The organism is Haloferax sp. DFSO60, assembly GCF_046557615.1.
In the GTDB taxonomy this organism is placed as follows: domain Archaea; phylum Halobacteriota; class Halobacteria; order Halobacteriales; family Haloferacaceae; genus Haloferax.
The window spans coordinates 389,251-443,095 of record NZ_JBKIII010000002.1 but is presented as its reverse complement, the minus strand read 5'-3'; the positions used below and the strand labels follow the sequence as shown (position 1 = coordinate 443,095).

General features: G+C 60.4%; 59 protein-coding genes and 1 tRNA gene (2 of these 60 running past the window's edge). 23 read left to right on the top strand and 37 right to left on the bottom strand.

Features of this window, described 5'->3' with window-relative positions; genetic code table 11:
- Positions 1-1,438: the 5' portion of a nickel pincer cofactor biosynthesis protein LarC gene (gene larC / locus ACK509_RS11700; protein WP_410766716.1), read on the bottom strand. It extends 20 nt beyond the left edge of the window; 1,438 of the gene's 1,458 nt are visible here — the first part of the coding sequence; its start codon is at positions 1,436-1,438; its stop codon lies beyond the left edge, outside the window.
- A gap of 199 nt (positions 1,439-1,637) precedes the next feature.
- On the opposite strand from larC, the gene ACK509_RS11695 reads away from it, so the two are divergent.
- Together ACK509_RS11695 and ACK509_RS11690 are read left to right on the top strand one after the other, a co-directional pair.
- The gene (locus tag ACK509_RS11695) at positions 1,638-3,863 is read left to right on the top strand and encodes a CDC48 family AAA ATPase (protein WP_410766715.1); all 2,226 of its coding nucleotides are present in this window, start codon (positions 1,638-1,640) and stop codon (positions 3,861-3,863) included.
- A 101-nt stretch (positions 3,864-3,964) separates the two neighbouring features.
- Positions 3,965-4,138 (top strand): hypothetical protein, encoded by a 174-nt coding sequence (locus ACK509_RS11690; protein ID WP_410766714.1) that lies wholly within the window; start codon positions 3,965-3,967, stop codon positions 4,136-4,138.
- Positions 4,139-4,197: 59 nt separating this feature from the next.
- Here ACK509_RS11690 and phoU read toward each other — a convergent pair whose 3' ends face one another.
- The 5 genes from phoU to ACK509_RS11665 form a co-directional block, all read right to left on the bottom strand.
- Complete coding sequence (gene phoU / locus ACK509_RS11685) at positions 4,198-4,878, bottom strand: phosphate signaling complex protein PhoU (RefSeq protein ID WP_410766713.1); 681 nt, start codon at positions 4,876-4,878, stop codon at positions 4,198-4,200.
- 139 nt (positions 4,879-5,017) lie between these two features.
- Entirely contained in the window at positions 5,018-5,860 is an 843-nt protein-coding gene (gene pstB, locus ACK509_RS11680; RefSeq protein ID WP_410766712.1) for a phosphate ABC transporter ATP-binding protein PstB, read from the bottom strand.
- A gap of 49 nt (positions 5,861-5,909) precedes the next feature.
- A complete protein-coding gene (gene pstA, locus ACK509_RS11675; RefSeq protein WP_410766711.1) occupies positions 5,910-7,565 on the bottom strand; it encodes a phosphate ABC transporter permease PstA in 1,656 nt (551 codons plus the stop codon).
- Positions 7,566-8,525, bottom strand: a complete 960-nt coding sequence (pstC, locus tag ACK509_RS11670; RefSeq protein WP_410766710.1) for a phosphate ABC transporter permease subunit PstC — start codon at positions 8,523-8,525, stop codon at positions 7,566-7,568.
- Positions 8,526-8,587: 62 nt separating this feature from the next.
- Positions 8,588-9,619, bottom strand: coding sequence for a PstS family phosphate ABC transporter substrate-binding protein (locus tag ACK509_RS11665; protein ID WP_410766709.1), 1,032 nt, complete (start codon positions 9,617-9,619; stop codon positions 8,588-8,590).
- Positions 9,620-9,961: 342 nt separating this feature from the next.
- On the opposite strand from ACK509_RS11665, the gene ACK509_RS11660 reads away from it, so the two are divergent.
- Positions 9,962-10,963: a PhoU domain-containing protein gene (locus tag ACK509_RS11660; RefSeq protein WP_410766708.1), complete on the top strand. Its 1,002-nt coding sequence runs from the start codon at positions 9,962-9,964 to the stop codon at positions 10,961-10,963.
- A 105-nt stretch (positions 10,964-11,068) separates the two neighbouring features.
- Here ACK509_RS11660 and ACK509_RS11655 read toward each other — a convergent pair whose 3' ends face one another.
- The gene (locus tag ACK509_RS11655) at positions 11,069-11,443 is read right to left on the bottom strand and encodes a 30S ribosomal protein S8e (protein ID WP_410766707.1); all 375 of its coding nucleotides are present in this window, start codon (positions 11,441-11,443) and stop codon (positions 11,069-11,071) included.
- 132 nt (positions 11,444-11,575) lie between these two features.
- Between ACK509_RS11655 and ACK509_RS11650 the strand changes: the two genes are divergently transcribed.
- The gene (locus ACK509_RS11650; protein WP_410766706.1) at positions 11,576-12,022 is read left to right on the top strand and encodes a DUF2240 family protein; all 447 of its coding nucleotides are present in this window, start codon (positions 11,576-11,578) and stop codon (positions 12,020-12,022) included.
- A 29-nt stretch (positions 12,023-12,051) separates the two neighbouring features.
- On the opposite strand, the gene ACK509_RS11645 is transcribed toward ACK509_RS11650, so the two are convergent.
- Positions 12,052-12,366, bottom strand: coding sequence for a hypothetical protein (locus ACK509_RS11645; protein WP_410766705.1), 315 nt, complete (start codon positions 12,364-12,366; stop codon positions 12,052-12,054).
- A gap of 122 nt (positions 12,367-12,488) precedes the next feature.
- Between ACK509_RS11645 and ACK509_RS11640 the strand changes: the two genes are divergently transcribed.
- A complete protein-coding gene (locus ACK509_RS11640; protein WP_410766704.1) occupies positions 12,489-12,875 on the top strand; it encodes a hypothetical protein in 387 nt (128 codons plus the stop codon).
- A 6-nt stretch (positions 12,876-12,881) separates the two neighbouring features.
- Here the strand turns inward: ACK509_RS11640 and ACK509_RS11635 are convergent, their stop codons facing one another.
- Positions 12,882-13,541 carry an HAD family hydrolase gene (locus tag ACK509_RS11635; RefSeq protein WP_410766703.1) on the bottom strand — a complete coding sequence of 220 codons (660 nt, stop codon included), beginning with the start codon at positions 13,539-13,541 and terminating at the stop codon, positions 12,882-12,884.
- 90 nt (positions 13,542-13,631) lie between these two features.
- Between ACK509_RS11635 and ACK509_RS11630 the strand changes: the two genes are divergently transcribed.
- Positions 13,632-14,900, top strand: coding sequence for a DNA double-strand break repair nuclease NurA (locus tag ACK509_RS11630; protein WP_410766702.1), 1,269 nt, complete (start codon positions 13,632-13,634; stop codon positions 14,898-14,900).
- 19 nt (positions 14,901-14,919) lie between these two features.
- Here the strand turns inward: ACK509_RS11630 and ACK509_RS11625 are convergent, their stop codons facing one another.
- The gene (locus ACK509_RS11625; protein ID WP_410766701.1) at positions 14,920-15,276 is read right to left on the bottom strand and encodes a hypothetical protein; all 357 of its coding nucleotides are present in this window, start codon (positions 15,274-15,276) and stop codon (positions 14,920-14,922) included.
- Between the two features lie 112 nt (positions 15,277-15,388).
- On the opposite strand from ACK509_RS11625, the gene ACK509_RS11620 reads away from it, so the two are divergent.
- The 3 genes from ACK509_RS11620 to ACK509_RS11610 all read left to right on the top strand — a co-directional run bounded on the left by ACK509_RS11620 (position 15,389) and on the right by ACK509_RS11610 (position 18,485).
- On the top strand, positions 15,389-17,257 hold the full coding sequence (locus ACK509_RS11620; RefSeq protein ID WP_410766700.1) for an ATP-binding protein: 1,869 nt from the start codon (positions 15,389-15,391) through the stop codon (positions 17,255-17,257).
- A 69-nt stretch (positions 17,258-17,326) separates the two neighbouring features.
- Complete coding sequence (locus ACK509_RS11615) at positions 17,327-17,965, top strand: rhomboid family intramembrane serine protease (RefSeq protein WP_410766699.1); 639 nt, start codon at positions 17,327-17,329, stop codon at positions 17,963-17,965.
- A gap of 91 nt (positions 17,966-18,056) precedes the next feature.
- On the top strand, positions 18,057-18,485 hold the full coding sequence (locus ACK509_RS11610; RefSeq protein ID WP_410766698.1) for a universal stress protein: 429 nt from the start codon (positions 18,057-18,059) through the stop codon (positions 18,483-18,485).
- Here ACK509_RS11610 and ACK509_RS11605 read toward each other — a convergent pair.
- A complete protein-coding gene (locus ACK509_RS11605) occupies positions 18,478-18,609 on the bottom strand; it encodes a hypothetical protein (RefSeq protein ID WP_410766697.1) in 132 nt (43 codons plus the stop codon). The two genes, ACK509_RS11610 and ACK509_RS11605, sit on opposite strands and share 8 nt — an antisense overlap.
- 11 nt (positions 18,610-18,620) lie before the next feature.
- Between ACK509_RS11605 and ACK509_RS11600 the strand changes: the two genes are divergently transcribed.
- Positions 18,621-19,292, top strand: coding sequence for a nitroreductase family protein (locus tag ACK509_RS11600; protein WP_410766696.1), 672 nt, complete (start codon positions 18,621-18,623; stop codon positions 19,290-19,292).
- Between the two features lie 199 nt (positions 19,293-19,491).
- Positions 19,492-19,647 carry a hypothetical protein gene (locus ACK509_RS11595; protein ID WP_410767273.1) on the top strand — a complete coding sequence of 52 codons (156 nt, stop codon included), beginning with the start codon at positions 19,492-19,494 and terminating at the stop codon, positions 19,645-19,647.
- A gap of 18 nt (positions 19,648-19,665) precedes the next feature.
- Here ACK509_RS11595 and ACK509_RS11590 read toward each other — a convergent pair whose 3' ends face one another.
- Positions 19,666-20,775 (bottom strand): KaiC domain-containing protein, encoded by a 1,110-nt coding sequence (locus tag ACK509_RS11590; RefSeq protein WP_410766695.1) that lies wholly within the window; start codon positions 20,773-20,775, stop codon positions 19,666-19,668.
- Positions 20,776-20,914: 139 nt separating this feature from the next.
- On the opposite strand from ACK509_RS11590, the gene ACK509_RS11585 reads away from it, so the two are divergent.
- Positions 20,915-21,736 carry an NAD(+)/NADH kinase gene (locus ACK509_RS11585; protein ID WP_410766694.1) on the top strand — a complete coding sequence of 274 codons (822 nt, stop codon included), beginning with the start codon at positions 20,915-20,917 and terminating at the stop codon, positions 21,734-21,736.
- Here ACK509_RS11585 and ACK509_RS11580 read toward each other — a convergent pair.
- Together ACK509_RS11580 and carB are read right to left on the bottom strand one after the other, a co-directional pair.
- Entirely contained in the window at positions 21,733-22,455 is a 723-nt protein-coding gene (locus ACK509_RS11580; RefSeq protein ID WP_410766693.1) for an SDR family oxidoreductase, read from the bottom strand. The genes ACK509_RS11585 and ACK509_RS11580 overlap by 4 nt on opposite strands.
- 197 nt (positions 22,456-22,652) lie before the next feature.
- On the bottom strand, positions 22,653-25,886 hold the full coding sequence (carB, locus tag ACK509_RS11575; protein WP_410766692.1) for a carbamoyl-phosphate synthase large subunit: 3,234 nt from the start codon (positions 25,884-25,886) through the stop codon (positions 22,653-22,655).
- Between the two features lie 145 nt (positions 25,887-26,031).
- Between carB and ACK509_RS11570 the strand changes: the two genes are divergently transcribed.
- Positions 26,032-27,054 carry a S66 peptidase family protein gene (locus tag ACK509_RS11570; protein ID WP_410766691.1) on the top strand — a complete coding sequence of 341 codons (1,023 nt, stop codon included), beginning with the start codon at positions 26,032-26,034 and terminating at the stop codon, positions 27,052-27,054.
- A 111-nt stretch (positions 27,055-27,165) separates the two neighbouring features.
- On the opposite strand, the gene ACK509_RS11565 is transcribed toward ACK509_RS11570, so the two are convergent.
- The 3 genes from ACK509_RS11565 to ACK509_RS11555 all read right to left on the bottom strand — a co-directional run bounded on the left by ACK509_RS11565 (position 27,166) and on the right by ACK509_RS11555 (position 28,373).
- Positions 27,166-27,696: a DUF5815 family protein gene (locus ACK509_RS11565; RefSeq protein WP_410766690.1), complete on the bottom strand. Its 531-nt coding sequence runs from the start codon at positions 27,694-27,696 to the stop codon at positions 27,166-27,168.
- A gap of 75 nt (positions 27,697-27,771) precedes the next feature.
- Positions 27,772-28,023 carry a hypothetical protein gene (locus ACK509_RS11560; RefSeq protein ID WP_410766689.1) on the bottom strand — a complete coding sequence of 84 codons (252 nt, stop codon included), beginning with the start codon at positions 28,021-28,023 and terminating at the stop codon, positions 27,772-27,774.
- A 119-nt stretch (positions 28,024-28,142) separates the two neighbouring features.
- A complete protein-coding gene (locus ACK509_RS11555; RefSeq protein WP_410766688.1) occupies positions 28,143-28,373 on the bottom strand; it encodes a hypothetical protein in 231 nt (76 codons plus the stop codon).
- Between the two features lie 168 nt (positions 28,374-28,541).
- On the opposite strand from ACK509_RS11555, the gene eis reads away from it, so the two are divergent.
- Positions 28,542-29,759, top strand: a complete 1,218-nt coding sequence (eis, locus tag ACK509_RS11550) for an enhanced intracellular survival protein Eis (RefSeq protein ID WP_410766687.1) — start codon at positions 28,542-28,544, stop codon at positions 29,757-29,759.
- Positions 29,760-29,855: 96 nt separating this feature from the next.
- On the opposite strand, the gene yciH is transcribed toward eis, so the two are convergent.
- The 4 genes from yciH to ACK509_RS11530 form a co-directional block, all read right to left on the bottom strand.
- Positions 29,856-30,161, bottom strand: a complete 306-nt coding sequence (yciH, locus tag ACK509_RS11545) for a stress response translation initiation inhibitor YciH (RefSeq protein ID WP_410766686.1) — start codon at positions 30,159-30,161, stop codon at positions 29,856-29,858.
- A 162-nt stretch (positions 30,162-30,323) separates the two neighbouring features.
- Positions 30,324-30,452, bottom strand: a complete 129-nt coding sequence (locus tag ACK509_RS11540; RefSeq protein WP_410766685.1) for a hypothetical protein — start codon at positions 30,450-30,452, stop codon at positions 30,324-30,326.
- 178 nt (positions 30,453-30,630) lie between these two features.
- On the bottom strand, positions 30,631-30,810 hold the full coding sequence (locus ACK509_RS11535) for a DUF1059 domain-containing protein (RefSeq protein WP_410766684.1): 180 nt from the start codon (positions 30,808-30,810) through the stop codon (positions 30,631-30,633).
- A gap of 139 nt (positions 30,811-30,949) precedes the next feature.
- Positions 30,950-31,786, bottom strand: coding sequence for a hypothetical protein (locus ACK509_RS11530; RefSeq protein ID WP_410766683.1), 837 nt, complete (start codon positions 31,784-31,786; stop codon positions 30,950-30,952).
- Positions 31,787-31,900: 114 nt separating this feature from the next.
- On the opposite strand from ACK509_RS11530, the gene ACK509_RS11525 reads away from it, so the two are divergent.
- The gene (locus ACK509_RS11525; RefSeq protein WP_410766682.1) at positions 31,901-32,419 is read left to right on the top strand and encodes a hypothetical protein; all 519 of its coding nucleotides are present in this window, start codon (positions 31,901-31,903) and stop codon (positions 32,417-32,419) included.
- 131 nt (positions 32,420-32,550) lie between these two features.
- Here the strand turns inward: ACK509_RS11525 and ACK509_RS11520 are convergent.
- Both ACK509_RS11520 and ACK509_RS11515 read right to left on the bottom strand, forming a co-directional pair.
- Positions 32,551-32,624 (bottom strand) — tRNA-Ile (locus ACK509_RS11520).
- Positions 32,625-32,794: 170 nt separating this feature from the next.
- Positions 32,795-33,280 (bottom strand): FxsA family protein, encoded by a 486-nt coding sequence (locus ACK509_RS11515; RefSeq protein WP_410766681.1) that lies wholly within the window; start codon positions 33,278-33,280, stop codon positions 32,795-32,797.
- Between the two features lie 158 nt (positions 33,281-33,438).
- Between ACK509_RS11515 and ACK509_RS11510 the strand changes: the two genes are divergently transcribed.
- Both ACK509_RS11510 and ACK509_RS11505 read left to right on the top strand, forming a co-directional pair.
- A complete protein-coding gene (locus ACK509_RS11510; RefSeq protein ID WP_410766680.1) occupies positions 33,439-35,085 on the top strand; it encodes a DUF255 domain-containing protein in 1,647 nt (548 codons plus the stop codon).
- A gap of 73 nt (positions 35,086-35,158) precedes the next feature.
- Positions 35,159-35,962 carry a TrmB family transcriptional regulator gene (locus ACK509_RS11505; protein ID WP_410766679.1) on the top strand — a complete coding sequence of 268 codons (804 nt, stop codon included), beginning with the start codon at positions 35,159-35,161 and terminating at the stop codon, positions 35,960-35,962.
- A gap of 7 nt (positions 35,963-35,969) precedes the next feature.
- Here the strand turns inward: ACK509_RS11505 and mptA are convergent, their stop codons facing one another.
- The 6 genes from mptA to ACK509_RS11475 all read right to left on the bottom strand — a co-directional run bounded on the left by mptA (position 35,970) and on the right by ACK509_RS11475 (position 40,607).
- Complete coding sequence (mptA, locus tag ACK509_RS11500; protein WP_410766678.1) at positions 35,970-36,896, bottom strand: GTP cyclohydrolase MptA; 927 nt, start codon at positions 36,894-36,896, stop codon at positions 35,970-35,972.
- Positions 36,897-36,985: 89 nt separating this feature from the next.
- Positions 36,986-37,381, bottom strand: a complete 396-nt coding sequence (locus tag ACK509_RS11495) for a hypothetical protein (RefSeq protein WP_410767259.1) — start codon at positions 37,379-37,381, stop codon at positions 36,986-36,988.
- Positions 37,382-37,509: 128 nt separating this feature from the next.
- Positions 37,510-37,749 (bottom strand): hypothetical protein, encoded by a 240-nt coding sequence (locus ACK509_RS11490; RefSeq protein WP_410766677.1) that lies wholly within the window; start codon positions 37,747-37,749, stop codon positions 37,510-37,512.
- A 128-nt stretch (positions 37,750-37,877) separates the two neighbouring features.
- Complete coding sequence (locus tag ACK509_RS11485; RefSeq protein WP_410766676.1) at positions 37,878-39,119, bottom strand: NAD(P)/FAD-dependent oxidoreductase; 1,242 nt, start codon at positions 39,117-39,119, stop codon at positions 37,878-37,880.
- Positions 39,120-39,224: 105 nt separating this feature from the next.
- Positions 39,225-39,611 (bottom strand): hypothetical protein, encoded by a 387-nt coding sequence (locus tag ACK509_RS11480; RefSeq protein ID WP_410766675.1) that lies wholly within the window; start codon positions 39,609-39,611, stop codon positions 39,225-39,227.
- 96 nt (positions 39,612-39,707) lie between these two features.
- Positions 39,708-40,607: a winged helix-turn-helix domain-containing protein gene (locus tag ACK509_RS11475; protein WP_410766674.1), complete on the bottom strand. Its 900-nt coding sequence runs from the start codon at positions 40,605-40,607 to the stop codon at positions 39,708-39,710.
- 107 nt (positions 40,608-40,714) lie between these two features.
- On the opposite strand from ACK509_RS11475, the gene ACK509_RS11470 reads away from it, so the two are divergent.
- Complete coding sequence (locus tag ACK509_RS11470; protein ID WP_410766673.1) at positions 40,715-41,311, top strand: DUF6149 family protein; 597 nt, start codon at positions 40,715-40,717, stop codon at positions 41,309-41,311.
- A gap of 12 nt (positions 41,312-41,323) precedes the next feature.
- Here the strand turns inward: ACK509_RS11470 and ACK509_RS11465 are convergent, their stop codons facing one another.
- The 3 genes from ACK509_RS11465 to ACK509_RS11455 all read right to left on the bottom strand — a co-directional run bounded on the left by ACK509_RS11465 (position 41,324) and on the right by ACK509_RS11455 (position 44,881).
- Positions 41,324-42,808, bottom strand: a complete 1,485-nt coding sequence (locus ACK509_RS11465; protein WP_410766672.1) for an MATE family efflux transporter — start codon at positions 42,806-42,808, stop codon at positions 41,324-41,326.
- Positions 42,805-43,464, bottom strand: a complete 660-nt coding sequence (locus ACK509_RS11460) for a TetR/AcrR family transcriptional regulator (protein ID WP_410766671.1) — start codon at positions 43,462-43,464, stop codon at positions 42,805-42,807. Before ACK509_RS11460 ends, ACK509_RS11465 begins: the two co-directional genes overlap by 4 nt.
- Positions 43,465-43,567: 103 nt before the next feature.
- The gene (locus ACK509_RS11455) at positions 43,568-44,881 is read right to left on the bottom strand and encodes an NAD(P)/FAD-dependent oxidoreductase (protein ID WP_410766670.1); all 1,314 of its coding nucleotides are present in this window, start codon (positions 44,879-44,881) and stop codon (positions 43,568-43,570) included.
- A gap of 96 nt (positions 44,882-44,977) precedes the next feature.
- Here ACK509_RS11455 and ACK509_RS11450 point away from each other — a divergent pair, with 96 nt between their 5' ends.
- From ACK509_RS11450 to ACK509_RS11440, 3 genes are all read left to right on the top strand, one after another.
- Positions 44,978-46,729: a histidine kinase N-terminal 7TM domain-containing protein gene (locus ACK509_RS11450; protein ID WP_410766669.1), complete on the top strand. Its 1,752-nt coding sequence runs from the start codon at positions 44,978-44,980 to the stop codon at positions 46,727-46,729.
- A gap of 62 nt (positions 46,730-46,791) precedes the next feature.
- Positions 46,792-47,673 (top strand): homoserine kinase, encoded by an 882-nt coding sequence (locus tag ACK509_RS11445; RefSeq protein WP_410766668.1) that lies wholly within the window; start codon positions 46,792-46,794, stop codon positions 47,671-47,673.
- A 134-nt stretch (positions 47,674-47,807) separates the two neighbouring features.
- On the top strand, positions 47,808-48,299 hold the full coding sequence (locus ACK509_RS11440) for a universal stress protein (RefSeq protein WP_410766667.1): 492 nt from the start codon (positions 47,808-47,810) through the stop codon (positions 48,297-48,299).
- A gap of 96 nt (positions 48,300-48,395) precedes the next feature.
- On the opposite strand, the gene pdxS is transcribed toward ACK509_RS11440, so the two are convergent.
- Positions 48,396-49,304 (bottom strand): pyridoxal 5'-phosphate synthase lyase subunit PdxS, encoded by a 909-nt coding sequence (gene pdxS / locus ACK509_RS11435; RefSeq protein ID WP_410766666.1) that lies wholly within the window; start codon positions 49,302-49,304, stop codon positions 48,396-48,398.
- 112 nt (positions 49,305-49,416) lie between these two features.
- On the opposite strand from pdxS, the gene ACK509_RS11430 reads away from it, so the two are divergent.
- Together ACK509_RS11430 and ACK509_RS11425 are read left to right on the top strand one after the other, a co-directional pair.
- The gene (locus ACK509_RS11430; protein ID WP_410767258.1) at positions 49,417-50,178 is read left to right on the top strand and encodes a DUF1405 domain-containing protein; all 762 of its coding nucleotides are present in this window, start codon (positions 49,417-49,419) and stop codon (positions 50,176-50,178) included.
- 42 nt (positions 50,179-50,220) lie between these two features.
- A complete protein-coding gene (locus tag ACK509_RS11425) occupies positions 50,221-51,276 on the top strand; it encodes a hypothetical protein (protein WP_410766665.1) in 1,056 nt (351 codons plus the stop codon).
- 31 nt (positions 51,277-51,307) lie between these two features.
- Here the strand turns inward: ACK509_RS11425 and ACK509_RS11420 are convergent, their stop codons facing one another.
- The 4 genes in view from ACK509_RS11420 to ACK509_RS11405 are tightly spaced (at most 59 nt apart) and all read right to left on the bottom strand, a layout consistent with a single transcriptional unit that may run on beyond the window.
- Complete coding sequence (locus tag ACK509_RS11420; protein WP_410766664.1) at positions 51,308-52,231, bottom strand: DUF6293 family protein; 924 nt, start codon at positions 52,229-52,231, stop codon at positions 51,308-51,310.
- 53 nt (positions 52,232-52,284) lie between these two features.
- Complete coding sequence (locus tag ACK509_RS11415) at positions 52,285-52,461, bottom strand: hypothetical protein (protein WP_410766663.1); 177 nt, start codon at positions 52,459-52,461, stop codon at positions 52,285-52,287.
- A 59-nt stretch (positions 52,462-52,520) separates the two neighbouring features.
- Positions 52,521-53,075 carry a cysteine hydrolase family protein gene (locus ACK509_RS11410; RefSeq protein ID WP_410766662.1) on the bottom strand — a complete coding sequence of 185 codons (555 nt, stop codon included), beginning with the start codon at positions 53,073-53,075 and terminating at the stop codon, positions 52,521-52,523.
- Between the two features lie 2 nt (positions 53,076-53,077).
- Positions 53,078-53,845, bottom strand: the 3' portion of a protein-coding gene (locus tag ACK509_RS11405; RefSeq protein ID WP_410766661.1) for a YqcI/YcgG family protein. Its footprint extends 30 nt past the window's final position; the window shows 768 of its 798 coding nt (coding positions 31-798); the start codon falls outside the window, past its right edge — the gene reads right to left on this strand; it ends in the stop codon at positions 53,078-53,080.

Below are 53,845 nucleotides of genomic sequence, written 5' to 3'. Positions count from 1 at the left end.
CATCCACTGCTCTTCTCATCACTTCCCGAACCGCGAGGCCGGTCTCTTGGGCGACTGCGAGCGCGTCGTCGAACTCGGCGCTCCGGTCGTAGATAGTACCGTCGGCGTCGCTGGCGACTTTCACGGTTACGTCGTAGCTCTTGCCGTCGATTTCCAGTGTGGCCGTCTCGAACTCGCGGTGGGCGGTCCAGCGGTGGCCCGCGCCGTGTTCGCGGATTCCCAACGTCCCGGTCTCGACGGCGAGACGGTAGGCGACGCGCTCGACGTCTTCGGGGCGGACGATGACCTTCACGAGGTGGCCGGGTCGGGCTTTCTTCATCGTCGTCGGCAGGATGGTCACGTCGCGCGCACCGGCGTCTTTGAGCGTCGATTGGAGACTGCCGAGGATTTCGGGCGTGGCGTCGTCGAGGTTCGTTTCGAGGACGGTGATTTCGTCGCGGACGAGACGCGAACCCCCGTCGCCGACGAGCGCACGGAGGACGTTCGGATGGTCCGGAAAGTCCCACCCACCCGCACCGTACCCCGATGCCGAGACGTTCATCGATGGGAGCGTTTCGACGCCTTCGGCGATGTGAGCGAGGATGGCCGCGCCGGTTGGTGTGAGCAGTTCGGCTTCGACCGGGCCGCCGCGAATCGACCAGTCGGCCTGTTCGACCACGTTGAGGACGGCGGGTGCGGGAACGGGATAGGTTCCGTGACTCATCGAGGCGTCGCCGCCGCCGACCGAGACGGGAGCGGTCACGACGCGCTCGACGTCGAGGTCGGAGAGGAGGAGACACGCACCCACAACGTCGGCGATGGCGTCGTCGGCACCGACTTCGTGGAAGTGCGTCTCTTCGAGGTCAGTCCCGTGGACCTCCGATTCGGCCTCACCGAGGATACGGAAGATTGCAGTTGCGTCTTCGACGATGGGTTGGGGAAGGTCCATCGACTCCACGAGTTCGACGACCTCTGGGTAGGTTCGGTGGGGACCGTGGCCTTCTGCGTGGGTGTGTTGGTGCGAGTGGTCGTGGTGGTGGTGATGGTGGCCGTCGCCGTGGCCGTGGGTGTGTTCGTCGCCCTGGTCGTGATGATGCTCGTCGTGCGAGTGGGCGTGGAAGTGGCCTCGCACGCGACTCCGCCGACGGTCCTCGTCTGGGTCGTCACTGTCCGACTCGTCGGCGTCCGCTGAGACATCAGTCTCAGTGTCGCTGTTCTCCTCGTCGAAGTCGCTATCGTGGCCTTCACCTCGTGGGTCGCCACCGTCAGTTTCGGAGAGGAAGACATCGACTTTCGTCGCCACGATGCCGTTCTTCTCGACGTCGTGGATGCGGTAGGTCACACCGAGGGCGTCTTCGACGGGCGAAAGAACGTCGGGGTCGGCCCCTGCCGCGACGAGTGCGCCGAGGAGCATGTCCCCACTCGCACCCATCCGGCCATCGAACGCAAGGAATCTCATATTCGTTTTGTCGTTTTCGAGGGGTAAAAACGCCCGGCATCGTGGTGTTCATCGAGTGCCGCAGTCGCTAGGGATTAATACTTGTCCAACCTAGAGTGTGCTACGCTGTGACTAGGTGCGGTCAGTTGCCCCGAATGCGGTTCGGGGAAGAACTTATCCGGTGGCCTCTCCGAGATATCAGCATCCCCGCGAGCAAATCATGAACGAAGTCCAACTCGAAGTGGCGAAAGCGTACCCGAACGACTCGGGTCGCGGTATCGCCCGTCTTGACCCGGACACCCTACTCCATCTCAAGCTCTCGCCGGGAGACATCATCGAGATTGAAGGAGGGAAGAAGACCGCCGCCAAAGTGTGGCGGGCAGACCGGCAAGACTGGAATACGGATACGGTCCGCATCGACGGGTTCACGCGACAGAACGCCGACGTCGGTATCGGCGAACGCGTGACCATCCGAAAAGCCGAGGCTAAGAAGGCCGACCGACTCGTACTGGCCCCGCCCGAAGAGGCGAGCGTCCAGTTCGGCTCCGACGCCGCAGGCATGGTCAAACGGCAGATTCTGAAGCGCCCCGTGGTCGAACGCGACATCGTCCCGGTGATGTCCAGTACGAACCACCCATTCATGCGGTCGCCCGGGCAGGCGATTCCGCTCATTGCAGTCGAATCCAAGCCCGAAGGCGTCGTCCTCGTCACCGAGGATACCGACGTCGAACTGCGCGAAGAGCCGATTTCAGGGTTCGAAAAGACCGGCAGCGGAATCACCTACGAGGACATCGGTGGGCTGACCAACGAGATTCAGCGCGTCCGCGAGATGGTCGAACTGCCGATGAAGCACCCGCAGATATTCAAGAAACTCGGCATCGAGCCGCCGCAAGGGGTGCTTCTCCACGGGCCGCCGGGTACGGGGAAGACCCTGCTCGCGCGCGCCGTCGCCAACGAAACCTCGGCCAGTTTCTTCTCTATCGCTGGCCCGGAGATTATCTCTAAATATTACGGTGAATCTGAACAGCAACTCCGCGAAATCTTCGAGGACGCGAAAGAGGAGTCCCCGAGTATCATCTTCATCGACGAACTCGACTCCATCGCGCCCAAGCGCGAAGACGTAACCGGCGAAGTCGAACGCCGCGTCGTCGCCCAGTTGCTGACGATGATGGACGGCCTCGAAGCCCGTGGCCAAGTTATCGTCATCGCGGCGACGAACCGCGTCGATTCGGTTGACCCGGCACTCCGTCGTCCCGGCCGATTCGACCGTGAAATCGAAATCGGCGTGCCGGACGAAGAAGGCCGCAAAGAGGTCCTCCAAATCCACACCCGCGGCATGCCGCTGTCGGACGACGTTGACCTCGACGTCCTCGCCGACGACACCCACGGCTTCGTCGGTGCCGACATCGAAGCACTGACCAAAGAGGCCGCGATGAAGGCACTGCGCCGGTACTTGCCCGAAATCGACCTCGACCGTGAGGACATTCCACCGAGCCTCATCGACCGGATGGTGGTCAAACGCGAGGACTTCAACGGCGCACTCGGCGAAGTCGAACCGAGTGCGATGCGCGAGGTACTCGTCGAGATTCCGAAGGTCACGTGGGACGACGTCGGTGGACTCGAAGAACCGAAACAGAAGGTCAAAGAGAGCGTCGAATGGCCGCTGACGTCGCCAGATAAGTTCGCTCGGATGGGTATCGAACCACCGAAAGGCGTGCTTCTGTACGGGCCGCCCGGAACGGGCAAGACGCTGATTGCGAAAGCGGTCGCCAACGAGACGAACGCCAACTTCATCTCGGTTCGCGGCCCGCAACTGCTCTCGAAGTGGGTCGGTGAGTCCGAGAAGGCGATTCGCCAGACGTTCCGCAAGGCGCGGCAGGTCTCGCCGACCATCATCTTCTTCGATGAGTTGGACGCCCTCGCGCCCGCCCGTGGCAACGACATGGGCAACAACGTCTCCGAGCGCGTCGTCAACCAACTCCTGACCGAGTTGGATGGATTGGAAGATGCCGGGAACGTCATGGTCATCGCGGCGACGAACCGCCCGGACATGATCGACCCCGCGCTCATCCGCTCGGGTCGGTTCGACCGACTGGTGCTCATCGGCCAACCCTCTGAGGAAGGCCGCGAGCAGATTCTCGACATCCACACCCAGCAAAGCCCGCTGGCCCCTGACGTGAGCCTCCGCGAAATTGCAGAGATTACGGATGGCTATGTCGGTTCGGACCTCGAATCCATCTGCCGTGAGGCCGCAATCGAAGCCCTCCGTGAGAACGACAGCGCCGAGGAAATCGAGATGCGCCACTTCCGCAAGGCGATGGAATCGGTCCGACCGACTATCACCGAGGACCTGATGAGCTACTACGAACAGATTCAAGACCAGTTCAAAGGCGGTGCCCGCGAAGGCTTCACCGACACCCGCGACGGCCGTATCGGCTTCCAGTAAGCCGCCTTCGATTTTTCTTCGACTCGTCGCGTGCGGTCGTTCTCGACTGTGGCAATCTAGTGAGCCAACAGTGCTTTGCGTGTTCAAATATCCTTGACACTATGGGTCAGGACGAGCCGAACATCAAGGCGCTATTTCTAGGTACACAACTGACACTGCTGGCGATTTTTCTCGTGGTGCTAGGGCGAGTCGTGACACTCTGGACGCTTATCGGAACTGGCATCCTCCTCGCTGGACTCGGGTCTCTGACCGTGTTCCGCGAAGTCCACCGATAGCGGTCGCTCGCGGGAGTAGAGCCGAAAGAGGAGTGAGTTAAAATTAGAACGCTGGAACCTTAGAACAACAACGAGTCGTCGTTGTCGAGCATGTAGAGCGTGCGAGCGGCGATGTTGACCGCGTGGTCGCCGACGCGTTCGAGGTCACGAACCGTCAGGAGCAGGCGACGCACGTCCACGAGGAACTCTTCGACGTCGATGTCGCCATCGCCTTCGAAGTCGTCGCTCGTCATGATGTCACGAACGATGGTTTCGGATGCGGTATCGCACATGTCGTCGAGCTCGTCGTCGTGTTCGGCGACCGAGAAACACAGGTCCGAATCTTTGGTGTCGTAGGCGTCCATCGCCTGGTCGACCATATCGAGTGCAGCGTCACCGATACGCTGGATATCGACCTCAGTGTAGAGGTCACCCTCGGCGTCGATGGCGTACTGTGCGAGGTTGGTCGCGAGGTCACCGATTCGTTCGAGGTCGGTGATGATTTTGAACGACGATGCGATGAATCGCAGGTCGCTCGCGACAGGCTGTTGGAGTGCGATGAGGTCGATACAGTCTTTTTCGAGGTCGAGGTAGATGCGATTGATTTCGTGGTCTCCCTCGATGATTTCCTGTGCCTTCTGCACGTCTTTGTCTTCGAGTGCTGCAAGCGCCCCACGGACACGCTCTGCGACGAGTTCGCTGAGGTACAGGACGTCCTCCCGCAGTTCTTGGAGGCTCTTTTGGTAGCTTTGTCGGGACATGTCTCGTATTGCGCGCTTATTCGGTTAAAAGGTTGCCCTCGTCTCCCTATTGCTATGTAGCACTATTTACTTACAAGAGGGATCGATTCAGTAGCCATCTCAGTGGCTACAAAACACGAAAAGTGAGCCGGACCGCGTGTTATCCGAACTTGCCCGTGATGTAGTCTTCGACGCGCTGGCTCTCGGGGTTCTCGAAGATTTTCTGCGTGTCGTCGAACTCGACGAGTTCGCCACCGGTGAGGAACACCGCGGTCTTATCGGAGATACGGGCGGCCTGCTGCATGTTGTGGGTGACGATGATGACAGTGTAATCTTCGGCGAGTTCCTCGACGAGGTCCTCGATTTGCGAGGTTGCAACGGGGTCGAGTGCCGAAGCAGGTTCGTCCATCAGGATGACTTCCGGGTCGGGCGCAATCGCGCGTGCGATACAGAGGCGCTGTTGTTGCCCACCGGAGAGTTCGAGACCGGATTCGTCGAGGCGGTCTTTGACTTCGTCCCAGAGTGCGGCCCGCTTGAGCGAGCGTTCAACGATTTCGTCGTGGTCGCCCTCGATGTTCTGGATGTTCAGGCCGTACGCGACGTTATCGTAGATGCTCTTCGGGAACGGGTTGGGCTTCTGGAAGACCATTCCGACGCGACGACGGAGTGCTACGGGATCGACGTCGTCATCGTAGACGTTCTTGCCACGAATCGAGAGGTCACCTTCCACACGTGCGCTGTCGATGAGGTCGTTCATTCGGTTGATACACCGAAGGAACGTCGATTTCCCACACCCGGATGGCCCCACCATCGCAGTGACGCTGTTTTCGGGGATATCCATCGAGATGTCGTGCAGGGCTTGGTCAGAGCCGTACCACACGTTGACGCCGCGGGCACGAACGATGGTGTCTCGGTTGGTCAAATCGGGCGATTCGGACATGCCCTCGGTAATGTCCGTTTCGATGAGCATGTCGTCCGTCGTCGGGTCCTCTGTATTGGTCATTTGCGGCGATTCGGATTCTGGTTGGTTGTTTTGGCTCATAATCGTGTTGTTAGCTTTCGCGTTCGTACTTGTTGCGCAGGACAATCGCGACCGAGTTCATCGCAAGGAGTACAGCGAGGAGGACGACCACACCGGCCGGGACGGCCTTGGTGTAGAAGTCCTCGCTGGCGAAGAGACTCGACCACGCGTAGACTTGGAGCGGCATCGCGCTCACCTTCGACGAGAGTTCCGTCGGGAGGTTGAACAGGACGTTCGGCGCACCAATCATGATGAGCGGTGCGGTCTCACCGATTGCGCGACCGAGTGCGAGAATCGTCCCGGTGAGGATGCCGGGGAACGACTCTGGAAGGACGACGTTGCGAACGGTCTGCCACCGAGTCGCCCCCATCCCGTAGGATGCCTGTCGGAGGTCGTTCGGAACCGACCGAATCGCCTCCCGTGAGGAGATGATGACGATAGGCAGGATGAGCAACGAGAGTGTTGCCCCGCCGATGAGTACCGTCCCGGTTGACTGGCCGAGGTAGTTGACGAAGACGCCCAGACCGAGCAACCCGTACACGACAGAGGGGACGCCCGCGAGGTTCGAGATGTTGACGTCGATAAATCGCGTGAACTTGTTGTTCGGTGCGTACTCTTCGAGGTACACTGCGGCACCGACCCCAACCGGGAACGACATCGCGGCGACCGTACACATCAGGAGAATCGAGCCACCGATAGCGGGGTAGAGACCAGCGTTCTCTGCACTCCCACTGTGAGCGCTCGTGAGGAACTGCCAATCGACCCAGGACTGTGGGCCAGCAAAGCCGAGCGTGTTGACGATGAACGCGCCGAGGAGCGCGCCGCCGAGAACGATGGCGACGAACACCAGTCCAGCGCGGTCTTTTTCGTTCGTGAGTGCATTCCCACCGGCGTACGCCGCCGTCGGGAGCAGCGACACCGAGGCGATGATTGCCATCGCAACCGAGCCGAAGCCAGTCATCGAACCGATGAGTGCGCCCACAGCAGTCAACGCGAAGGTCGCGAGACCGGCGGCGAGACCAGTTCTGTCGTCGCGGATATCGGCGAAGTACTGGCCGATGACGACACCGGAGACGCTGCCGAGCATGAGCGTGACCATAATCCACGGGGTCGGAACGACCGGCAAGGACTGAATGAGGTCAGCGACGCTCGGGATAATCGACGGGAGGCCGAGCGTGGAGCCGATAAACCCGGGGAAGCCGAACAGAGAGAGATAGAACAGCGTACCGGTCAGTCCGACACGCGCGCCGAACGGAATCTGTTGGTCGTACTTCGTGAGTCCGACCACGACGAGCGCGGGGAGTACGAAGGCGACGGCGAACGAGAAGGCCACCAACGGCGGGATGATGTCGATGAGTACGAGTGCCAACCCACTGGCAAACATGAGCGAGACGACGAGCATCCCGAGTACCATCGAGCCAAAGACGAGTGCGTCGGTGTTTCGCTGGTACAGATAACCGCCCGCGAGGACTGTCGGAACGACGAGGACGGCGAAGAACGTCAGGTGCCATCCGGCATCGGCCGTCAGCGGTTGAATCGCGTCGTTTGCGACGTAGACGAGTAACACCGCGAGCGTGACGATGCCGAACATCGTCGCCGCCATGAGCAGGTACCGGAAAACCGTCCCTGCGGTTCGGCTAACCTGTCCGAACCCAGAGATAGTCCGTGGTTCGTTCTCGGTCGCCATTTAGTAGACCTCCCGGTACTTCTGTGCGACGTAGTCGCTGATGATGTTCATGACGAGTGTGATGAAGAACAACACGAGACCGATAGCGAACAGACTTCGGTAGGCCAGTCCACCGCCGGTGATGTCACCGGTGAGGAGCTGGACCATCGCGGCGGTCATCGGCAGCGCACCTTCGAGGTACGACGCCGGGTTGAGGGGGTTGAGGAACTTCGCTTGTGCCCCTGCGGCGACGGTGACAGCCATCGTCTCGCCGATTGCGCGCGAGAGCGCGAGGATAAACGACGAGAAGATGCCAGAGAGCGCCGCGGGAACGACAATCCCGGTGGACACGTCGAACTTGGTCGCACCCATGCCGTAGCCTGCTTGACGGAGTTCGTCCGGAACCGCAGACATCGCGTCTTCACTAATCGAGGCGACCATGGGGATAATCATGATACCGACGACGATGCTCGCCGAGAGCAGGTTGAACGTCCCAATCGAGGGAATCACCGTCTCGATGGCGGGCGTGATGTAGATGAGCGCGAAGAAACCGTAAACGACGGTTGGAACGCCCGCGAGGATTTCGAGGGCGGGCTTGAGAACCGACCGTGCCTGTGCGCTCGCGTACTCACTCAGGTATATCGCGGTGGCGACACCGAGTGGGAGTGCGATGACTGCCGAACCGATGGTAATCATCAACGTCGCCGAGACGAGCGACAACACACCGAACTCGTGGCTGTTGATTTGCCACGTCGTACCGGTGATGAAGTCGATGAATGATGCTGTCTCTCCTGTGACCCCCATCAAATGCGCCGAGAAGTTGAAGAACTTCGCCGCTTCGGTGACGAGGAGTACGACGATACTGATGGTCGTCACGACGGATAACGTCGCGCACAGGAAGAAGAACGACCGTGTCAGTAACTCCCGCGGAGAGTTCTCCGTTCGCCGCGTGAAGTCGTTTGCCGGGTCATCTGTGCTCATTGGATAGTATGAATCGTGGGGTATGAAAAAACGCTTCGTTACTCTATTCAGCCGTTAGACGTCTAGTTAGCGCCTTCGATGGCCGAATTGAGTTTGTCGAGCATCTCTTGCTGCTCTTCGTCACCGAGTGGGACGTACCCGACTTCGTCGGCGACGATTTCCTTGCTGGTGGAGTTCTCCATCCAGTAGCGGGCAAATTCGGCGACGTGTTCCTTCGCGAGTGCCTGCTCTGCGGGGTAGGTAAAGAGCGGGCGCGAGAGGGGGTTGTATTCGCCGGAGAGTGCAGTATCGAGCGACGGTTCGACGTAGTTGCCTTCGTCGTTCTCGATAGAGACTGCCTGCACGGCCTCGGTGTTCTCGCTGTAGTACGCGAATCCCATGTAGCCGATGGCGAACTCGGACCCTTCGACACCCTGGATGATGGTGCGGTCCTGCTCGGTTGCGGAGTAGTCCTGGCGGTGGCCTGGACCTTCCTCGCCGATGATTGCCTCGATGAAGTAGTCGTACGTACCGGATGCGTCAGTGGGACCAAAGATTTCGATTGGCTCTTCCGGCCATTCGGAGTTCACATCGGACCACATTTCGGGCTGTTCTTCGGCCGAGAAGATGGTCTTGAGTTGCTCCGTGGTGAGGCCCTCGCTGATGAAGTCGTTGTCGTTGTTGACGATGACGGTCAGGGCGTCGGTTGCAACCTTGAGTTCGACGGGGTTGACGTCGTTGCTCGTACACTGCTCTTCTTCTTCGGGCTTGATTGGGCGCGACGCGTTGTTGAAGTCCGTCTGACCCGTACAGAAGTAGTTGGCGAAGCCGCCACCGGAGCCAGTGGACTGGATGTTGATGCTGACTTCCGAGTGGTCGCTCTGGAAGCGCTCTGCCATTGCGGTTGCGAGCGGGAACACCGTCGAGGAACCAGCGATGTTGATTTCTCCGGAAAGTCCTTCACTTTCAGAGCCGGATTCCGAGTCCTCGGAGTCGCCGCCTTCCGAACCGCCAGTGTTGCTCTCCGTACAGCCAGCGAGACCAGCAACGCCAACTGCACCAGAAGCGATCAGGAACTTACGTCGGGACAGGACATCGTCCGTTTTACGCGTCATCAGTTTTTTCGAGCCCAGTTATCCGTAAATACCCTGCTATGACAAATATATAGATGTATGTGGTGGTATGTTTACAGACCCAACCGACACAGGCCCCAGATAATGGCCGGTTTGAGCGAACGGTGGTCGCACAATAGTATGAATCGTGTGAACGTGTGACGGGCGTACTGTTGTCTATTGATTCATTCTTTTGGCTACATACGTATACGCCCGATTTCGAACTGAGAACTAGTGTGTAGAGACGTACCCCTTTTGTGCTATTACTCCCCTCTATTGCGGAAAATGGCAACTCGATATATAGTAGTAGACAGATTTATTGTGTGGAAGTGTTCACAATCCTGTATGGTCGAAACCCGAAAGGTGCAGGTCACCGGTGGCTCGACATTTACAGTCTCCATCCCGAAAGACTGGGCCACTGAAAACGGTATCTCTGCCGGGAGCGAAGTCGAATTCTATCCGGAGAGTGATTCGCTGTTTTTGACCCCCCGTACTGAAGAAGAGCGAACAGAGGGGACGCTCGAAATCACGAATCTAGAGAACGACGAACTCACGCGCGCAGTCATGACGATGTACGTCAGCGGGTTCGACATTATCTCACTGGAGAGTTCCCGAATCTCTACCGACCAGCGCCGCACGATTCGCGAGGCGACGCAGAGTCTCGTCGGTCTCGAAGTTCTCGAAGAGACCCGCGACCGAGTCGTCATCCGCGACTTGCTCGACTCGTCGGAACTCTCGATTCACAACGCCGTCACGCGTATGCGCCTCATCGCGATGTCCATGCTCGAAGACGCCATCAGCGCACTCGCCGAACTGGACGAAGACATGGCCCGCGACGTTATCCAGCGCGACGACGACGTTGACCGCCTCTGGATGGTCGTCTCGCGCATCTTCCGCGCGACGCTCCGAACCCCAAAGGCCGCCGAAGAACTTGGTCTGCCCCGCGAGGTGTGTTTCGACTACCAGTCTGCCGCGCGCCAACTCGAACGTATCGGCGACCACGCGACCAAGATTGCTCACCTGTCGCTGAACTTCGAACAACCCGTGAGCGAGGAAATCGTCGAAGCAATCGAGGAACTCTTCGAAGAGGTCAAAGAAGTCGTCAACGGCGGCATGGACGCCCTCTTCGCCGACGACAGCGCCGACGCGACGAGACTCGCCAACGAGGCGCGCGAATCGGTCCAAAAAATCGACGAGCGCGCCCGCGCCATCGACGAACTCCTTCGTGACCTCGACCCCGCACGCGCACAACTGCTCGGTCTCATCGTAGACTCCGTCTCCCGTGCTGCCGACTACGGTGGCAACATCGCCGAGACCGCACTCCAGAAGGCCGCGCCGACTCCCTGAATTTGGGTTCGACGTTTCTGTCTCTTTCTCACCTATCGAGCGAACGCATTCGCTCTTCGAAGCAATCGTCGGTGCCACGCCAATCCGGCGTGGCGAGAGAGAAGTTTACTCGTCGATGCTGACTGCGTTGACCTGACCGTCCTGTCCGGGGCGGGAGGTCACGCGAGCGCGACCAGCACTGGTGTCGATAATCGAGCCCTTCGTGATGATGTTACGACGGGCGTAGTTCACGTTCGACGGGTTGTCGACGACACCCTCGATGTCGGCTTCGGTGACCTCTGCGCCGTCGGCGACCTGCGCGACGTTCGTCGAGAGGGCACGAAGCTTCGTCTCGTTACCGCGGGAGTCGATAACCTGGAACCGTGGCTCGCCGACCGTCGTTGCGGCGGGTTCGCGTCCCAGTTGGTAGCGCTTCTTGTTCGAGGACGGCTTGAGTCGTCCACCGGTCCGCTTTCGCTTGGAGCGTCCTTGGTCCTTCATACGGGGTACAAACCTCGGTGAGTACTTGAATCGCTCGACTCACGTCTTGTGGTGCCGTGACACGGCACCTCGCGCGAATCGCTCGGCCAAGAACGCAAACCGTTTAGTTCGCCCGCCGCACCCGTCGAATCGATGAGCCTCGATGTCACTGTCGCCGTTCCGTTCCGTCAGCACGGGGCGACTCGCCTCGGGGAAGGCGAGTTCGTCGTCGCCCTCTCGCTCGACCGCGACTGGTTCTCGCCGGACCAGGCAAAGCGCCTTATCGACCTCGCCGCAGGTCGCGGACTCGTCGAACTCGACGATGGAGACGTCGTCGCCGCCTTCGACCCCGCAGACGTGACCGTTCCAGAAGAGTTCGAACCCGACGCGTCGGTCCTGCGCGAACAGTCCGCGTTCGAGCAAATTCTCGACGCCTGCGTCGCCGCCGGAATCGAGAAACACACCGCCGTCGCCGACATCAACGACCGCCAATCCCGGCTCGGCCTGACTGCCGAAGCGGCGGCCGTCCTCTTCGCCCGCGAGAACGACATCGACGTGACCGATGCCGCCCAGAAGGCGAAGTCGTCGCTCGGTGAATAGCGAATCCGCCGAACCCAGTGGGTCGTAACTCAGGAAGACAGGTCCACTTTCTCGACCTGTACGAAGTAGTCGCCGCAGGGGTCGTCCTCGGTACCATCGCCTTGTGAGACGGCAACAGAGTAGTAGGAACCCTCGTACTCGACAAGCGGTTTTTCCACGTCTAAGAGCGCCACGTCGCACTCGTGTATCCCACCTTGTTCGAGCGCAGTCGTGAACTCGGTCTGTGCTTCAGACGGTAACTCGTGAAACGAGACCACATCTTCGGATGGTGGTGCGCCCGAACCGAGACAGCCAGCGGCCACAACCAGAAAGACGAGGGAACCGAGTACCAGCCGACGATTCATAGCCGACGTTACACGGCAATGGCAATGAAATGTCAGGTGAGCGTCAACGGTGGTAGTGGGATGGACGGAGAGCGCCCGCGCCGAAGCGACACCCCAAAACCACCCCTCACCAAAGAACGCGTATGGTCGTTGACTCTCTCTCGGACGGTAAGCGAATCGCCCAGTTGCTCGCTTCTGAACTCACCGGGCACGAAGAGGCGTTTGCACGACTCGAAATCGTCGATTCGGACCCCGACGTAGAACCCACCGACGACGGCACATTCGCCTACGGTGTGGACTTCGACGACGAGCGAGTTGCCGACGTGTTCGTCCAACCGGACCGCGCGCGCGTCGAATTCCGTTCCAAGCCAGACCTCACAGCAGAAACTGCGAGCGAGGCCGACCTTCGCGTCCGTCCGAAGGCCGTCCGCCCGCCGCGAACGCTCGTCTTTCTCGAAGATGGCGCGCAAGTCAAGTGGGTGTTACCGACGTTTCGGTCGCTCGTTTCGGCGCTCGAAGCAGAACAGTAGACAGACTCAGAGGTCAGCGAGGAGTTCGGGTAGCCGAACCGACAACTCGTCGCGGTGGATGTGGGCGATAGCCCGTGGGTCTGGGTCGTCGCTCTCGGGACCGAGTACCTGCACCGGAACGAGTCCGGCCTCGTGTGCGCCCGCGATGTCGTGTTTGACGCTATCGCCGACGTACACCGTCTCATCTGCCGGTGTGCCGAGGGCCTCCAAGAGCGCCTTGAACGACCGGCCATCTGGTTTTCCGGCATCGAGTGCGCCCGTGACGAGTGCAACGTCGAAGTGGTCGTTCCAGCCCAACTTGTCGAGTTTCGACTCCTGTGCGAGTACAGGCCCGTTCGTGAGTACGCCGATTCGGTAGGTAGTCCGGAGTCCGGCGAGCATGGCTTCGACACCCGAAACGGGAACCACCGCGTCGGTGATACGCTCACGGTAGGCCGTCGCCACGTGTTCGGGGTCCACGGATGTATCGTGGTCGTCGAGCAGGGTCTCGAAGATAGGCGTCCGCGTCTCACCCGTGAGATGTTGTTGGTGCGCTCTGAGATATGCTTCTCTGGACAGCGGCGGCGCGCCGGTTTCGCTCACTGCTTCAGAGAGAATGGTCTCGCGGTCGCGCGTTGGGACCGCAAGCGTGTAGTCGAGGTCGAACCCGACTGCGGAGACAGGCATCGTCGGCCGACCGTTAGTCACCAACTGATATGAGCGTGCCGACGTTGGAAAGAGGGTCGTGTTTTTTACCATTCAGTACGACGCCGAGGTATGACCCTCGACCCCGTCCACGTGGACGACATCGCGCGCTTGGCGAGCCATCTCGCTGGCACGATGGACGACACCGACCACGACGACGTGGCCCGGACGGTGTGGGAACAGTGGCTCGACCCGCTGCGACCCGCCAGCGGCGGCCTTCCCGTCCTCGAACCCCTCGGCGAGCAACGACTGAGCGCCGCCGACATCGACGACGTTGCGCTCGCCGAACCACCGTTTCCGACGGTTCACGGCCTCGATTCGGGGACCATCAATCCCACGACGTTCAAGAATGGACTCGTCCTCGACGTGGCACACGCCGCGATGGCGGCGGACCCATCCGACCTCGACTTGCACCGCGCTCGCAGTATCGTCATGACCGCCCACACGCGCGACCCGACTGTCACTATCGGCGACGACGAGTGGCGAAAATCCGACCAAGGCTATGGCCGACGGCGCGTCATTCGCGCCCCGCGCGTCAGTCGATACGCCGAGGGCGTCGTCCACGCACTCTCGTTGTATCTCGCCGAGAGCGCCCACGCCCTCGAACACGCCGACGAGGTGTCGGACCTCCTGTTTCTAGACGGGCCACTCTACCCGAAAGAACTCCTCAACTGGCGTGACCGAGACGCCGAACTCCGCGATTTGACGCGCGAGGCTCAACCGAAGGCCATCGTCGAGAACTACATCCGCCTCGTCGAGCAGTTCGTCGAGCGCGGCGTTCCTATCGCTGGCTTCGTCAAGAATCCCTCGGCGAAGCACATCGTCAACACCGTCGAACGACACTTTAGCGAGTCCGGTGGGAAGGTACCATGGATAGACGATATCGCCTTCTTCATCCAACTCCTCGAACAGCGAACCGGTCCGGACCTCGATAATCGGCGCACCGACCAACTCACGTTTACGAACTGGTTCATCTCGCGTGGCGGGTCCGATAGACAAGTCAGCGCCGATGGCGACGCCTTCGATATCGAGCGCAACCTCGACCCCGAGGAGTACACAGTCACGTTCTTCGCGCTCTACGACCCGCGAACCGACGTTGGTTACCGAGTCGAAGCACCCTACGCCGTGACGAAAAACCCGGAAGTGCGCGAGAAACTCACGTTGCAGGCAGTGCGAGACGTAGCCGCCAACCGCGGCCCGCCGACGGCAATCGAGAAGGCCGACGAGTTGGCTCGGGTGAGCGTCGGTGAGAAAACCGCACTCCGTCGAAAGCTAGCAGAAGAGATGTCCTCAGAGGCGCAGTACACCTATGACGACCATCGTTGGACGGGCGACGAGTGATTCGACAAACGATCCAGCGTTAGACCGGCCCCGCCGGAGACCCCTCTTCTTCCGGTCGAGTCACTTCGATATTGACGGCATCGCCTGCGACGCCGACGCGAGCGAATTGGGTTCTGATGTGTTCTTTGGCGGCATCGAGGGCTTGGTCGCGCGTGTCGAACCCACGGGGAAGTGGCGTATCGAACGCGACGTTGATGGTTCGACCGTCGATAGTCGTCTCGGTCCCGCCGCTTTCGACCTCGTAGAACTCGTCACAGACCCACACATACGGTGCGTCCTCGTCGGGCGCACCGCGGTACTTCGGGGCTTCTTCACCACGCTCGAATATCGTTCCCGTGAGCGTCGTGCCACCGCCATGTCCGCGGACTAGAAGCATACCACGGATAGGTGCGCGAGGGCAAAAAGTCGTGCGCGGCACGGGGATACATACCAATTCTGTTGCACCCGCGTGCTGAGGCTTTTTAATCGGTGGCCTCATCGATGTGGGCATGAGCGATTTGGGGGATTTCACAGATATTCGCGGTGACGAGGGTGACACTGGACGTGAACCGTCCCGTCAGTCACCCCCAGCGAGTACCGCCGAAGAGACGAACGGCGAGACGAAAACCGACGCCGCTGAGGAGACCAACGGTGAAGACAGTCTCTCGTTCGAAACGTACGATGCCGAGCCCGTTGGAACCGAACAGGGCCTCGGTGCAATCGCCGTCTCCCAGGGCCTTCGCGTCTCGCAAGATAGCGACCGAACGACCCTCCGTGCGTTCGTCACGACGGGGAACCGAGAACACGTCCGTCTCGGTACCTATCTCGTCGTCCCGTACCCCGACAACGAACTCCTCTTTTGTCACATCGTCGGCCTCGAATACGCCCAGGAGTTCCACGCCGACGACGCCACCGAAATTCACGCCCGTCGCGCCATGCGTCGCTCGGAAGACGACTTCCGCGAGCGCGACTACAAGTTCATGGCCGAGTTGGAACCCCTCGCCGTCCTCTTTTCTGACGGCGACGAACTCAAGCGCCGGATGGTTGATCGCGTGCCAAAACCCGGCGCAACTGTCGGCGAAGCCAAGGATGCAACCCAAATCAAGACCGGTCTCAAGATTCCAGAGGAAGGCGTCTTCCTCGGCCACCTCTCTGTCGGTGGCGAGAAAGTTCAGACCTCTGCGACGCCCCCGACCATCGACTACCGACTCAACGACGACTACACCGACGGCGACCCGCTCGTCTTCCGGCACTCGCTCGTCGCGGGTGGCACCGGGTCGGGGAAGACCCACGCCTCGAAGAACATCCTTCGCCAGTACCTCTCGCCCGAGCGGTGTTACGAGATGGACGACGGCCGCGACGTACAGGCCGCAGTCGTGCAGTTCGACCCGCAGGACGAGTACGCACAGATGCACGACGACAACCCGGATTTGGACGCGAAAACGGCTCAGCGCTACGAACGCGAGGGCATCGCCCACGGCGGCCACGACGATACTATCGCGCTCGTCCCCAAGATGGCCGGGTCGTCGTACGCGGGCGCGAACCACCGCGCCGAGCAACTCGAGTTCACGATTCCATTCTCGATGGTAGACGACCTGCCGTGGCTCGTCGCTGGGAGCAGTCTCAACGAGAACCAGTACCCCGCACTGCTCACGCTCATCAACCGCTTCTTCCGCAACTACGGCGACACCGGAACCTACCAAGAGTTCCTGACGTTCCTCGACGACCCTGCACTCAAAGAAGAACTCCACGAGTCGGGGCGAGTCCACGAGGCGACCTTTGACGCGGTCAAGCGTCGTGTTCGCGGCGTTCCGAGCGGCGTCTTCGACCAAGACGCGAAGCCGATTACCGAGTTGGACCACGAACTCGTCCGTCCCGGTGGACTCACCGTGGTGCCGACCTACCACCTCCCGACGAGTCGCGCGAAAGAACTGTTCGTCCTCGCCGTCTCGTCGATGCTCATCGACGACAAACTCTCGAACGACCCGCACAGCGACCGCATCAAAGAGACGCCCGTCGTGCTGGGAATGGACGAAGCTCACAACTTCCTCTCTGATGCCGACACCGTGCAGGCACAGAAGGTCATCCAGAAGTTCACCGAAGCCGCGAAACAGGGGCGCAAAGAGCGTCTCGGTCTGTTCCTCATCACGCAGGACCCACAGGACATCGCCGACCCGGTGTTCAAACAGGTCAACACGAAAATCGTCCTCAACCTCGGCGACGAAGACGCCATCAAGAGCGTCAACATCCCACCGAATCTCGAAAGCAAGGTGCCGTACATGGAGAAAGGCCAGATGGTCGTCTACTCGCCCGATAACTCCGACCCCGTCGAACTCATCGGCCTGTCGAACTGTGTGACGCGCCACGGCGACCGGTAGAGCGCGAACCGGGCCAGAAATTCGCCCATCGCAGGCACGTTTATTCTACCTCAGTTGATAATTCTGCACATGGCAGAAACGGACTGGACCTCGTTCAGCGACGAGCGCCATCCCGGTGCCGACGAGACACTCGCAGGCGCAGTCGTCAGGAATCCAGTCGTTCAGACGCTCTTCGTGATGCTCGTCGTTTCGACGGCGACGTGGATTTCGGCTGTCGTTGGTTTCGGGCGGAATTTGTTCGTCCTCTCCGCGCCGCTGGCGACGTATCCGTGGACGCTCGTGACGAGTGTCTATGCACACGTCGGGCCGGGTCACCTCTTGAGTAACGCAGTCGTAATCGTCGTCTTCGGCGGCATCGTCGCGCTCTCGACGACGAATCTCCGGTTTCATCTGTTCTTCGTAGTGACGGGGATGGTCGCCGGAGTGGTCCAAATCGTCGCCCTGTCACACCGAGGAGTTCCGGTTGGGGTCCTCGGCGCGAGTGGAGCGGCGTTCGCGCTCATGGGCTACGTTCTCGCCTCGAACCTCTTTTCGAAGTTCGTCTTGGACCGATTGAACATCCCAACGTGGGTGGGACTACTCACCGTCGCGTTCGTTGCGGCGGTACTCACGATACAGTACAGTGGACCCGGAAGCGCCGTGATTGCGCACTTTACGGGGGCAGTCATCGGTCTCGTTACAGGACGAATGCGACTGTTGCACCGATAGCCTCGTCTTACTCCACCCGTGTCTATCCGGCGTTCGTGTCACCGTACCAACTACAGCGCAGGTTTTTGTCCTCCCCCCGATTAATCGGCGTATGGCCACCCACATTCTCGTTCCAGTCGATGGGTCGGAGCAGTCGATAGAGGCGCTCCGATTCGCCGCGACGGAGTGGCCGCAGGCGAAACTCACCCTCCTGAACGTCATCAACCCAAGTACCGCGAAATACACCGACAGTGCCTTCAGTGGCTCCGAGGAGTGGTATCAAAAGCAAAAGCGCAAGGCGACAGAGACGTTTGCCACGGTGAAAGCCGAAACATCGCTCGTCGATACTGACCGTGACATCTCCACTCGCATCGCCGTCGGTAAACCCGCGAAGACGGTCGTCGAAGTCCTCGAAGAAGATAGCTACGACCACGTCGTCCTCGGGAGTCACGGACGAACCGGGGTCACCCGTGTCATTCTCGGAAGCGTCGCCGAAGAAATCGTTCGGCGCGCTCCGGTTCCGGTGACCGTCGTCAGATAAATTGAATCTCCGACACGTCGGTGACACCGATGTCACCCGGTGAAATCGACGCCATGAGTACTGCCAGCACCCTGGAATCGGTGTTTTTCCCCGGATGCACGTCGCCTATTATCGTGTCGTCCATTAGGCCTTCCAATGGACTTCGAAGAAGTCGTCGCAACCCGACAATCGGTCCACGAATACGCAGACGAACCACTCGATAACGAGACGCTCGAATCCATCTTCGAGAACGCCATCGAGGCACCATCGAGTTACAACCTGCAACCGTGGGAGTTCGTCGTCCTGCGCGAAGACGACACCAAAGAAGCACTCCGCGCCGCCGCGTACGACCAAGAACACGTCACCGGTGCCGCCGCATCGGTCATCATCCTCGGAAACAAGGACCCCGAAGCACACGCCCAGACTGTCGTCGACGACATGCTTGACAAGGGCTACCTGCCGAGCGAAGACGTCGCCGAAGGCATCCTCGACAACATCGCTGGAATGGCCGACCTCCCCGAAGAAGAGCGCCGCGTTTGGACGACCCGCTCTACCTCGCTCGTCGCCATGTCGCTCATGCACGCCGCCTGGAACGAAGGTGTCGCAACCTGTCCCATCGGCGGGTTCGACCCCGACGCAGTACTCGACGCGTTCGACATCGACGGCACCCAGTACGAACCCGTGATGCTCCTCACGATGGGTATCCCTGCCGACGACGCTGGCGAACTGCAGGCGGAGTCGAAGTACCGTCGCCCGGTCGACGAAGTCGTCCACTACGAATCGTTCTCCCCCGAACAGACGGCCGAACCCGCACCCGCAGACGACTAACGCAGAACGCCTCGGGCACGTTCTACGTACTTCTCCCACCCGTTCGACGGCGAACAGCGAGCGACGCAAACGCGAACAGGTGAGTCAGACGATACTGTTGGGCCCAGAAACTGTCACTCCCAGAAATACCCTGCTGTCGGATGTGACTAACAATCAAATAGGTGCGAACGCTACCACTGAATGATATCGTATGTTCGTGATGTCGAGCGATGATTTTTCGGTTCACACGAAGGCGTGTGAAGAGGTGAGTGGGATGTCGCTCAGCAGTCTCCCGGACGAAGTAACCTCGTTAGACGATTTGGCCTGTGAGTGTTGGGAGAAATTCGACTCGTTCGAAGACATCCCGAGCGCCTAAGCGAGAGTTGGAGAGACGTTAGAAGATATTCGCCTGTCGATAGACGCTAATCCCCTCGTTCGTGAGTTCGTAGGGTTTGGTCTCGCGAGAGTGGTTGGCGTCGCGTATCTTCTGAATCTCGATTGCGAGTCGGGTTTCGCGGAAGTCGTCGGGGCGGACGTACTGGAGGATGAACACCGCATCCGAGAGATATTCGACGATGCCGTGACGAGACGCGTATGGGTTTTCTCGGCTCGCTTCGGAGGTGAGCATCGTCGTCACACCTGCGTCTTTCAGCGCGCGGGCGAAGTTGAACACCTCGCTACGGCGTTTCGACGGGTGGTCGTACATCATCTCCAAGAGCGACACCGAGTCGAGGACGAGACGGTCCGCCCCGAAGTCATCGACGAGTCGCGGGAGGTCGTTTCGGATGCTCGAAAGGCTGTTTGCCATCTCGACGGGGTCGAGGTCGACGATTGCCAGTTGGCCGTCGTCTTCGTACTCGCCGAACGGCCAGCCTTTCTCTTCGGCCGTATCGAGGATGCGGCGACGGCTCTCTTCGAGCGTGATGTACACGCCGCTGCCGCCGTTTTTCATCGCTTCGTAGAGGAACTGGAGGCCAAAGGTGGTCTTACCCGTCCCGGCGCTCCCAATCGTCACCATGAGCGAGCGTTTGGGAACGCCACCGAGAATCATGTCGTCTAACCCCTCGATACCGGTGTCGATGCGGTCGATGTTGGACTCGAAATCTTCGTCGTCGAACGACGGCGCCTCTGGTTGGGTCGTCTCGCCGAAGCCGAACACTTCGTCCGAATCTTGGGGGCCGTCTGCACCCATGGCGTCCATGTCGAATCCGTTCGGGTCGGGCGCGTTCTCGAACGCGGTTTCGAAGTCTATCGCAAACGGGTTGTCGCCGTCTGCTTCGTCTGACGCGCTCGCTGCTGTGTCGAACTCCACAGTCTCCGCTGTGGAGGGTTCGTCCCATCCCTCGTCTGCGTCGGCATCAGACGTGTGGGCCGCGTCAGTGGTTGCGTCGGTATCGGATTCTGGGGTGTCGGAGACTTCGGGGTCTGCCTCGGTTTCGGCGTCAGCGTCGTCGCCTTCGCCCTCGCGGAGTGCACGCTCGAACCAGTCGTCATCGTCGCTCACGGGGACCACCAGATGACGGTGTCGCCTGCTTCGGTGCCTGCCATCACCTCAACGTCGGGAGCGAGCGTCATGAACGTTTCTCGTAGTGTCGGACGAGCATGACGGTGTGTTTTTTGTCGGGCGCGTCAAACCGCGGGTTATGAACGTCGGCATCGTCGCGCAGAAGGGCAACAGGCAGGCCGCCACCCTCGCCAGAGACATGCGCAAGGCGCTCTCGAAGGTCGATGTCGAAGTCCGATTCGACGAGGCAACCGCGGCGGCGCTCGACCGCTCGGGCGTCCCCGTCGAGACGTTCCACGAGTGTGACCTCGTGGTGAGCATCGGCGGCGACGGAACGTTTCTCTACGCCGCCCACGGGTCGGACGGCGTCCCAATCGTCGGTGTCAACCTCGGCGAAGTCGGCTTTTTGAACGCCGTCTCGCCCGAAGACGCACTTCAGACCGTCCTCGAAGAAGTCGCCGCGTTCCGCGCTGGTGACCAAACGATTCGTGATGTCCCGCGCATCGTCGCCCGCGGCGACGACTGGGAGATGCATCCCTCGATGAACGAAGTCGTCATCCACGGCCCGCGACGCGGCCACGGCGGTGGGGCGACCTTCGAGATTCGCGTCAACGGGTCGGTGTATTCGAGCGGTCACGCCGATGGCGTCCTCGTTTCGACTCCGGCAGGGAGTACCGCATACAACCTCAGCGAAGGTGGCCCGCTCGTCCATCCCGGCGTGGAAGGACTCGTCATCACCGAGATGGCCGCCGCAGATGGCATGCCACCGCTCGTCGTCCCACGCGATGCAACGGTCACCGTCACCGTCGAAGACGCACCGTCGGCCGTCGTCGTCGGCGATGGGCGAACCCGGCGGTCTATCGACTCACCGGCGTCGATTCGAATCGAACCTTCGGAGTCGCCGGTGCGACTGGCGGGGCCGACGTCTGACTTCTTCCAAGCGTTAGGAAAACTCGATTAATCGGCGGGTTCGACCGACGGCCCGCCCCACGGCAGTTCGACAAGTCGGTTCGGCGAGTTTCGAAGGCCGAGTCGTGAGACGATTTCGAAGGTACGATTCTCGGTTGCTTCGGTAAAGAGCGAGCGGACGAGGACGTCCGCGACATCTGCGCGGGGAATACTGCCGCTTACGGAGTCGCCGCCCTCGCCGACGAGAATCTCGCCTGTCGCGGGCGCGTCGGTGAGCGCTCCGGGGCGAATAATCGTATGGATGAGCGACGAGTCGCGGAGACGAGATTCGCTCTGTTTCTTGGCAGAAAGCACGCCTGCAGCGGTGAGTATCGCACGCATCGACAGCGGAATCCCATCTTTGGAGTCACCAACACCGATGGAAGAACAGAGAACGAATCGAGAGACACCGGCGGCAGTGGCCGCATCGATGAGGTTGATGATACCGTCGCCATCGACGAGGTTGCCACGAATCGCGTCGATGCCGGGTGTCGAACCGACCACGGAGATGACTGCATCGACGCCGACGACCGCCTCCTGTGCGTCTTCGGCGTCGAGTAAGTCGCCGACGACGACCTCGTCAGCACCCTGTGCCAACAGGTCGTCGCGCGCGTCGGCATCGCGTGTGAACGCTCGAACGGTGGCGGCTGTCTCGGCGAGCCGGGCGAGGACGACTCGTCCGGTTCGGCCAGTCGCGCCCGCCACGAGGACGCGCATGCCAGTCTGTGTCATGGGCGTATGTAGGACCGAGGCTCAATAACCTTCGTGAACGCGACAAAAGTCCGCACGCACCGAATAAGGTTGGCGTCGGTTTCGTAAGTGGGTGACCAGGTCACCAATCCCCAGTCGACACCAACCGTGCTAGTTAGTAGCGCACGTGAGGAGATAACGGCGTCGGGAACAGTCGAGTCCGACCCCGTGTAGAAGGCTTACTGTCCCCAGTTGGCGACGGTGCGCGGGCGTTCGGAGACGGGTGCTACATCGATTGGTTCGTCAGCCGCAGCGCGTGCTTCGAGTGCCGCCTTCGCCGAGGCGAGCGTCGAGAAGTAGGTGACCTCTTCTTCGACACACTCGGTCAGAATCGCGCGGTCACGCGAGACCACGAAGTCGATTGCACCCTCGCGGAGCGTCGCAACGAGGTCGTCCATCTCGCCGGGTTGGACCACGTCGTAGTACTCATCGAACGCATCCAGGAGTTCCTGTCCTGCGTCGGTGTCGGCACCGGGGAACTCTTCGTCTGCGAGGTCAACGAGGACCATCCCGTCTGCGGGAATCGGGTCGTTTGCGGCGGCCTGGGCCTTCTCGTAGGCTTTGGCGAACGTCGTCGCCGTCCCCATGACCTCACCCGTGGACTTCATCTCCGGGCCGAGGCGCGGGTCCGAACCCGGCAGGCGGTCGAACGGCAAGACGACTTCTTTGACCGAAACTTGCTCGGGAATCTGTTCTTCGACTCCGAGTTCGTCCAACGTCTGTCCGGCCATGACCTTCGCGGCGAGTTTGGCGATTGGGACGCCCGTCGCTTTCGAGACGAACGGCACTGTGCGCGAAGAGCGCGGGTTGGCTTCGAGAACGTACACGTCGCCATCCTTGACGGCGAGTTGGACGTTCATCAGCCCGACCGTTTCGAGTGCCTTTGCGATGTCTTCGGTGACTTCGCGGACGCGTTCCATGGTCTCGTCGTCGAGCGAGCGCGGCGGAATCATACACGCGGAGTCACCGGAGTGAATGCCAGCGGCTTCGACGTGTTCCATCACGCCACCGATGAGGACGCGTTCGCCGTCGCACACTGCGTCAACGTCGAGTTCGACGCCGTCGGCGAGGAACTGGTCGATGAGAATCGGCTTGTCGGGCGAGACACGGACTGCCTCCTCGATGTACTCCTTCAACTCGTCGTCGGAGTGGACCACGTCCATCGCGCGCCCGCCGAGGACGTACGATGGGCGGACGAGTACGGGGTAGCCGATGTCGTTGGCGAGTTCGAGTGCCTCGTCTTCGCTGGTCGCAGAGCCACCCTCGGGTTGGAGGACGCCGATGTCATCCATGAGACGGTTGAAGCGGTCACGGTCTTCTGCGAGGTCCATCGCGTCCACAGTGGTTCCGAGGATTTCACACTCGACGCCACGGCGATTGAGTTCGGCTTCGAGTCCGTGGCCGATGTTGACCGAGGTCTGCCCACCGAACTGGACCATCACGCCGTCGGCGTCGATGGCTTCGATGACGTCTGCGACCTCTTCGTTCGTGATTGGCTCGAAGAACAGTCCATCAGACGTGTCGTAGTCGGTCGAGACAGTTTCGGGGTTGTTGTTGACCACGTGTGCGTCGATGCCCTCCTCGCGGAGTGCTTGGACAGCGTGGACCGCACAGTAGTCGAACTCCACACCTTGTCCGATACGAATCGGGCCGCCGCCGACCACGACGACGCTCTCCATGTCGCGGTCCACGCGGAGTTCGTTGCCTGCGGCGTCGCCTTCGAACGGCCCGCGGAAGAACTCCGGCTTGCGTGAGGAGTAGTAATACGGCGTCTGTGCGGCGAACTCGCCCGCACAGGTGTCCACCTGTTTGTAGACGCGACCGGGGACGTTCTGTTCGACGGTATCGACGGTTTCGCCGGTTGCTTCGGCGATGCTGGCGTTCGTGTGGCCTGCGGAGGCAGCCGCGGCGAAGTCACCTTCTGCGGCGTCCTCGACGGATTCGACGACACGGCTGAAGCGCTCGACGTACCACTCGTGAATGTCGGTGAGTTCGACGACTTCTTCGACCGAGTAGCCGCGTTCGAACGCCTCGAACATGGCGTACGGGCGGTCAGGCGTCGGTTTGACGAGGTACTCCGATTCGAGTTCGTCGTCGGAGATTTCGTCCCACTCGGCGGCGGGGTCGTACTCAGACGAGCGAAGCGCCTTCAAGAGTGATTCTTCGAAGGTCCGACCGATTGCCATGGCCTCACCCGTGGATTTCATCGCCGTGGAGAGTTCGAAGTCCACGTCGCCGAACTTGTCCTTGGGCCAGCGCGGGACCTTCGTTACCACGTAGTCGATTGCGGGTTCGAAGGCTGCAGTCGTTTCGCCGGTAATCTCGTTCGTAATCTCGTGGAGGCGCTTGCCGAGTGCGACCTTCGCGGTCACGCGGGCGATTGGGTAACCAGTCGCTTTGGATGCGAGCGCCGACGAGCGCGAGACACGTGGGTTCACCTCGACGACGCGGTATTCGCCGCCGGGTGTGCCGTCGTCGTGCCACGCGAACTGGATGTTACAGCCACCCTGAATTCCGAGTTCACGGATGACTTCGAGCGCGGCGTTACGCATCTCCTGGTGGCCTTCGTCGGGGATAACCTGCGATGGAGTGACGACGGTGGATTCGCCCGTGTGAATCCCCATCGGGTCGATGTTCTCCATGTTGCAGATGATGATACACGAGTCGTCGGCGTCGCGCATCACCTCGTATTCGAGTTCGACCCAGCCAGCGATGGACTCGGTGATGAGGACCTCATTGTTGCGCGAGAGGCGAAGCCCCTTGCGAACGCGGGCGAGGAGTTCGTCCATCTCCGAGACGACACCAGAACCGGAGCCACCGAGCGTGTAGGTCGTCCGCGAGATGACGGGGAGGCCGCCGACCGAATCGACCGCTTCCTCGACGCGCTCTGTGAGTGCGGCTTCGGTGATGTTCGAAACCTGTTCGCCGTCTTCGAGTACGATGGTGGTCGAACGGGGAACGGGCTGGCCGATTTTCCGCATGCGCTCGCGGAACAGGTCGCGGTCTTCGGTCGCGTAGATGGTATCCAGCGGCGTGCCCATGATTTCCACGTCGAACTCGTCCAAGACGCCCTCTTCTGCCAACTCCGCGGTGACGTTCAATCCCGTCTGTCCACCGAGTCCCGCAATGACGCCGTCAGGGCGCTCTTTGCGGATGATTTCGGCGATGGCTTCGGTGTTGATAGGTTCGATGTACACCTTGTCGGCCATCTCCGGGTCCGTCATGATGGTCGCGGGATTGGAGTTGACGAGGACGACTCGTGCCCCCTCCTCTCGAAGGGCGCGGCAGGCCTGTGCGCCGGAGTAGTCGAATTCCGCCGCTTGTCCAATCTGGATCGGGCCACTTCCGATGAGCAAAATAGTCCGGTCGTCGGCGTTTGCCGGTGTACCGGGTTGGGTGTCCTCGTCGGTCATCGTCGGTTTTGAGTCCGCACATCGTAATAAGTCCGGCGAAAAATTACGAGGTCCGAAATCGAGTTACGATTTTCGCAATATGTGCTAAAGTATCGAATAGTCGCCCGAGGAAGGCTTTTGAGGCGGTTCTGTGTAGACACTGGCCATGCTTCCGGTCTTTACGACGCCGCCACCGTTGGGTTCTGGTGACAAAATCGCCATCGTCGCGCCGTCGCGTCCAATCGACGACTCGAAGCTTCAACGCGCGTGCGACAGACTTCGAGAGACGTTCTCGTTGGAGCCCGTCACCTTCGAGACGGCGACGAAAGACTGGGAATGGCTCCGCGACAATCCCGAGGCGCGCGCAGAAGACATCATGCGCGCGTTCGAAGACCCGGAGATTCGCGGCGTCATCGCCGTAACTGGTGGCGACGACCAACTGCGCGTGTTGAAACACCTCGACCAAAAGCGCCTCACGTCGTCGCCGACGCGATTCTACGGCTTCAGCGACAACGACAACCTTCGGCTCTACCTGTGGAAACACGGCATCGTCAGTTACGGTGCAGTCCTCCACCCGACGCTGACGGTAGACCCGGAAATCCACCCATACACCGAACGATATCTCCGGCGCGCGTTCTTCGACGAGTCGTTCGGCGTGGTCGAGCCAGCGCCCGAGTGGGCCGACGAGTGGTTCGATTTCGAGACAGAGGAGCCTCGTGAGTGGCACGAGAACACCGGACGAACGTGGTATGGCGACCAGACTGTCACCGGTCGTGTCTGGGGCGGGTGCTTTGCAATCGTCAAGTGGCACCTCCAGACGGGGCGATATCTACCGGACTCCGAAGACCTCGATGGGGCGGTCTTGGCGCTCGAAACCTCGGAAGACACACCTCTCCCGCGAGAGGTTCGCTACACGCTCAGGACGATGGGCGAACGTGGATTACTCGAACGATTTTCGGGACTCATCGTTGGACGGCCACAGACGAACTCACCGGAACTGGAGTGGGAACCGCCTGCTGACTACGACGAACAGTTGCGAGACGAAATTTGCGGGGTGTTGGACGAATACAATCCCGATGCAACCACCGTGTTCGACGTCGAGTTTGGGCACTGTTCACCGATTGCACCGTTCCCACTCGGGGCGAAAGTGACCGTAGACCCGACGGTCAGACGGATTCGATTCAACTAGGAGAGCGGCCGCAGAGAGAGTTGTTCGTGGTGGCCGTGTCCGTGGTGGCCGCGCCCGTGGTGGCCGCGCCCGTGTTGATTGCGTTCGGGGGAGCGGACCGCCCCGCCGAGTTCACATGTACGGTTCGGGGTCCAGGTCGCGTTGGGCGCGATAGGTTTCGACGAACTCGCTCACGTCGAATTCGAGCATCTGTCGCTCGAACTCCGTGACTGCGACCTCGTCGTCGGCGTGGCTCACGGCGTGTTCCATGAGTTCGACGACGAGTTCGACGATGATTTCGTGGAGTCTTCGAGAATCGAAATCGGTCACCCAGACGATTCCGGCGCCGACTTCGCCGTCGTCCGAAACGTCCTCGGAGACGACCGACTGGGGAAACTCTTCGAGGACGAGTCCCATCAGGTGTGCAGTTCCGAACTCGGGCATGTCCTCGCTGGTGGTCTCGATAGCCTCGCGGAGGACATCGAGGAGGAACTCCGGGAGGAATCGGTCTGCGGGGTGAACGTCCATGACGACGGCGTGCGAATCGCCGCACGGGCAGTCGAACTCCCGACGACCGAGGTCGAGCGTTCGGACGGGCTTTTGCTCGCCACAGGGCAGGTCCATGACGGCCCCACGACCGCCGGGGACGCGCGGTTCAGACATAGTGAGGGATTGCGGTTGTCATCGTTTAAACGTCGCGTTCTGGGGAATCACGAGTAGATGGTAGAAGAGAGCGGTTCAGCGACGGGCCGTGACGTAGAGGAGCGGCCCAGCGACGAGAAGCACGATACCGAGGAAGAGGTAGTGCGGCTTGGCAAGCGAAACCGGGGTCAAAATGAAGATGAGCCCGAAGACGATGGTGTTGATGCCGATGATGCGCTGGGACTTCAGCGGGAGCGCCCCGACCGTCGTTAGGATGAACACGAACAACAGCGCCTGCCCGATGTTGTAGTTCAGCAGGAAACTGTCGATGAGCTGAAGCGGAAGCATTCTTGTTCTCGGGTCGGTGCGAATCGACTATCAAAGTTCCGTTATTCTCGTTTGCCTCGCGTCCACGCCCAGTGTCGCCGGAAGTCGGCCACAACCGGCACTGTCAGGTGGGTGGCCGCTCAGAACTCCTGGTCTTCGGGACCGGTGATGTCGAGCGGGCGGAGCCAGCCATACCAGACGACGACGACCATCCCAGCGTAGCCGAGGACGAACACGAGCATGCCGAGGTCAGTGTATCCGGCCTCGCCGAGGAACCTGCGAAGCAGTCCCGGTACGACGATGCCCGCCGTCACGACTGCGATGAGGAGCAATCGGCTCCGTGTGAGCAGCGAATCCTGCGTCTCTGCCATACTCCCGACTCGGAGGTGAGCCGACGTGAATCACACGGTTCGGCTCGAATCGACGAAACGACCAGCGGACGACGACAGAACGACTGCCGGACGAGTGACTGCATCACGAGTAAAATTGCAGGACGGCACCCACCCAAAGCATATACCACCTCCCTGCGGACGGATTTTATGAACCTTCATTCTCTCCCCGAGAGCCACCGCGAAACATACCGAGACATGCTCGGCTACGCCTTCCGTCCCGAGAGCGGCCCCGACTGGGACCATCCAGACCATCCAGATCCGGATATCTATCACCCCTATGGATTCTACGACGTGCCGCCGGACGCCGAGAGCGACGACCTCTCGACAGACGACCTGCTGACGGTCTGTGCGTACTACGACTTCAGCGCCCGCGTGCGAGACGAGTGGCACCCACTACCGGGCATCTCGGCAGTTGCGTCGCCGCCCGAATCGCGCCGACAGGGACACGTCTCCGAGATGTTCGACCAGTTGCTCGAAGAGTTCCGTGATTCCGGTCGATACCTCTCGACACTCTGGCCGTTCGAATACGAGTTCTATCGTCGATTCGGGTGGGCGACGTCGAACAACTACACCCAGACGAAAGTCGCACCGAGCGACCTCACTGACATCGTTCCGAAACCCGATGGAGAGTTCGTCCACCTCGAAGCCGACGACTGGGAACGTGTGGACGCACTCTACCGGACGGCCTCGACAGAAGACCTCGCACTCGACCCGACCGAAGGCTGGTGGCGATATCGCGTCTTCCGTGGGTGGGAAAGCGACCCCTACGTCTACGGTTGGGAGAAAGACGGCGAACTCCGTGGGAACGTCATCTTCCGAATCAAGGGCGACTGGGACAGCAGGAGCATGCGCGTACTGGCGCTCGTCAGCGCCGACACCGAGGCGCGAGGCCACATGCTTCGATTCCTCCGCGACCACGACTCACAAGTCGACGAGATTAGCATCGGCACCGAACACGAATCGACCCGGCTCATCGACGACCTGACCGACCCCCGCGCGGCGACGGTCGAAATCAAACCCGGTCCGATGGTTCGCATCGTGGACGTGCAGGCGGCACTCGAATCCGTGTCGCTGGACGAAGAGACGACTGAATCGCTCGTCGTCGAGGTGACCGACGACCGGTGTGCGTGGAACGACCAGACGTTCCACATCGACGTCGAAGCCGGTTCGACGACCGTCACAGAGACCGACACAGACGCGGATGCGACAATCGAAATCGGCGCACTCTCGCAACTGCTCATCGGTGCCCGAACGGCCGAGTCGCTGTCGCGGACGGAGTACCTCACTGCACACACAAAGGGTACCATCGAAACACTCGATTCGACGTTCACTCAGCGCGACGTGTACCTCCGCGAAGGCTTCTAATCGAGCGATAGAACTCACTCGCGAACAGTCATTTTTGAGCCGCGAAGAAGAGAAGCAACTGAGCCGACGAGCGGTTACAGCTGTTTGTCCATCAGGTTAGGCGATTTGATACCCAAACTCGAGGAGGATGTCGCGGGCGCGCTCGACGTGGTTGCCCTGCAACTCGATTTCGTTATCGACGATAGTGCCACCGCAAGCGAGACGGCGCTTGAGTTCGGAGGCGAGTTGTTTCAACTCGCTGCGGTCCATCTCGAACCCCGAGATAACCGTCATCGGTTTCCCGTACCGTCGGGTGTCTTTCCGAATCGAGAGTGTCTGTCCGACCTTCTCCAAGTCGGCGTCGATGCCGAGTTCTTCGGGAAGGCCCGTGATGGATGCGAAGTCTTTCTTCTTCTTTTCCACGCCCAACAGAGGGGCTACACACCTAAGTGGTTATCTACGATGTTCACGTAAAACGCACACTCACGGGTGTAAAACGGTAGTCGCCGCGAAAGGGCATCCGCGACGAGGGGTTGATGATGACCACGCAAGTGGCCGTATGAAAACTGAAACTGAATCTCGTGGTTAGTCGCCCGGAGTGTTGCCGCGCTGGTAGCGACCGACCATCTTCCACATCGCCACGTCGAGCTCTTCGCCGTTTGCGGCGGACTCAATCTGGCGGTACAGTTGTTCGGAGACGTCGATGGTTGGCATCACCCATTGATATTACCTGTACGGGTTTAATACTACTGGAATACGGAACTGAGTAAATTTGTTCAGAAATTTTCTGTGATGTGGCGTGAATCGAGAGACAGCACCGAGGTTCGTGAAAGTACAAGCGTCCTTCACAACAGACAGTCACGAAGTAGAATGTGACCACACACGTGCAGGTTTAGTTCCACGAGCCGGGTGAGCGTTCGTACGTCTGCAACGCGAGTTCGCCCGCTTCCAGGGGGTCCACGGGCATGTCGTGTTCGTCGGCCATGTGTTCCATGACGAGGACGCCGACACCTTTGCGGGTCGATGCGGTGGTCCCGAATCCGCAGCCAGAGAGACAAGAGAGTTTGAACATGTGTCATTGAATAGCACACCACAGAGATATATGTTTCTGTGCATCAGGGCACTTTACTCACAAATTATGTATGAACTCTGAATTTGAGGCCAAGTTGTGTTTGTCCGTTTTGTCCGAACTCGTTTTGTGGGCTGTTTGTTTACTTCTTGGTTGTGCGTAGTTGGTGCGTCACGGTGGCGACGAGTGCGCCCCAGACCATGCCGAGTGCGTGGGCGTAGATGTTCGTCGCAGTGCCGTCTGAGACGATAGTACTCGGAAAGAGCATGTAGACGTAAATCGCGAGCAGGGAGACGATGAGTACGACGTTCACCGCGTCGATGGCGATGGATCTCCACGCTTCTCGCGAGCGCTCAAATCCGACATCACTCTGACGAGACATCTCACAGAATGAGAGGACAGCACCCAGTCCAGTGAGTCCGATAACAGTCGGCGAAATCGTCCCGGTGTAGATGACCAGCAACTCGTTGAGGAACACCAGCACGATGAGAAAGCCCGAGTACCAGACTACGGTGCGAGAGTAGGCCGTGCTGATGAGCGCGAGCAGGGAGACGAACGCGAACCCTCCAAAGCCGGAGACGACGCCCGAGAAACCCCGACTGATAGTTTGGAAGTCAGGGCCGAACTGGTAGGTGAACACCGCGAACGTTGAGAGTTGAGTGAGTACCGGAACGGCGAGCAAGAGTGCGACGAAGGTCGCGTGAAACCAGCGACGTTCGCCCATGCGGAGACAGAGCATCCACGTGAGGAGTGCGCCGACTGCGTAGCCCCCGAGGTTGTTGTAGAGGTGTGAGTCAGAGTTGTGGAAGTACGCCGCGGTGAGCAGTCGCCACGGTTCGGAGAGGTCGAACGTGAAGACGAACAGCGATTGAATGGACTGGGGAGTGAGAAAGTGGAGCGCAAGTAAGAGAGGGAAAGGAACGAGGAACAGGGCTACGTCGCGGGCGAGATGGTCAATGTCGCGGTCGAGAAGCCACACGAATTCGTGAATGGGTCAATGGAGAATAGCGCATTGAATGTTTCTGGTGTGAGAAATCAGCCACAACCCAGTCAGCAACAAATGTCAAATGGTAGTGTTCAATGAGTTCCATCAATGGTCTCCGCTCCAACTCCCCTCAAACCCTACCTCAAACCAACACCCGGAGTGTATTTCTCACTCACCGCAGGAATTCTCTTCATCAGCGGGTTGGCCCACAGCTACCAAGGGCACACGCGAGCGATTTATGAAAACACGTTCACACTCTCCGCCTTCGAATGGATTGGCTACAGTGTCCTTCCGTTTCTCATCGAACCAGTGTTGTTGTTTGGTGTACTCTTTTTCGTCCAATCTCGGCGCAAGCCAACCCTCTCCTTGACGCAGTTGCTTCCCGGCCTCTTCGTCGTCGTCGTCGTTGGGGGATTCAGTGGACTGTTCGTCGGCGCGAGAATCTGGGGTAACGGTGCCGCTAACACACAGTATTGGATGTACGCTACTGGCTACCTGTGGGTGATAGAAGCGTTCTCTGTTCGTGCGTGGGTGAGTTTTCTCGAACCGTTTTTCAGAGAATTCCTTACTGCCGTTGCGGCACTCGGGTTAGCACGGACGGTGCAGTTCGAGCGAAGGAACTGGTAGTGTCAGAGATTCCGTTTGGTATTGAACGAACGCCAGAGAACACTCTTACACTGTAATATACCGCAGAAGTTGGGTGGCCGGGGAGTTTAAGCCCCAAACTCGCATCGGCAACGAACTGTTGCCAATGTGAGTGGGCCAACGCGGATTTGAACCGCGGGCCTCCCGGTTATCAGCCGAGCGCTCAACCTGACTGAGCTATTGGCCCAGGTAAGCGCATTCACTCGTTGTGCGCTGTTGATTTTAAGACTTTCTTTTCGGAGGCGCGTTGAGATGTGTTATTGAATGTCGGCGTCGTCGTGCGATTCTCCGGCAAGCGATGCAACTCTCGGAGAGGGTCAATCGAGCGCGAAAATCAGCAATCAGACGAAAATCGGGTTATTCGGAGTCCTCGCCGCCGAATCGGTAGGAGTTGGGGTCGGCGTCGTAGACGCTGTCGTCCTGTGGGAACCCACCGACCCAGACGTTGCCGGAGACGAAGCCTTCGGCCTGTTTGTCGAGGTAGGGTTTGACGACGACGCGCTTGAGTACCTCACGGATAGGGTAGCGCGTCACCGGGATAGCGAGCAGGAAGCCGATGGTGTCGGTGACGAGACCGGGGGTGAGGAGAAACGCACCCGCGGCGATGAGCAGGCCGCCGTCCATGAGTTCGTTCGTCGGCAACTCGCCACCGGCGAACTTGGTTTGGAGCGACCGCAGGGTGTGTCGCCCCTCCGCGCGGACGAGCAGCATGCCGACGAGGCCGGTCAGGACGACCAGCGCCACCGTCGGCACGAGATTGAGGTACTGCGCAACCACGACGAGCAGCAGCGCATCAGAGAGGGGGATGAGGAGCAAGAGCGCGAGCAGTGTGCGCGTACGCATGAGCGACTGTACCAGTTCGCAACTCATAGCCCTTTTGTCCCAGACACGAGCGAACCACGCGAATCGAGCCACAAAATTCGGCATCTGGACGAGTGAAAACTGACAGCGGGCTGGACTGCCTCGAAGCGCTTACCCGCATCCACTGCGCAGGAGTGGGTATGAGCGACGAGACGCGCGTCGAGTGGCGTCGGTGGGGCGCTGCTGCGTTCGAGGAGGCACAAGCGGCCGACAAGCCGATTCTACTGTCGCTGACCGCGACGTGGTGTTCGGACTGTCACGAGATGGACGCCGAAACCTACGCAGAACCGCGGATTGCGGCGAATATCAACGATGGGTTCGTCCCGATTCGCGTCGACGTGGACCGACAGCCGAGAATCCGCGAGCGATACAACATGGGCGGATTCCCATCGACGGTGTTCCTGACGCCGGAGGGACTGCCGATGACGGGCGCGACGTTCATGCGTCCGACGGGGATGCGACAGGTCATCGAGCGCGTCCGTGAGGTCTGGGAGAAGAAAGGTCACGATGCCGGACGCATGCCGCGAGCGCTCGCGGGCGACAAACCACCGGCGGGCGAGGTCGCCCCGCGCATCGAAGAACACATCGCTGGGCAACTCTCGGTCGTCTTCGACGAACAACACGGCGGCTGGGGCGATGCCGCGAAGTTCCCCATGCCACGCACCATCGAATTTGCGCTGAAGCGTGACCAGCGTCGGGCGCTCCAGACGCTCGATGCAGTACGAGACAGCCTCTACGACCCGGTCGAGGGCGGCTTTTTCAGATATGCCAGCAAGGCCAACTGGGCTGGGCAGAACCGCGAGAAGACGCTCGAATCCAACGCCGCGCTCCTTCGTGCGTTCGCAAACGGCTACCGCTACACCGGCGACGAGGCCTACCTCGACCCAGCAGTCGGGACGGCCGACTTCCTCGAATCGTCGCTGTGGACGGGGACTGGCTTCGGTGGGAGCATGGGACCAGCAGACGGCACAGACTACTATCTCTTGGACGAGGAGGGCCGAGAGAGCGCACCAGGTCCGCGTTCGGACCTCACCGTCTACGCTGGTGGCAACGCCCTCGCCGTCGATTCACTGCTCGTCTTGGCAGGCCTCACCGACGACAAAGAAGCCCGGACGTTCGCCAAGCGCACGCTCGGACGAATCGCTGAAGACCTCGTCGATGACGGCGTCGTGACGCACTTTTCTTCCGGTGGCGGCGCGGGCGAGTCGCTCCTACTCCAAGACCAGGCACGCGTCGTCGCGGCGTTGTGTCGAGCGCGACAAGTTCTCGGCACCGACAGCATCGGCGGTAGTTTCCCCCTCGAACTCGCTCGCGCTGTTGCAGATACGGCAATCGATACTCTCCTCGACGACGAGTCGTTCCTCGATGGACCCGACTCGGGAGCGGGCTTGCTGTCGCACCCCCTCCGCCCTATCGACGCCAACGTCGAAATGGCGAACGCGCTCGTCGACCTCGCGGTACTCACCGGCGACGACTCTTATCGAGAGATTGCAACGGAAGTCGTCGGTGCCTTCGCTGGTGCGTGGGACCGAATCGGGGTTCAAGTCGCCGAGTACGGGGCGGTGTCGGCACGTCTCCTCCGCGACCCACTCGTGATTGAACTCGGCGAAGTGGGTTCGGACTTGCATCGCGCCGCCCTCCGGGTTGCGGACCACGAGGCGATTATCATCCCTGAGTCAGCAGTCGAAGACGGACAAGCACGTGTCAGCAATGGCGAACAAACCCGCGAGGCAACCACTCCAGAAGAGTTGATGCAGGCAGTTTCGGCGGTAACGCCCGACGCATAGCGCACATCAGTGCCAACCGGTAACTAGTGTAAACATCCGGTTTGTTTATAATGGCGTGACGAGACGTGTCGCTATGGCCAGTCTTCGAGACCTCGGATTATCTGAGTATGAAGCGCGAGCCTACCGCGCACTGCTCCGCGTTGGCGCGACAACGGCGAAGGAGTTGTCCCGCGCGAGCGACGTTCCGATGGGACGCATCTACGACGTGTTGAACAGCCTCGAACAGTACCATCTCATCCGGAGTCAGGCCGCGAGTCGGCCGAAAAAATACGTCGCAGTCGAACCCGACACCGCACTCGACCGACTGCTCGAAAGCAAGCGCGAAGAACTCGAAGAGAAAGCATCGCAGTACGAAGCGGTCGTGGACGAACTCACCGTCGAACTCGACGCCGCCGAACCGGTTCACGACCAGTTCTGGACCGCCGCGGTCGGCGCTGACGAGACGATTGACCTGCTCATCGAGCGCCTCGCCGCGGCCGACGAGAGCCTCGTGATGGTCGCGGGGACGCCCTCGCCGCAGTTCGACCTCGGCGCAGTCGGTGATATCGTCCTCGAAGAACTCGAATCCGCACTGGAGCGCGGCGTTGACGTGTCGTTGCTCATGTCTCCAGACCTCGTCGAGAGCCTGCCGGAGCGCGTCGGCCAGCAGTACGTCGAGACGCTCGCAGACCACCCTGGCTTCCACGTCCGAACCGCCGAAAACGTCACTGGCGTGTTCAACCTCATCGACGGCGTCGAAGTGTGTATCGAGGTTCCAAATCCGATGGACCCCGGACAAGTGTTTGCACTCATCGACCTGAAAGACCCAGAGTTTGCGGCGGACTTGCGAGAAACGTTCAGTCCGCGCTGGGAGTCCGCAGTTCCGCTGTCGCTCTAATTTTCGGTTAGTTTTCGACTTCGCTACGGAGTTGCCCGAGCGTCACTTCTCGTTCTGCATGGGCGTTGTGCTGGTGAATCGATTCGTCGTTCGACTGCTTCATGTGAACGACGGTGTCGTCCGTGAGGTGGTCGAGATTTTCGACCACGGATTCAGCCATCGAGCGAACGCAGTCTTCGACGAACTTCGCATCAGCGTGGGCGTGGTACGTCATGTGGTCCTCGTCCGGGCGCTTTGCGAGATTGTAGATGCGCGCGGACATGGAGTCGCGAGCCATCTCGACGAGGTCCATGAGGTCAACGTCGGGCGAGCCCTCGGTTTCGACCGTCAAGGTTGCGTGGCCGCGCTGGGAGTGACCCGGTTGCGGGACTTGGTCGAGGAACTCGTCGATGGTGTCTTCATCGACGCTGAGGTCCTGCAACACGTCACGGGCGCGGGATTCAGACATGCCCTGTGAACACGGACAGACCGTCATGCCGACGACTTCGGCACCGATTTCTTCACGGGTGCCTTCGTCGGTCGCCGTCGCGCTGGCGATGATTTGAATCGTACTCTGCGTGGAAAGTCCGCTTGCGGGGGTGTCCTCGCGGACGACGAGTTCGGCCGTCATTCGGACTTCGGCCGTCGAGGTGTACTCGTGTTTTGCGAGGAGGCGTTCGGCGGCGTCGCCACACATATCTTCGACGCGGTAGGCGGGTTCCTCGACTGCGGCTTCGAGAACCTCGTCGATGACCTGCATATTTCTGCTCATGTCAATGCCCTTGCGGCCGCCGGGAAGGTCCACGAAGACTTCGAAATCCGCCATCAGGACCAACGGGCGCTTGTCGCCACGGGCAATCTTGACGAGCTTCTCGACGCCAGTGACGCCGACCTGGCTCAATCCGACGGAAACGTCGGGCTGAGAGGCCTGCACGTCAGGCAACTGGTGACTCATCGCTGATTGGAAAGGGCTGTTGCTGATTAGTGCTTTCGATAGGAAACAGAATCACTGGAAGAAGCGGAGGTTCTCGGTGGGGTTTCGCGTTAGGGCCAGTCGTCGCGGCCGTCGTCTTCGAAGGGGTCTTCGACAGGCTCCTGTTCGCCCGCCAGCGACCACTCTGCCGCTTTTGCAGCCTCTTCGACCGGGAGGAACTCCCATCCCGTCTCCTCGGCGAGTTCGCGGTCCTCGTCGGTCGTGCCGACGAAGACGTGTCGGTCGGTGTCGAACTGCCGCATCACGTTTTCGAGGCTCTCTTTGACCCCGCGTGGCCCCGAGAAGAAGTCTTGTCGAATCCGCTCTTTGCGCGTGAAGTTCGTCACGACGTACGTCGGCTTTTCGCTCACGACGCCGACGTACTTCGTCCACGTTCGCGCGTTGCTAAACGCCGCATTCGGGTCGCCGAGGCGTTTGAGCGCCTCGAGTTCGAATGCGAGCGTCATCGTCCCTTGACCGCCACCAGTAGACATGGACAAAAATTGGTGGCGAGACGTGGAAAACCACTTCGGTCCACGTCGGCACCGAGCGAGCGCTCACGCTCGGAGTTAGGGCCGACGATGAGAGAATGGACTTACTGGACGCGGAAGTACTTTGTAAAGACGACAACGTCGCCACGGGCGAGGCGCGTCGTCTCGGTGTCGATATCGAGATGTCCCGAAGCCGCCGCCCGGGCGATGGCTTGCTGGGTGCGGTCACTTAGCTGGTCGAAATGATGGACGCGCGTATCGGGGGAAACGTCGGTAACCGGGACGATAGAGGGTGCTACTCCAAGATCCGAAACCGGGGCTGACGACTTTTCCTTTAGTGACATGTGTTATCACATAACATCAACCCACATAAATCTTCGTGATACTCGAAAACCCTCCGCTGTCCGTGAAAGTTCAGTCGCTCGTCGTGCTGAGAAAACGTAGCTGTCGGTGATGCCGAAACGGAGAGAGATTACTGCTCTGCTGTTACGCCTTCGAGGTCGTCGAGTTCGAACTGCTGTTTCATCAGCACGTCCGTCTGCCCGGAGATATCGACCTGTTCGCGCATGAGTTTCTTGTATCTCGTCTGTGGCGAGAGGTCGCCGATGAGGACGCCACCGACGATTTTACCGTCCTTGATGGCGAGACGCCGCCACTCGGTGTCGGAGTACTTCGCTTCGACCGACTCGTCGCCGAGGGTCGGGTGACCGAACGAGAGGAACGGGAAGTCGAAGTGCGTAATCGAATACGACGAGACCCAGCGGAACTCGTCAGAGCCGTACTCGACCATGTTCTTGGCCGCGATGGTGCCCTGTTCTTTCGCGGAGCCCCACGCACCGTTCTGTGCGCGCTCGCCGAGGATGACGTCGTGGAACTCGGTGATGTCGCCTGCGGCGAAGATGTCGTCGTGATTCGTGCGCATGAACTCGTCCACGTAGATACCGTTGTCGTACTCGATATCCGTCCCACGGAGAATCTCCGTGTTGAAGTTCAGACCGATTGCGATACCGACGAAGTCGGCCGGGTAGCGGTCGTCGTTGGGGTCGATTGCGGCGGTGACCTTGCCGTCGTCGTCCATCTCGAAGTGGTCGACGCCGGAGTCGAAGACGGGTTCGACGTTGCGCTCGCGGAGCGCGTTGTGGATAATCTCTGCGCCGTCCTGTGAGAGTGCGTAGCGCCACCAGGCTTTACCGCGCATGAGGTACTTGCCTTCGACATCTTGTGCGGCCGTGATAGCCGCGAGGTCGATACCGAGGAGACCCGCGCCGATGACGACGGAGTTGTCGGCTTGTTCGATGTGGTTCTTGATGTCGCGAGCGTCTTGGAACGTCCAGAAGTGGTGGATACCTTCTGCGTCGGAGTTCTCGACGGGGAGTTGCGTCGGCGTGCCCCCGATGGCGAGAAGGAGCTTGTCGTAGGCGTATTCCGAGCCGTCGTGTGCGGTGACGGTGTGCGCCTCAGGGTCGATGTTCGTGACGAGCGTGTTGAGAACGAGGTCGACGTCTCGGTCATCGTACCACGATTCGTCGTGGATGGAGATGGGCGCTTCAGGCAGTTTGCCTTTGGCGAATTCTTTGATCAGAATACGATTATAGAGGGGTTCGCCCTCGTCTGTAAGGATGGTGATGTCCGCATCGGGTTCCAGTTCGCGGAGGGTCTCGGCCGCGGAAGCCCCCGCGACGCCGTCACCGACGATCACGTACGACTGGCTCATAACCCGACGTTTGCATTCGGGGTTAATGTGGATTGCTATCTCCCTCATTATTCTTCAGGAGAAGGAAATCCGTGCAGAGAAGGCCCTGAAACAGGAAATAGTGGGTTAGAACTCGTGTTTCCCGTCGTATTCGGGGCGACCACCATCGGTCATCTTGGGTGGAGTCGTCTCGCTGAGCGTCCCAGGAGTGGTACGTCCACGGGCGCGGCGAACCACGACGCGAGCGTCGGCGGGGAGACCGGTTCGAACGAGTGCGAGCAGTCCTGCACGGAGCGCGACTGTGGCGACGACGAACCCGACGGGCCATCCAGCGAACACCGCGACGAGTCCAAGCCCAGGAGCGAGCGGGGCGACGAGCGTCGCGGCCACTGTCGCGGCGACGATGCCCACGACCGCGGCGACGGTGAGAACCACCGTGTTTGCGAGCGTTCCGAGACCGTGTGGAGCGGGGTCGAGCGCGTCCGGAAGTCCGAGGTAGTTGGTGTGGGTCATGTCTTTGTCCTCATCTATACGAACGGGCTATGACTCTAAAAGAGTAAGCAGAATGATATTTTTGTAAGCCCCCTTACCGGAGCAGATTTATACAAATTATGAGACATTTCCGACGCTCGAATCGACACACCGGAGCGCCTCGTCGAGTTCGACGGTCAGCACTTCGTCGTCGTGGCGGATTTCGACCTCGATTCGCCACGGGTCGGAATCGACGACGGTCAGCGCGTCGTCGCCGACGACCCACGGGAAGTGCCAAAACGGCGTGCCACACACGTCGTCACCGCGCGCGGAGAGGAACGAGAGGACCGCCGATTCGTCGAGCAAGACGAGGCCGATAGGCGAGACCACCGTGTAGGCACACTGCGAACAGCGGTGGCTCACGACCACGTCGAGGTCGAAGGGGGCCGTCTCTGAGGAGAGGAGGGTTTCGGTCGTCCCACCACACTCGGGGCAGACGCCATCTGCGGCGAGACAGTGCAGGTGACGGACGCGCTGGTCGAACGCCGACAGGAGGTCGTCTGGCGAGCGGCCATCGAGTCCACCTGGTGGGAACTCTTCGTGCGCGTGGATTCGTCCGCACGCATCACACGTGAGCGTCAAGCGTTCGTCTTGGTAGGTGGCGATAAGGTCGCCGTCGCAGGCGACACACGACCCTGAGGCGACGAAAGGTTCGACCACGGGGTCTTCGTTGAACGTCCCGGCCAAGACGGCGCGGACGACTTTCTCACCCGCGAGGCGGAAATCGTAGCCGTCGTCGGTCTTCTTGACGAACTGGCCACGGAGTTTGCCGAGGTGGTAGTTGAAACGGGCGCTGTCGTCGACACCGACTCGGCGGCGGAGTTCGGAGAACGGAACTGGTCGGTCGTCGGATTCCCACAGGGCTTCGAGAATCGCCAATCGCGTCTCGTCGGCGACGATAGAGAACGCCTCGGCGGGGGAGAGACATTCCTCGCAGTCGAGAATCGACCGCTTGCGAGCCGAAACGGAGTCACTCATGTGTCGATACACGTACACGGGGACCATAAACGGAGTAGTAAAATCTCGTTTTGTTCCATTTCGTACACATGCCCTTTACGTACTTTCGACCCTAAGCCGCCGACGAAATGAAGCTTCGGCAGAACATCCGCCACTTCGCGGCGAAGAAGGCACTCACGATGCCGGTCATCGGCGATATCGCCACGGAAAAACTGGTGGACCTGCACGTCCGCATCTTCGGCGAGCGCGCCGACCCGGACCACAGAGCAGAACGCGAACCACACATGGAGGCGTTCTTCGACTGCACGTTCGACACCTACGTCGCGGCGCTCGAATCCGGCTTCCCGGAAGCAGAAGCCCGCGAAATCACCCACATCCAGTCGAACTTCGACTTCTACAACCACGGCTGGACCGAGATGATGGAGTTCCCCGTCGAGGAACTCGAAACGCACTACGAGCGCTACGAGGCGTTCTTCTCGCGCTACAACATCGACATCGCCAATCCGCTCGGCGATTTCGAAACCATCGACATCCCAGACGCACCCGCGACGATGGAGAAACTGGACGACCCAGAACACCCGCATGCAGAGGGAGGCTTCGCCGACGACGCCTACGTCGAAGACGCCGCAGGCAACGTCAACGTCGGCGGAAAGGAAGAACCCGAGAACGTCGATTTGAACGCCGCACCGGGTATGCAGGACCTCGACGAAGAAGAAGCGGCCTAAGAAGCGTCGTTTTTAGTCGTCGCTGGGGACCCGCGGCCCAGTATCGACGACACTCTCTTTCCACGTCCCGCGAGTGAACCACGCGAGCGCGAGGAGCGCCGCGGCGACGTTCGAGAAGGCGATGCCGTACCAGACGCCCGTCGGTCCCATCCCGAAGAACTGGACGAGGACGAAGGCGACGGGAATCCGAAGCACCCACAGCGAGATGAGCGAGAAGGCCATCGCGGTGCGCGTCGAACCACTCCCTCTGAAGCCGCCGTTGACGACGTTGAACGCCCCGAGGAAGACGAACGTCGGGCCGATAATCGTGAGGTAGTCGATACCGACCGAGATGACGGCTTGCTCACCGGGGATGAACACGGCGACGATTGGCCCGGCGAAGAAGTACGCCGCGGCGGAGACGAACACCAAGACCGAGGTGATGAGTCCGACTGCCCAGAAGACGGCGCGCTCTGCACGGTCTGGGCGCTCTGCGCCGAGGTTCTGTCCGACGACAGTCGAAGTCCCCTGTGCGAGACCGATTGCTGGCAGGAACACGAGCGACGTGAGGCGGTTACCGATACCGAACGCGGCGACGGCAATTTCAGTGTCCACGCCGACGGCGTTGACGGCGGCGTAGGCGACCAACGCAGTCAGTGCGGTCACACCGAGTGCGCGGGTCGATTGCTCGATACTCGACGGCGCACCGATTTCGATGATTTTCTTGACCGTTTCACGCTCGGGAAGCAGGTCACGTGGTGAGAGGTCGATACCGACCCGTCCCGAGAGGAGGAGCCAGAACCCGACGAGCGCGCCGACACCGCGCGAGAACACCGTTGCGATTGCGGCCCCTTGCACGCCGAAGCCAGTGAAGCCAGTCGCGGCGAAGAGTGAGTCACCGAGCGCACCCAGTCCGAGTACCCCGAAGATGGGGTTCGCGTTGAACCCGAGGATGAGAAAGGGGTCCAGAACGACGTTGATGATGACACCGAACGCCATCAGATACATCGGCGTCTTAGTGTCGCCCCAGCCACGGAGCAGGGCTTGGAAGATGAAGAAGCCGAACATGAACGAGACGCCGAGGAAGATGGTTCTCGTGTACTCGACCGAGAGTCGGTGAACTTCCGTTCCCGGTGTCGTCCCGATGAGCGGGAGGAGAATCGGCGTCACCAGATATCCGATGGCCGCAAAGACCGCAGACAGGAGAATCACGAACCCGAGGGTCTGACCAGCGACGTGGTCCACTTGGTCGTGGTTGCCCGCACCCTTGTTCTGGGCGACGAGGACTGTCCCGGCGATGGTAAAGCCACCACCGAACGAAATCATGAGGAACACGAGCGGCCACGAGAACGACAGCGCAGAGACGGCTTCTGACCCGACTCGACCCACCCAGAAGGTATCGGCGAGGTTGTAGGCCACCTGCATAATCTGCGAGAAGACGATGGGCAACGAGAGTACCAGCATCGGCTTGACCAGGTCGCCGTCGACGAGGTTGACGTCGCGTGTTTTGGCGCTCATTGTCCCCCCTCGAGACGCAGATTGGAGAGGACAAACTCGTCGATAGCGGTGCGAACTGCAGTCGGAATCTCACGGGACGGAAGTGACGAACCGTCTTCGCTTTCGTCTTCGCCGGAGAGGACGACGCGCTGAATCCGTGCGCCATCGAGAGCGGCGAACAACAGTGCTGCCGTCCGTTCGGGGTCTACCTCGCGGAAGACACCCTGTTCGATACCGTCGCGGATGATTGCCGACATTCGTGCGCGAATCGTTCGTTCGTTCTGTGCGACTTGTTCTCGGTAGGCCTCGTCGTAGGGCGCTTGCGTTCGCAAGTCCATCAGCGCGAGACCGAACTTGTCGTACTCTTCGTCGTCGTCTCCGTCAGGAACCATCTTGTCGAGCAGAAATCGCAGGCGCTCTTCGGGCGCATCGCCCTCGGTTGCGGCGATTTTCTGGTCGAAGCGCTCCATCAGATAGCGAAGGAACGAGACGAGCAAGTCGTGTTTCGTCCCGTAGTGGTAGTGGAGGAGCGACTTGCTCTTTCCCGCCTCGTCGGCGATGTGTTGCATCGTCAGGTTGGCGAACCCCTCGGCGCACAGCGCGCGATAGGTCGCCTCCATCAGTGTCTCGTGGACCTCGTCGGGGACCGACTGGTCCGCAGATGAATCTGTACTCACTAACTGACTGGTCAGTCAGTCGCGTAAAAAGCAGTTTCGTATGGGAAACAGATTGCCGCAAAGCGTGCGTCGGTGTGACGTGAAAAACGAGCGCTTGTTCGGCTCAGTGCTTGTCGTCGATGCGGTCGGCGACTTCGTAGCCTGCGACGATGCCACCGTTGAGCGAGCGTTCGGGGTACTGCGCTTTCGAGGCCATCCCCGCGTAGTAGACGCCTTCGGCGACGTCGTCTGCGAGGTCGTAGGGGACGACGAGGTCGAGATAGCCGCGTTCGTACACCGGGCCAGCGCGGGGGTTGCGCGAGACTTTGAAATCCGTAATCGAACTGCGGTCGAAGTCGGGGAACATCGACTCGATTTCACTGAACCACACGTCTTCGACTTCCTCGTCGCTCATCTGCCAGAGGTCCTCTTCGGGGCCTTGGACGTAGCTTGCAATGTAGAGGAGATGGTCGCCGCCGTAGCGCTCTTTCGGGATGAAGTTCGTGTGTTCGATGAGCGAGCCAAACGGCGCGTCGTGGGCGATGTTGAGCCAGTAGGTGTCCATCAGCGACTCGGACATCGTGGCGAGTCCGCACACTGCACCTTGGAAGTCGATATCGCACTGGAAGCCAGTCAGGTCTTCGAGGACGTTCGGCATCGCCGCGACGACGACCGAATCGACCTCGTGGGTCTCGGTTCCGTCGCTCGTTTCGACCGTCAAGGTATCGACGGCATCGTCGTTCGTCGTGAGTTCTGTGACGCGTGCGCCGGTTTCGATATTCTCGCGGCCCACTGCGTCCACGAGCGCGTCGATAAAGGGCGCAAAGCCGCCATCGAAGTAGCCGAGAATCTCGCCGCGTAGCAGGTCGCGCTCGCCGCGGAATCTGACGCGCCCGAGGAACCACGCCGCCGACACGTCGTGTTTGCGCTCGCCGAACTTGCCATCGAGGAGTGGGTCCACGAAGTTATCGTAGACGCCGCGTGTCGTGTGTTCGACCACGAAGTCCTCGATTGGCGTGTGTTCGTACGTTTCCAAATCGTTGTAGGCGTCGAAGTCGGGAATTCCGCCGCGAACGTCGATGCCGAGGGTGAGCATTCCCAATCTGAACTTGTCGTAGAAGCTCATGTGCGGGTAGGCAGCGATTTGCCACGCCGTGTCGAGCGGGTGGACGACGCCATCGACGTAGTACGCGTTCTTGCCGATACGCCACTCCAAGTCGTCTCGGAGACCGAGTTCGTCGGCGAGTTCGACGATGGTCTCTTCGGACTTCGAGAGGTGGTGGTAGTATCGCTCGATGTCGTCACCTTTCGTCTGGTACGTCGCGGCGAGTCCACCGAGTGAGTCTGCCGCTTCGAAGATACGAACGTCGTGACCCCGTTTCTGGAGTCGATGCGCCGCGGCGAGGCCTGCGATACCGCCGCCGACGATGCCTATCATGTCTCGGAGTTATTCGTGTGGTGGAAAGTCCTTTCTGGTTGTCGCTGTCTCCGAGGGTGAAATTTATCGTTCCGTGTCCGAGAGCGATTAACAGATATGTACAGCGCGACCAACTGGCAGGTGACGCCCTACACCCTTCCGCTGGGCGTTGGTGCGGCCCTCTTTGTGGTTCTCGGGGCTCATCTGCTTCGTCGCCAAAACATGAAGCGCGCGCTCCCAGGCGCGACGCGAGGGGGGTTGCTCCTTCTCGCCTCGGGATTCTGGATGGGCGTCTACGCCCTCGAACTCTCACGGACTGATTTCGCCACGCTGGTGTTACTCAACCAGATTCAGTATCTCGGTATCGCACCAGTTCCACTGCTCTGGTTCTCGTACGTCGTGCGACACACCGGCGTCGAAGACTTGCCGAAACCCGTGTGGGCGGCGCTCGCAGGCGTGCCACTCGTGACAGTCGCACTCGTCTTTACGAACAGTGCCCACACCCTCATCTGGGACGGCCTCACACTCTCGGACGAGTTCGGCTACGTCATGCTCGTCAACGACCACAGCATCGGCTTTCTCGCGTTCATCATCTACGCCTACACGCTCATCGTCGTCGGCGTCGGCTTGTTGTTCCGGTCGCTCGTCGTCTCCGACGAAATCTACCGCAAACAGACGGCGGGACTGCTCGCCGGAGGTCTCGTTCCCGCCATCGCAGGCATCGTCTACATCTCTGAGTACAGTCCCGTCCCCGGCCTGAATCTGCCAGCAATCGCGTTTAGCTTCGCCGCCGCTGCCGTCGCGTGGAGTGTCTATCGGCACCGACTGTTCACGCTCGTCCCTATCGCGTGGGAACTCGCCGCCGAGTCGATGAAAGGCGGTGCGATCGTCATCGACGAACGAGACGCGGTTCTGGATGCGAATCCAACGGGTGAGCGCTATCTCGACGACGACCTGTCCGCCTGCTACGGCCGCCCCATCCGCGACCTCGTCCCGGACTCGATTGCTGCCGCCCTATCGACGGACACTCCTATCGAAGCGACTGTCGAAGTCGATGGTGACGAGCGCGACGTACTCGTGAGTACGAGTCGGCTAAGCGGCGGCGCGACGACCGGACGACTCGTCATCATCCGCGACATCACCGACCAAAAGAGCAGAGAGCGCCGACTCGAACGGCAGAACGACCGCCTCGAAGAGTTCGCTTCTGTCGTCTCGCACGACCTCAGGAACCCGCTGACTGTCGCAAGCGGGTATCTGGAGTTGGCGAGAGAGACCGGCGAAGCCGAGTATTTCGACCGGGTTGACGACGCTCACGACCGGATGGAAGAGATAATCGAGGACTTGCTGACGCTCGCTCGACAGGGCGAGACGCTCTCTGACCTGTCGCCGGTCGGCGTCCAGACCATCGCCCGCGAGGCGTGGGATAGCGTCGCCGCACAACAGGCGACGCTGGAAGTGAGCCTCGACCAGACAATCGACGCCGACCGCGGGCGATTTCGACAACTGTTCGAGAACCTGTTTCGGAACGCTGTGGAGCATGGCTCCACAAGCAACGAACAGTCTGATGACGCGGTCGAACACGGGTCGGCGAGCAGCGAGGTTCACATTCGCGTCGGCCCGCTCTCGGATGGCTTTTTCGTCGAAGACGACGGGACGGGCATCTCCGAAGCAGAACGCGAACGAGTGTTCGAACGGGGCTACACCACCCACGAAGAGGGAACCGGGTTTGGACTCCCGATTATTCGGTCGATTGCCGACGCCCACGGGTGGACTGTCGAGTTGACGACTGCCGACTCTGGCGGGGCACGGTTCGAATTTACCGACGTCGGTTTCTCGTCGACCGAGGTCGACGCGCCGAAAAACGACTAAACGGCGGACAGTCGGTTGCGACGTTCGCCACCTTTTTATCTGCGATACGGGAACTGCGGGGCATGGTTACGGTCCGCGCACCCGCCACGAGCGCAAATCTCGGGAGTGGATTCGACGTATTCGGTGTCGCTCTCGACCGCCCAGCAGACGTCGTTCACGTCGAGAAAGCGGACCGGACAACAATCGAAGTGACTGGTGTCGGCAGTCAGTACATCCCGACCGACCCCAATCGAAACGTCGTAGGAGCAGTTGCCGAAGAACTCGACGCACCGGCACACATCCGTATCGACAAGGGCGTTCGGCCCTCGTCGGGGCTTGGCTCTTCGGCGGCCAGTTCGGCCGCCGCAGCACTCGCACTCAACGAGTTGTACGACCGTGGCCTGTCGCGCGAAGAGTTGGTTCCCGTCGCCGCCGAAGGCGAAGCAGTCGTCTCCGGCGAGGCCCACGCAGACAACGTCGCACCCGCGTTACTTGGCGGCTTTACTGTCGCAACCGCAAACGGTGTGACGACAGTCGATACCGACATTCCGCTCGTCGCGTGTCTCCCCGAAATCGCGGTTTCGACGCGCGATGCGCGGCGTGTCGTCCCGAATCGGGCGGGCATCGAAGACATGGTTCACACCGTCGGCCACGCTGCGACGCTCACCGTCGGCATGTGTCGTCGTGACCCCGAACTCGTCGGTGCCGGGATGGACGACCGAGTCGTCACGCCCGCCCGAGCAGAACTTATCACTGGCTACGAGGGCGTCCGCGAGGCCGCACTCGACGCCGGGGCGACCGGGGTCACCGTCTCGGGAGCAGGCCCATCCATCCTCGCCGCGTGTCGTCCCGAGTACCGAACCCGCGTCGCAGGGGCGATGGTCGAGGCGTTCGACGACGCGAACGTGGACGCCCGTGCCTACAAGACTCGTGTCGGAAGTGGGGCAGAAATTTTCGATTTCTGACTCGTACATAGACAAACACACGCACAGATTATTTTGACGATTTCGCGCGTTTCAGACCTCGTAACAAGATACCACGGTTCGTGTTAACACGATTCCGAGAAGGTTTTTATCATCTTCGCATAATATCTAAAGACATGGAACGTGCACTCGTCGTCGTGACACCAGATGAGCGGTCGAAACGAATCCTTCGGGAAGCAGGCGCATTCGCATCCGGCAGTGGGGCAGAACTCATCATCCTCACCATCCTCCCGGACAAGGAGTTCGAACGAACCCGCTCTGCGCTCGCCAAGGTGAACTCTTCGGACGTCGTCTACGGTATCGACCAGGCGACCAACTCCGCCGCTCGAAAGGCAAAGCAACTCGCTCGTGAGGCACTCGACGGCATCAACGTGGACTACCGCGTCATCGCCGACATCGGCCCAGAAGAAGACACCATCCTCGAAACCGCACGCTGGGAAGCCTGCGACCACCTCTTCATTTCGGGTCGCCGCCGCTCGCCTACCGGGAAACTCATCTCCCGCGACGTGACCCAGAAGGTCATGCTCAACTTCGACGGCCCAGTCACCGTCCTCCTCGCCGACGAAGACGACGCGGCCTCGAAGCAAGCCACCAGTCTCTCTGTCTAAACACTGCACAGCGAAGAGCAGCACATTCGATTCTCTCGTTTTCAGTCCCTGAGCGGTCGCTCAGTGTGGTGAAAAACGAAAGTAGTGAGAACTCGCTTAGACGCCGCGGCCTTGCAGTTTCTTCTCTTCGGGCATATCGACGTTCGCTTCGCCTTTCATGCCCTTGCCGATACCCGAGGAAATCTCGGCGAGTTTCGCAGGGTCGTCCCAGTTGTTGACGGCTTCGACGACTGCCTTGCCCATCACTTCGGGGTTCTCGGCACCGAAGATACCGGAGCCAACGAAGATGCCGTCGCACTCGTGGTACATCATGAGTGCGGCGTCGGCGGGCGTTGCGATACCGCCTGCCGCGAAGTTGACGACTGGAAGCCGACCCATCTCGGCGGTCTCGTGAACGAGGTCGATTGGGGCTTCGTGTTCGCGTGCCCACTTCTCGCGCTCGTCGTGCTGGAGACCGGTCAAGGTGCGAATCTGGTGCTTGATGGTGCGCTGGTGGGTGACCGCCTGATTCACGTCGCCCGTGCCTGCTTCACCCTTGGTGCGAATCATCGCAGCACCCTCGTGGATGCGGCGGAGTGCTTCGGGGAGGTTGCGAGCGCCGCAGACGAACGGGGCGGTGAACTCGCGCTTGTCGATGTGATACTCGTTGTCGGCAGGGGTGAGTACCTCACTCTCGTCGACCATGTCCACGCCGATGGATTCGAGAATCTGCGCTTCGGTGTAGTGACCGATGCGTGCTTTGCCCATCACCGGGATGGAGACTGCATCGATGATTTCTTCGACCGTCTCGGGGTCAGCCATCCGAGAGACGCCGCCGCGTTTGCGGATGTCCGCGGGGACGGCTTCGAGTGCCATCACGGCCACTGCGCCCGCTTCCTCGGCGATCTTCGCCTGTTCGGCGTTGACGACGTCCATGATGACGCCACCCTTCTGCATCTGCGCGAATCCGCGCTTGACCAGTTCAGTCCCGCGACGGAGTTCGTTGAGGTCGGTCTCCTCAGGCATATCCGTGGGTTGGACTGGCCCTACTTAAGCGGTTACTTCCGCCCGTCAATACATGTCACGGCGGTGTTCGGAAGACCGGCACGGCTTTCCGGTCGCCCTCCAAGCCCACAATATGGACGCGGCGACGCAACTCCGCCGGTATCTCGACGACCCGAGCCGTCTGTTCGGAGACGATGAGTTACCCCCACATACGAACCTCCCGTGGTGGCTCGCACCGCTCCCGCGATGGCTGGAAAACTTCGGGCTCAACATCGCATGGCTCGTCGTCATCGTCAACCTCGTCGGCACCGCGTTTGGTTTCTGGTACTACGGCATCCACCCGTTCTCTGACCCGGTTATCCAACTCCAGTTCGCCCAAGAGCCACTCGTGATGTGGCCCTTCGTCCCCGATAGCCCCGTCGCAACCCTGTTTATCGCACTCTCGCTCGCACTCTGGAAACTCGGTCGGTCGAACGAGTACGTGAATGCACTCGCCTTCTTCGGCTGCTGGAAACTCGGCCTCTGGACGCCCTTCGTCCTCGCCGCCTTTTCGGACTCCTTCCTCGCCTACACGTGGTTCCCGATGTACCTCTTCTTGTTCTTCAGCCACCTCGCCATGGTGGTCGAAGCGTTCCTCATCCAGCGCTATTCGGAGTTCCCGATTGGCGCTGTCGCACTCGCTGTGGCGTGGTACGGCTTCAACGACCTCGTCGATTACTTCTACCCAATCGTTGGCGACCCGCACCACACCGCTCTCCCACTCGCTGATTCCGCGATGGCCTACGGGACGACGGTCCTCCAAGTCGCCGCCGCCGGTGCCGTCTTCCTGACGCTCTTTGCGACCTTCCTCTCGCTCGCAACCCGAATCAAAAAGCTCGAACTCGGCACGCTCTGAGCTGACCCACGCTTTTCATCGTCGCGCACGAACCACCGCCCGATGACACTGTTCGACCACGTCGCTGACCTTCCGCTCTCCCTCGAATCCGTCTCGCGCGAGCAGTTCGAACGCGACACCTCCAGTGGCTTTCTCCGCAAGACGACCGTTTTCGCACTCTCTGGAGGTAGCGAAACCGGTCGTGGCGAAGACGTGACGTACGACACAGAAGACCACGACGCGCTCGCTGAGACGGACGACGACGTGTTCGATCTCGTGGGCGACTACGACTCTTTCGCCGAGTTCTCGGCTGTTCTCGACGACGTTGACCTCTTTCCGACCAAAGAACCCGAGCGCGAGTCTTCCGAGCATTACCGTCGCTGGGCGGTCGAATCGGCGGGGTTGGACCTCGCTCTTCGACAGAACGAGACTGACCTCGCACGCGCTGTCGGCCGTGAGCGTCATCCAGTGCGATTCGCAGTGAGTACCCGCCTCGGAGACGACCCCACGGCCGACCGCGTGGAGATGCTTCTCGAACGCGATTCGAACATGGAGTTCAAACTCGACCCGATATCGGCGTGGGACGACGACCTCGTGGCGACGCTCTCGACACTCGATTGCGTCCGAATTCTCGACCTCAAAGGCCGATACGAAGGCACCAGCGTGGACCAAGCACCCGACGCAGAACTCTACGAACGCGTGCTGTCTGGGTTCCCCGAGGCCGTCATCGAAGACCCGGCGTTTACCGACGAGACACGCCCACTGTTCGACGGCGAGGAAGCGAGAGTTTCGTGGGACGCCCCAATTACTGGCGTCGAATCTGTCGAAGAACTGCCCTTCGAACCCTCGTGGCTGAACATCAAGCCCTCACGCTTCGGGACGGTCGAATCACTCTTCGACACCATCGAATACGCCGAAGAACGAGAGATGAACCTCTACGGTGGCGGCCAGTTCGAACTTGACGTGGGCCGCGACCACATCCAACTCCTCGCCTCGGTGTTCTACCCCGACGGCCCGAACGACGTTGCACCCGGCGGCTACAACCTCCCCGAACCGCCAGAGAGCCTGCCGACGAGTCCACTCGAACCCAGTGGTGACTCGTTGGGCCTGGACTTCTAACCGCTTCGATTCTGTCGTAATCCCGCTCTCACTACTCGTTGTCGGCGTGGGAGCGAACCCACAACTCGCCGATTCGGGAGAGGCGCGTGCGATAGGATTTGCCGACTTCTTCTTGCTCGATGTAGCCCTTTCCGCCGGGGCCGAGGCGGTCCACGTTGTAGATGACTTTCGACCGGAAGGAGTCGGTGTACTCTTCGTTCATCTCGCGGGCCAATGCTTCGGCGAGTTCGGAGACAGAGCCGAATTCGCCGTGTTCGCCGAGTTTGAACAGGATAACTTCCTCGAAGGGTTTGACGTTCGAGAAGGACGCAACAGGGAGTTCCACGATGTGTCGGTCGCCGATTTTCTTCGCGCCGATAGTCGTCCCGCGTTCGTCGAACTCCGAGAGCAGGTCAGAAGAGGTGTCGAGGCGTTCTCGAATCTCCTGTTCGTCGATTTCGCCGGAATCGAGAATCGACTGCAACAGGTCGCGCCCGGTTCGGAGTTCCTCGGCGAGTTCGGACTCGAGGTACTTCTCGGGTGCTGTGTAGTAGGTGTGGATGCGGTCTCTATCGGCTTGCCGCTCCACCATAATTGAGTGCGCGGCGGTGGCGAAGGCGAAGGAGACTGGCCGGGGCATCGCACTCACGTTCACCCACACTTCGCCGGGTTTCTCGTCCTCCTCGCGGCGCTCATCGTCCGCGTCGAGTTCGTCGTTGATGAGGTCGTAGGCCTCTTCGAAGGCGGCGTCGTAATCGTACACGTCGGAGACGACGACGCGCTCTGTTTCGGCACCCAGAAGATTCTGAAAGTCTTTTTCGAGTTTCTTCGAGAGGTTTCGAGAGTACTCGACGTTCGCCTCGCTCCCGACTGCGCCTTCGAGTAAGATGACGCGGTCAACGTCCAACTGGTCGCGGATGAGCGGCGCGATGAGTCGGTCGTAGTCGAACCCGACGGGAACGATGTGCGTCTGCATACGTTGAGGGTGGACTGGGAGTTATAAAAAGGGCAGAGAGTCGGGGTGCGTTTTCACGGTAGTTCACAGGTCGCACCGATGGTTAGCCCTTCGCGTTCGATGTACGCGGCGAGACAGCCGTAGTTACAGAACTGCCCGCTCTGGTCGTCAGGCTGATTCGTCCCTTCGTTCACGAAAACTGGGTCGTGCCGCTCGATGTCGCATCCGCAGTAGGTGCAGTCGTTGCTCATACGTACAGGGTGGACTCACAAACGCCAAAAGATTGTGTTCGGTCCAATGCTCGCTTCAGCTACGGATTCACGTGTTCCGATTCCACAACCATCGCAAACTCCCCATTCAGATGCGCCAACGCGGTCCGGTGCATCTCCTCTGCCGAATAATGCTCCCCATCGACACCTTCTCTCTCAAACGTCGCAACCGCGTCTTCGACCAAATACACCTCGAATCCTAAATTCTCGGCCATCCGGGTAGTCGTCGAAACACAGTGGTCGGTGGTCAGCCCGCACACCACGAGCGTCGAATAGTCGTTCTCGTGAAGCCACGACTCTAACTCAGTACCAATAAAGCCACTATTCACCCGTTTCGTCAACACCAACTCCCCATCCTCAGGCACCGCCTCGGGTTTCCACGCGAAGCCTTCTTTGTCGCTCCGAAGCGGCGAATCAGGCTCTTGGGAGTCGTGACGAATGTGGACGATGGGTTTCTCTCCTTCGCGCCACGTCGCCAGTAACTCGGCGACCGTTGCTTCCATGTCGGGGTTGTTGCGCTCGCCGTAGGCTGGATTGTCGAAGCCGGTCTGCATGTCGATGCAAACCAAGACGGCATCAGATGGGAGTTCGACCATCGTTAGTCGTCCGCCGGAGCCATCGGCATCTTCGGGTGTTCGCGGGTGATGCGAATCGGACACTCGTCGGGGGCCTGCGACTCGTCGGAGGAGAACATGTACTGGTGCCACTCGCGGTCGCCTTCGACGCCCCAGTCGCCGAGGTTAGCGTGAGGGCAGACGCCATCATACGCCTCGATGCGCTGTTGGATGACCTCGCGGGCCTGTTGGCCTGCCTCGGTGTCGGCGGTGATGCCATCGAAGAGGGCGCGTGGCTGGAAGGTGATTTCCAGTCCCCACGGGCAGAATCGACTCATGCGCTCGTCGTAGAATGGCGCGCGGGTAGTCGGGAACATGGGTTCGCCGCCGAAGGAGAACTCCCATTTCGTATTATCCGGGTCGGTGGGAATGTCCTCGGGCCACGGTTCGGGGTCGTTGATGTGGAGGAACTGGAGGATGTGCCAGAGGTGTTCGTGATACTCGGCCTCGCTCAGGTCGTCTGCTGGAGGTTTGAAGAAGGCGACAAGCGAGCATCGCTCCGAATAGTCTGGATAGGCGTCGATGTATTCGAGGAGTGTGTCGCGGAGGGCGAGCAGGTCGTCTTTGTGGGTCATCGACCCGACGAAGGTGTAGAGCGCATCGCCCTGTCGCTCCGACTCGATGCCGAAGTAGCACGGGAAGGGCGAACCGTCGTACTCGCCGAGCATCGTCTCGCGGAACGTCTCGTAGTGCTGGACGGCCCACTGGGGCAGGTCGCCGTCGGCGATTCGTTGCCGAAGCACGTCCTGCTC

What these genes read in the sequence shown, in the direction of transcription:
- ACK509_RS11555 (WP_410766688.1), bottom strand. Translation starts at nt 28,373, where the DNA reads ATGGCAGAGACGCAGGATTCGCTGCTCACACGGAGCCGATTGCTCCTC.
- ACK509_RS11495 (WP_410767259.1), bottom strand. Translation starts at nt 37,381, where the DNA reads ATGACGCTCGCATTCGAACTCGAGGCGCTCAAACGCCTCGGCGACCCG.
- ACK509_RS11610 (WP_410766698.1), top strand. Translation starts at nt 18,057, where the DNA reads ATGGCCACCCACATTCTCGTTCCAGTCGATGGGTCGGAGCAGTCGATA.
- ACK509_RS11440 (WP_410766667.1), top strand. Translation starts at nt 47,808, where the DNA reads ATGGAACGTGCACTCGTCGTCGTGACACCAGATGAGCGGTCGAAACGA.
- ACK509_RS11490 (WP_410766677.1), bottom strand. Translation starts at nt 37,749, where the DNA reads ATGTCACTAAAGGAAAAGTCGTCAGCCCCGGTTTCGGATCTTGGAGTA.
- ACK509_RS11515 (WP_410766681.1), bottom strand. Translation starts at nt 33,280, where the DNA reads ATGCGTACGCGCACACTGCTCGCGCTCTTGCTCCTCATCCCCCTCTCT.
- ACK509_RS11650 (WP_410766706.1), top strand. Translation starts at nt 11,576, where the DNA reads ATGAGCCTCGATGTCACTGTCGCCGTTCCGTTCCGTCAGCACGGGGCG.
- phoU (WP_410766713.1), bottom strand. Translation starts at nt 4,878, where the DNA reads ATGTCCCGACAAAGCTACCAAAAGAGCCTCCAAGAACTGCGGGAGGAC.
- ACK509_RS11540 (WP_410766685.1), bottom strand. Translation starts at nt 30,452, where the DNA reads ATGCCAACCATCGACGTCTCCGAACAACTGTACCGCCAGATTGAGTCC.
- mptA (WP_410766678.1), bottom strand. Translation starts at nt 36,896, where the DNA reads ATGAGTCACCAGTTGCCTGACGTGCAGGCCTCTCAGCCCGACGTTTCC.
- ACK509_RS11660 (WP_410766708.1), top strand. Translation starts at nt 9,962, where the DNA reads ATGGTCGAAACCCGAAAGGTGCAGGTCACCGGTGGCTCGACATTTACA.
- ACK509_RS11635 (WP_410766703.1), bottom strand. Translation starts at nt 13,541, where the DNA reads ATGCCTGTCTCCGCAGTCGGGTTCGACCTCGACTACACGCTTGCGGTC.
- ACK509_RS11420 (WP_410766664.1), bottom strand. Translation starts at nt 52,231, where the DNA reads ATGCAGACGCACATCGTTCCCGTCGGGTTCGACTACGACCGACTCATC.
- ACK509_RS11410 (WP_410766662.1), bottom strand. Translation starts at nt 53,075, where the DNA reads ATGGTCGAACTCCCATCTGATGCCGTCTTGGTTTGCATCGACATGCAG.
- ACK509_RS11595 (WP_410767273.1), top strand. Translation starts at nt 19,492, where the DNA reads ATGTCGAGCGATGATTTTTCGGTTCACACGAAGGCGTGTGAAGAGGTG.
- ACK509_RS11565 (WP_410766690.1), bottom strand. Translation starts at nt 27,696, where the DNA reads ATGTCTGAACCGCGCGTCCCCGGCGGTCGTGGGGCCGTCATGGACCTG.
- pstC (WP_410766710.1), bottom strand. Translation starts at nt 8,525, where the DNA reads ATGAGCACAGATGACCCGGCAAACGACTTCACGCGGCGAACGGAGAAC.
- ACK509_RS11630 (WP_410766702.1), top strand. Translation starts at nt 13,632, where the DNA reads ATGACCCTCGACCCCGTCCACGTGGACGACATCGCGCGCTTGGCGAGC.
- ACK509_RS11485 (WP_410766676.1), bottom strand. Translation starts at nt 39,119, where the DNA reads ATGAGCCAGTCGTACGTGATCGTCGGTGACGGCGTCGCGGGGGCTTCC.
- ACK509_RS11465 (WP_410766672.1), bottom strand. Translation starts at nt 42,808, where the DNA reads ATGAGCGCCAAAACACGCGACGTCAACCTCGTCGACGGCGACCTGGTC.
- ACK509_RS11695 (WP_410766715.1), top strand. Translation starts at nt 1,638, where the DNA reads ATGAACGAAGTCCAACTCGAAGTGGCGAAAGCGTACCCGAACGACTCG.
- ACK509_RS11430 (WP_410767258.1), top strand. Translation starts at nt 49,417, where the DNA reads ATGGACGCGGCGACGCAACTCCGCCGGTATCTCGACGACCCGAGCCGT.
- ACK509_RS11475 (WP_410766674.1), bottom strand. Translation starts at nt 40,607, where the DNA reads ATGAGTGACTCCGTTTCGGCTCGCAAGCGGTCGATTCTCGACTGCGAG.
- ACK509_RS11585 (WP_410766694.1), top strand. Translation starts at nt 20,915, where the DNA reads ATGAACGTCGGCATCGTCGCGCAGAAGGGCAACAGGCAGGCCGCCACC.
- ACK509_RS11620 (WP_410766700.1), top strand. Translation starts at nt 15,389, where the DNA reads ATGAGCGATTTGGGGGATTTCACAGATATTCGCGGTGACGAGGGTGAC.
- ACK509_RS11445 (WP_410766668.1), top strand. Translation starts at nt 46,792, where the DNA reads ATGGTTACGGTCCGCGCACCCGCCACGAGCGCAAATCTCGGGAGTGGA.
- ACK509_RS11470 (WP_410766673.1), top strand. Translation starts at nt 40,715, where the DNA reads ATGAAGCTTCGGCAGAACATCCGCCACTTCGCGGCGAAGAAGGCACTC.
- ACK509_RS11690 (WP_410766714.1), top strand. Translation starts at nt 3,965, where the DNA reads ATGGGTCAGGACGAGCCGAACATCAAGGCGCTATTTCTAGGTACACAA.
- pdxS (WP_410766666.1), bottom strand. Translation starts at nt 49,304, where the DNA reads ATGCCTGAGGAGACCGACCTCAACGAACTCCGTCGCGGGACTGAACTG.
- ACK509_RS11640 (WP_410766704.1), top strand. Translation starts at nt 12,489, where the DNA reads ATGGTCGTTGACTCTCTCTCGGACGGTAAGCGAATCGCCCAGTTGCTC.
- carB (WP_410766692.1), bottom strand. Translation starts at nt 25,886, where the DNA reads ATGACCGACGAGGACACCCAACCCGGTACACCGGCAAACGCCGACGAC.
- ACK509_RS11600 (WP_410766696.1), top strand. Translation starts at nt 18,621, where the DNA reads ATGGACTTCGAAGAAGTCGTCGCAACCCGACAATCGGTCCACGAATAC.
- pstA (WP_410766711.1), bottom strand. Translation starts at nt 7,565, where the DNA reads ATGGCGACCGAGAACGAACCACGGACTATCTCTGGGTTCGGACAGGTT.
- ACK509_RS11480 (WP_410766675.1), bottom strand. Translation starts at nt 39,611, where the DNA reads ATGACCCACACCAACTACCTCGGACTTCCGGACGCGCTCGACCCCGCT.
- ACK509_RS11655 (WP_410766707.1), bottom strand. Translation starts at nt 11,443, where the DNA reads ATGAAGGACCAAGGACGCTCCAAGCGAAAGCGGACCGGTGGACGACTC.
- ACK509_RS11605 (WP_410766697.1), bottom strand. Translation starts at nt 18,609, where the DNA reads ATGGACGACACGATAATAGGCGACGTGCATCCGGGGAAAAACACCGAT.
- ACK509_RS11415 (WP_410766663.1), bottom strand. Translation starts at nt 52,461, where the DNA reads ATGAGCAACGACTGCACCTACTGCGGATGCGACATCGAGCGGCACGAC.
- eis (WP_410766687.1), top strand. Translation starts at nt 28,542, where the DNA reads ATGAACCTTCATTCTCTCCCCGAGAGCCACCGCGAAACATACCGAGAC.
- ACK509_RS11535 (WP_410766684.1), bottom strand. Translation starts at nt 30,810, where the DNA reads ATGTTCAAACTCTCTTGTCTCTCTGGCTGCGGATTCGGGACCACCGCA.
- ACK509_RS11505 (WP_410766679.1), top strand. Translation starts at nt 35,159, where the DNA reads ATGGCCAGTCTTCGAGACCTCGGATTATCTGAGTATGAAGCGCGAGCC.
- ACK509_RS11450 (WP_410766669.1), top strand. Translation starts at nt 44,978, where the DNA reads ATGTACAGCGCGACCAACTGGCAGGTGACGCCCTACACCCTTCCGCTG.
- ACK509_RS11570 (WP_410766691.1), top strand. Translation starts at nt 26,032, where the DNA reads ATGCTTCCGGTCTTTACGACGCCGCCACCGTTGGGTTCTGGTGACAAA.
- ACK509_RS11560 (WP_410766689.1), bottom strand. Translation starts at nt 28,023, where the DNA reads ATGCTTCCGCTTCAGCTCATCGACAGTTTCCTGCTGAACTACAACATC.
- ACK509_RS11645 (WP_410766705.1), bottom strand. Translation starts at nt 12,366, where the DNA reads ATGAATCGTCGGCTGGTACTCGGTTCCCTCGTCTTTCTGGTTGTGGCC.
- ACK509_RS11425 (WP_410766665.1), top strand. Translation starts at nt 50,221, where the DNA reads ATGACACTGTTCGACCACGTCGCTGACCTTCCGCTCTCCCTCGAATCC.
- ACK509_RS11625 (WP_410766701.1), bottom strand. Translation starts at nt 15,276, where the DNA reads ATGCTTCTAGTCCGCGGACATGGCGGTGGCACGACGCTCACGGGAACG.
- ACK509_RS11525 (WP_410766682.1), top strand. Translation starts at nt 31,901, where the DNA reads ATGGTCTCCGCTCCAACTCCCCTCAAACCCTACCTCAAACCAACACCC.
- pstB (WP_410766712.1), bottom strand. Translation starts at nt 5,860, where the DNA reads ATGACCAATACAGAGGACCCGACGACGGACGACATGCTCATCGAAACG.
- ACK509_RS11665 (WP_410766709.1), bottom strand. Translation starts at nt 9,619, where the DNA reads ATGACGCGTAAAACGGACGATGTCCTGTCCCGACGTAAGTTCCTGATC.
- ACK509_RS11580 (WP_410766693.1), bottom strand. Translation starts at nt 22,455, where the DNA reads ATGACACAGACTGGCATGCGCGTCCTCGTGGCGGGCGCGACTGGCCGA.
- ACK509_RS11510 (WP_410766680.1), top strand. Translation starts at nt 33,439, where the DNA reads ATGAGCGACGAGACGCGCGTCGAGTGGCGTCGGTGGGGCGCTGCTGCG.
- ACK509_RS11455 (WP_410766670.1), bottom strand. Translation starts at nt 44,881, where the DNA reads ATGATAGGCATCGTCGGCGGCGGTATCGCAGGCCTCGCCGCGGCGCAT.
- ACK509_RS11615 (WP_410766699.1), top strand. Translation starts at nt 17,327, where the DNA reads ATGGCAGAAACGGACTGGACCTCGTTCAGCGACGAGCGCCATCCCGGT.